The 55,904-nt window shown below is 71.1% G+C and carries 54 protein-coding genes, 1 pseudogene and 1 riboswitch (2 of these 56 cut by a window edge); of the genes and pseudogenes, 28 read left to right on the forward strand and 27 right to left on the reverse strand.

Features of this window, described 5'->3' with window-relative positions:
• From ACFWJW_RS19120 to ACFWJW_RS19135, 4 genes are all read left to right on the forward strand, one after another.
• Positions 1-471 carry the 3' portion of a carbon-nitrogen hydrolase family protein gene (locus ACFWJW_RS19120; protein ID WP_387242322.1) on the forward strand. The gene continues 324 nt to the left of window position 1, outside the view, so 471 of the gene's 795 nt are visible here — the last part of the coding sequence; its start codon lies beyond the left edge, outside the window; the stop codon is at positions 469-471.
• A 384-nt stretch (positions 472-855) separates the two neighbouring features.
• On the forward strand, positions 856-3,009 hold the full coding sequence (locus ACFWJW_RS19125) for a prolyl oligopeptidase family serine peptidase (RefSeq protein WP_387242324.1): 2,154 nt from the start codon (positions 856-858) through the stop codon (positions 3,007-3,009).
• 161 nt (positions 3,010-3,170) lie between these two features.
• Positions 3,171-3,758, forward strand: coding sequence for a Rieske (2Fe-2S) protein (locus ACFWJW_RS19130; RefSeq protein WP_387242327.1), 588 nt, complete (start codon positions 3,171-3,173; stop codon positions 3,756-3,758).
• 118 nt (positions 3,759-3,876) lie between these two features.
• Positions 3,877-4,419: a GNAT family N-acetyltransferase gene (locus ACFWJW_RS19135; RefSeq protein WP_387242330.1), complete on the forward strand. Its 543-nt coding sequence runs from the start codon at positions 3,877-3,879 to the stop codon at positions 4,417-4,419.
• Here ACFWJW_RS19135 and ACFWJW_RS19140 read toward each other — a convergent pair.
• A pseudogene (locus ACFWJW_RS19140) lies at positions 4,406-4,542 on the reverse strand (IS5/IS1182 family transposase); the annotation flags it as partial. The gene ACFWJW_RS19135 and the pseudogene ACFWJW_RS19140 sit on opposite strands and share 14 nt — an antisense overlap.
• Positions 4,543-4,633: 91 nt before the next feature.
• On the opposite strand from ACFWJW_RS19140, the gene ACFWJW_RS19145 reads away from it, so the two are divergent.
• From ACFWJW_RS19145 to ACFWJW_RS19155, 3 genes are all read left to right on the forward strand, one after another.
• Positions 4,634-5,029, forward strand: coding sequence for a hypothetical protein (locus tag ACFWJW_RS19145; RefSeq protein ID WP_387242333.1), 396 nt, complete (start codon positions 4,634-4,636; stop codon positions 5,027-5,029).
• 45 nt (positions 5,030-5,074) lie between these two features.
• Positions 5,075-5,239 carry a hypothetical protein gene (locus ACFWJW_RS19150; RefSeq protein WP_387242336.1) on the forward strand — a complete coding sequence of 55 codons (165 nt, stop codon included), beginning with the start codon at positions 5,075-5,077 and terminating at the stop codon, positions 5,237-5,239.
• Between the two features lie 427 nt (positions 5,240-5,666).
• Positions 5,667-6,872 (forward strand): hypothetical protein, encoded by a 1,206-nt coding sequence (locus ACFWJW_RS19155; RefSeq protein ID WP_387242339.1) that lies wholly within the window; start codon positions 5,667-5,669, stop codon positions 6,870-6,872.
• 169 nt (positions 6,873-7,041) lie between these two features.
• On the opposite strand, the gene ACFWJW_RS19160 is transcribed toward ACFWJW_RS19155, so the two are convergent.
• The 8 genes from ACFWJW_RS19160 to ACFWJW_RS19195 all read right to left on the reverse strand — a co-directional run bounded on the left by ACFWJW_RS19160 (position 7,042) and on the right by ACFWJW_RS19195 (position 15,328).
• A complete protein-coding gene (locus ACFWJW_RS19160) occupies positions 7,042-7,494 on the reverse strand; it encodes a VOC family protein (RefSeq protein WP_387242342.1) in 453 nt (150 codons plus the stop codon).
• A 223-nt stretch (positions 7,495-7,717) separates the two neighbouring features.
• Complete coding sequence (locus tag ACFWJW_RS19165) at positions 7,718-7,933, reverse strand: hypothetical protein (RefSeq protein ID WP_387242345.1); 216 nt, start codon at positions 7,931-7,933, stop codon at positions 7,718-7,720.
• A gap of 757 nt (positions 7,934-8,690) precedes the next feature.
• Positions 8,691-9,101 (reverse strand): VOC family protein, encoded by a 411-nt coding sequence (locus ACFWJW_RS19170; RefSeq protein WP_387242348.1) that lies wholly within the window; start codon positions 9,099-9,101, stop codon positions 8,691-8,693.
• Positions 9,102-9,280: 179 nt separating this feature from the next.
• Positions 9,281-9,928, reverse strand: a complete 648-nt coding sequence (locus ACFWJW_RS19175; protein WP_387242351.1) for a TMEM175 family protein — start codon at positions 9,926-9,928, stop codon at positions 9,281-9,283.
• 86 nt (positions 9,929-10,014) lie between these two features.
• A complete protein-coding gene (locus ACFWJW_RS19180; protein ID WP_387242353.1) occupies positions 10,015-11,067 on the reverse strand; it encodes a LacI family DNA-binding transcriptional regulator in 1,053 nt (350 codons plus the stop codon).
• A gap of 474 nt (positions 11,068-11,541) precedes the next feature.
• On the reverse strand, positions 11,542-12,252 hold the full coding sequence (locus ACFWJW_RS19185) for a sulfite exporter TauE/SafE family protein (RefSeq protein WP_387242355.1): 711 nt from the start codon (positions 12,250-12,252) through the stop codon (positions 11,542-11,544).
• On the reverse strand, positions 12,249-13,730 hold the full coding sequence (locus tag ACFWJW_RS19190) for an amidohydrolase family protein (protein ID WP_387242358.1): 1,482 nt from the start codon (positions 13,728-13,730) through the stop codon (positions 12,249-12,251). Before ACFWJW_RS19190 ends, ACFWJW_RS19185 begins: the two co-directional genes overlap by 4 nt.
• Before the next feature lie 158 nt (positions 13,731-13,888).
• Complete coding sequence (locus tag ACFWJW_RS19195) at positions 13,889-15,328, reverse strand: uracil-xanthine permease family protein (protein ID WP_387242361.1); 1,440 nt, start codon at positions 15,326-15,328, stop codon at positions 13,889-13,891.
• A 361-nt stretch (positions 15,329-15,689) separates the two neighbouring features.
• On the opposite strand from ACFWJW_RS19195, the gene ACFWJW_RS19200 reads away from it, so the two are divergent.
• The 4 genes from ACFWJW_RS19200 (at position 15,690) to ACFWJW_RS19215 (ending at position 19,382) form a co-directional block, all read left to right on the forward strand.
• Complete coding sequence (locus ACFWJW_RS19200; RefSeq protein ID WP_387242364.1) at positions 15,690-16,349, forward strand: LysE family translocator; 660 nt, start codon at positions 15,690-15,692, stop codon at positions 16,347-16,349.
• A gap of 68 nt (positions 16,350-16,417) precedes the next feature.
• Positions 16,418-17,077, forward strand: a complete 660-nt coding sequence (locus ACFWJW_RS19205; protein ID WP_387242367.1) for an HAD family hydrolase — start codon at positions 16,418-16,420, stop codon at positions 17,075-17,077.
• 247 nt (positions 17,078-17,324) lie between these two features.
• Positions 17,325-18,803 (forward strand): aminotransferase class I/II-fold pyridoxal phosphate-dependent enzyme, encoded by a 1,479-nt coding sequence (locus ACFWJW_RS19210; RefSeq protein ID WP_387242370.1) that lies wholly within the window; start codon positions 17,325-17,327, stop codon positions 18,801-18,803.
• A gap of 123 nt (positions 18,804-18,926) precedes the next feature.
• Positions 18,927-19,382, forward strand: a complete 456-nt coding sequence (locus ACFWJW_RS19215) for an SgcJ/EcaC family oxidoreductase (RefSeq protein ID WP_387242373.1) — start codon at positions 18,927-18,929, stop codon at positions 19,380-19,382.
• Between the two features lie 65 nt (positions 19,383-19,447).
• Here the strand turns inward: ACFWJW_RS19215 and ACFWJW_RS19220 are convergent, their stop codons facing one another.
• A complete protein-coding gene (locus ACFWJW_RS19220; RefSeq protein WP_387242376.1) occupies positions 19,448-20,176 on the reverse strand; it encodes a helix-turn-helix transcriptional regulator in 729 nt (242 codons plus the stop codon).
• A gap of 85 nt (positions 20,177-20,261) precedes the next feature.
• Between ACFWJW_RS19220 and ACFWJW_RS19225 the strand changes: the two genes are divergently transcribed.
• A complete protein-coding gene (locus ACFWJW_RS19225) occupies positions 20,262-21,143 on the forward strand; it encodes an NAD(P)H-binding protein (RefSeq protein WP_387242379.1) in 882 nt (293 codons plus the stop codon).
• A 143-nt stretch (positions 21,144-21,286) separates the two neighbouring features.
• On the opposite strand, the gene ACFWJW_RS19230 is transcribed toward ACFWJW_RS19225, so the two are convergent.
• Positions 21,287-22,576, reverse strand: coding sequence for an MFS transporter (locus tag ACFWJW_RS19230; RefSeq protein ID WP_387242381.1), 1,290 nt, complete (start codon positions 22,574-22,576; stop codon positions 21,287-21,289).
• A gap of 72 nt (positions 22,577-22,648) precedes the next feature.
• On the opposite strand from ACFWJW_RS19230, the gene ACFWJW_RS19235 reads away from it, so the two are divergent.
• The 4 genes from ACFWJW_RS19235 (at position 22,649) to ACFWJW_RS19250 (ending at position 25,658) form a co-directional block, all read left to right on the forward strand.
• Positions 22,649-23,407, forward strand: a complete 759-nt coding sequence (locus tag ACFWJW_RS19235) for a DeoR/GlpR family DNA-binding transcription regulator (RefSeq protein ID WP_387242384.1) — start codon at positions 22,649-22,651, stop codon at positions 23,405-23,407.
• A 4-nt stretch (positions 23,408-23,411) separates the two neighbouring features.
• Complete coding sequence (locus ACFWJW_RS19240; RefSeq protein WP_387242386.1) at positions 23,412-24,020, forward strand: HAD family hydrolase; 609 nt, start codon at positions 23,412-23,414, stop codon at positions 24,018-24,020.
• A 233-nt stretch (positions 24,021-24,253) separates the two neighbouring features.
• The gene (locus ACFWJW_RS19245) at positions 24,254-24,964 is read left to right on the forward strand and encodes a DUF998 domain-containing protein (RefSeq protein WP_387242388.1); all 711 of its coding nucleotides are present in this window, start codon (positions 24,254-24,256) and stop codon (positions 24,962-24,964) included.
• A 220-nt stretch (positions 24,965-25,184) separates the two neighbouring features.
• Positions 25,185-25,658: a carboxymuconolactone decarboxylase family protein gene (locus ACFWJW_RS19250; protein ID WP_387242390.1), complete on the forward strand. Its 474-nt coding sequence runs from the start codon at positions 25,185-25,187 to the stop codon at positions 25,656-25,658.
• 25 nt (positions 25,659-25,683) lie between these two features.
• On the opposite strand, the gene ACFWJW_RS19255 is transcribed toward ACFWJW_RS19250, so the two are convergent.
• Positions 25,684-26,331, reverse strand: a complete 648-nt coding sequence (locus tag ACFWJW_RS19255) for a cysteine hydrolase (RefSeq protein WP_387242392.1) — start codon at positions 26,329-26,331, stop codon at positions 25,684-25,686.
• A gap of 213 nt (positions 26,332-26,544) precedes the next feature.
• On the opposite strand from ACFWJW_RS19255, the gene ACFWJW_RS19260 reads away from it, so the two are divergent.
• The 3 genes from ACFWJW_RS19260 (at position 26,545) to ACFWJW_RS19270 (ending at position 30,191) form a co-directional block, all read left to right on the forward strand.
• Complete coding sequence (locus ACFWJW_RS19260) at positions 26,545-27,009, forward strand: pyridoxamine 5'-phosphate oxidase family protein (RefSeq protein ID WP_387242395.1); 465 nt, start codon at positions 26,545-26,547, stop codon at positions 27,007-27,009.
• Positions 27,010-27,235: 226 nt separating this feature from the next.
• Positions 27,236-28,696: an acyl-CoA synthetase gene (locus ACFWJW_RS19265; protein WP_387242398.1), complete on the forward strand. Its 1,461-nt coding sequence runs from the start codon at positions 27,236-27,238 to the stop codon at positions 28,694-28,696.
• Entirely contained in the window at positions 28,689-30,191 is a 1,503-nt protein-coding gene (locus tag ACFWJW_RS19270; protein WP_387242473.1) for a carboxyl transferase domain-containing protein, read from the forward strand. Before ACFWJW_RS19265 ends, ACFWJW_RS19270 begins: the two co-directional genes overlap by 8 nt.
• Positions 30,192-30,222: 31 nt before the next feature.
• Here the strand turns inward: ACFWJW_RS19270 and ACFWJW_RS19275 are convergent, their stop codons facing one another.
• Positions 30,223-31,131: a LysR family transcriptional regulator gene (locus ACFWJW_RS19275; protein ID WP_387242401.1), complete on the reverse strand. Its 909-nt coding sequence runs from the start codon at positions 31,129-31,131 to the stop codon at positions 30,223-30,225.
• Between the two features lie 74 nt (positions 31,132-31,205).
• Here ACFWJW_RS19275 and ACFWJW_RS19280 point away from each other — a divergent pair, with 74 nt between their 5' ends.
• Complete coding sequence (locus ACFWJW_RS19280) at positions 31,206-32,321, forward strand: DMT family transporter (RefSeq protein ID WP_387242404.1); 1,116 nt, start codon at positions 31,206-31,208, stop codon at positions 32,319-32,321.
• Between the two features lie 424 nt (positions 32,322-32,745).
• Here the strand turns inward: ACFWJW_RS19280 and ACFWJW_RS19285 are convergent, their stop codons facing one another.
• Entirely contained in the window at positions 32,746-34,077 is a 1,332-nt protein-coding gene (locus tag ACFWJW_RS19285; protein WP_387242408.1) for an aminotransferase class I/II-fold pyridoxal phosphate-dependent enzyme, read from the reverse strand.
• Positions 34,078-34,100: 23 nt separating this feature from the next.
• On the opposite strand from ACFWJW_RS19285, the gene ACFWJW_RS19290 reads away from it, so the two are divergent.
• A complete protein-coding gene (locus tag ACFWJW_RS19290) occupies positions 34,101-34,778 on the forward strand; it encodes a pyridoxamine 5'-phosphate oxidase family protein (RefSeq protein WP_387242411.1) in 678 nt (225 codons plus the stop codon).
• A 9-nt stretch (positions 34,779-34,787) separates the two neighbouring features.
• Positions 34,788-35,444 (forward strand): FMN-binding negative transcriptional regulator, encoded by a 657-nt coding sequence (locus tag ACFWJW_RS19295; protein WP_387242414.1) that lies wholly within the window; start codon positions 34,788-34,790, stop codon positions 35,442-35,444.
• 81 nt (positions 35,445-35,525) lie between these two features.
• Here the strand turns inward: ACFWJW_RS19295 and ACFWJW_RS19300 are convergent, their stop codons facing one another.
• The 3 genes from ACFWJW_RS19300 to ACFWJW_RS19310 all read right to left on the reverse strand — a co-directional run bounded on the left by ACFWJW_RS19300 (position 35,526) and on the right by ACFWJW_RS19310 (position 38,458).
• A complete protein-coding gene (locus tag ACFWJW_RS19300; protein WP_387242417.1) occupies positions 35,526-36,503 on the reverse strand; it encodes a DMT family transporter in 978 nt (325 codons plus the stop codon).
• A gap of 214 nt (positions 36,504-36,717) precedes the next feature.
• Positions 36,718-37,812 (reverse strand): DMT family transporter, encoded by a 1,095-nt coding sequence (locus ACFWJW_RS19305; protein ID WP_387242420.1) that lies wholly within the window; start codon positions 37,810-37,812, stop codon positions 36,718-36,720.
• Between the two features lie 115 nt (positions 37,813-37,927).
• Positions 37,928-38,458, reverse strand: a complete 531-nt coding sequence (locus ACFWJW_RS19310; RefSeq protein ID WP_387242423.1) for a Clp protease N-terminal domain-containing protein — start codon at positions 38,456-38,458, stop codon at positions 37,928-37,930.
• Positions 38,459-38,750: 292 nt separating this feature from the next.
• Between ACFWJW_RS19310 and ACFWJW_RS19315 the strand changes: the two genes are divergently transcribed.
• On the forward strand, positions 38,751-39,179 hold the full coding sequence (locus ACFWJW_RS19315; RefSeq protein WP_387242426.1) for an SRPBCC family protein: 429 nt from the start codon (positions 38,751-38,753) through the stop codon (positions 39,177-39,179).
• 59 nt (positions 39,180-39,238) lie between these two features.
• Here ACFWJW_RS19315 and ACFWJW_RS19320 read toward each other — a convergent pair whose 3' ends face one another.
• Positions 39,239-39,880, reverse strand: a complete 642-nt coding sequence (locus ACFWJW_RS19320) for a PadR family transcriptional regulator (RefSeq protein WP_387242429.1) — start codon at positions 39,878-39,880, stop codon at positions 39,239-39,241.
• Between the two features lie 197 nt (positions 39,881-40,077).
• On the opposite strand from ACFWJW_RS19320, the gene ACFWJW_RS19325 reads away from it, so the two are divergent.
• Complete coding sequence (locus ACFWJW_RS19325; RefSeq protein ID WP_387242432.1) at positions 40,078-40,899, forward strand: PhzF family phenazine biosynthesis protein; 822 nt, start codon at positions 40,078-40,080, stop codon at positions 40,897-40,899.
• Between the two features lie 101 nt (positions 40,900-41,000).
• Here the strand turns inward: ACFWJW_RS19325 and ACFWJW_RS19330 are convergent, their stop codons facing one another.
• Entirely contained in the window at positions 41,001-41,810 is an 810-nt protein-coding gene (locus tag ACFWJW_RS19330; protein WP_387242434.1) for a CPBP family intramembrane glutamic endopeptidase, read from the reverse strand.
• A gap of 193 nt (positions 41,811-42,003) precedes the next feature.
• On the opposite strand from ACFWJW_RS19330, the gene ACFWJW_RS19335 reads away from it, so the two are divergent.
• Positions 42,004-43,791, forward strand: a complete 1,788-nt coding sequence (locus ACFWJW_RS19335; RefSeq protein ID WP_387242437.1) for a substrate-binding domain-containing protein — start codon at positions 42,004-42,006, stop codon at positions 43,789-43,791.
• 43 nt (positions 43,792-43,834) lie between these two features.
• On the opposite strand, the gene ACFWJW_RS19340 is transcribed toward ACFWJW_RS19335, so the two are convergent.
• Positions 43,835-45,388, reverse strand: coding sequence for a glutamate-cysteine ligase family protein (locus ACFWJW_RS19340; protein ID WP_387242440.1), 1,554 nt, complete (start codon positions 45,386-45,388; stop codon positions 43,835-43,837).
• A gap of 566 nt (positions 45,389-45,954) precedes the next feature.
• Between ACFWJW_RS19340 and ACFWJW_RS19345 the strand changes: the two genes are divergently transcribed.
• Positions 45,955-46,542, forward strand: a complete 588-nt coding sequence (locus tag ACFWJW_RS19345) for a hypothetical protein (RefSeq protein ID WP_387242443.1) — start codon at positions 45,955-45,957, stop codon at positions 46,540-46,542.
• 343 nt (positions 46,543-46,885) lie between these two features.
• On the forward strand, positions 46,886-47,080 hold the full coding sequence (locus ACFWJW_RS19350; protein ID WP_042152060.1) for a DUF5999 family protein: 195 nt from the start codon (positions 46,886-46,888) through the stop codon (positions 47,078-47,080).
• A gap of 69 nt (positions 47,081-47,149) precedes the next feature.
• Here ACFWJW_RS19350 and gcvP read toward each other — a convergent pair whose 3' ends face one another.
• Complete coding sequence (gcvP, locus tag ACFWJW_RS19355) at positions 47,150-50,035, reverse strand: aminomethyl-transferring glycine dehydrogenase (protein WP_387242446.1); 2,886 nt, start codon at positions 50,033-50,035, stop codon at positions 47,150-47,152.
• 187 nt (positions 50,036-50,222) lie between these two features.
• A riboswitch (glycine riboswitch) is annotated at positions 50,223-50,319 on the reverse strand.
• A 114-nt stretch (positions 50,320-50,433) separates the two neighbouring features.
• Between gcvP and ACFWJW_RS19360 the strand changes: the two genes are divergently transcribed.
• The gene (locus tag ACFWJW_RS19360; RefSeq protein WP_026170300.1) at positions 50,434-50,817 is read left to right on the forward strand and encodes a PRC-barrel domain-containing protein; all 384 of its coding nucleotides are present in this window, start codon (positions 50,434-50,436) and stop codon (positions 50,815-50,817) included.
• Here the strand turns inward: ACFWJW_RS19360 and ACFWJW_RS19365 are convergent.
• The 6 genes from ACFWJW_RS19365 to ACFWJW_RS19390 form a co-directional block, all read right to left on the reverse strand.
• On the reverse strand, positions 50,727-52,181 hold the full coding sequence (locus tag ACFWJW_RS19365; RefSeq protein ID WP_387242450.1) for a DNA polymerase IV: 1,455 nt from the start codon (positions 52,179-52,181) through the stop codon (positions 50,727-50,729). The two genes, ACFWJW_RS19360 and ACFWJW_RS19365, sit on opposite strands and share 91 nt — an antisense overlap.
• A 66-nt stretch (positions 52,182-52,247) precedes the next feature.
• On the reverse strand, positions 52,248-52,853 hold the full coding sequence (locus ACFWJW_RS19370; RefSeq protein ID WP_018093277.1) for a MerR family transcriptional regulator: 606 nt from the start codon (positions 52,851-52,853) through the stop codon (positions 52,248-52,250).
• Positions 52,854-53,040: 187 nt separating this feature from the next.
• Complete coding sequence (locus ACFWJW_RS19375) at positions 53,041-53,514, reverse strand: bifunctional nuclease family protein (RefSeq protein ID WP_006606439.1); 474 nt, start codon at positions 53,512-53,514, stop codon at positions 53,041-53,043.
• A 56-nt stretch (positions 53,515-53,570) separates the two neighbouring features.
• On the reverse strand, positions 53,571-54,317 hold the full coding sequence (locus ACFWJW_RS19380) for a MerR family transcriptional regulator (protein ID WP_387242454.1): 747 nt from the start codon (positions 54,315-54,317) through the stop codon (positions 53,571-53,573).
• A gap of 17 nt (positions 54,318-54,334) precedes the next feature.
• Positions 54,335-55,183, reverse strand: a complete 849-nt coding sequence (locus ACFWJW_RS19385) for an FHA domain-containing protein (protein ID WP_387242457.1) — start codon at positions 55,181-55,183, stop codon at positions 54,335-54,337.
• A 118-nt stretch (positions 55,184-55,301) separates the two neighbouring features.
• Positions 55,302-55,904: the 3' portion of a DUF881 domain-containing protein gene (locus tag ACFWJW_RS19390; protein WP_387242460.1), read on the reverse strand. It continues 414 nt past the right edge of the window; the window shows 603 of its 1,017 coding nt (coding positions 415-1,017); the start codon falls outside the window, past its right edge — the gene reads right to left on this strand; the stop codon is at positions 55,302-55,304.

The following is a 55,904-nucleotide window of genomic DNA, read 5'->3' on the forward strand; positions in this document are numbered from 1 at the left end:
TACCGCAAGACACATCTCTACGGCCGTGCCGAGCACGAGCTGTTCACCCCCGGCGGCAATGGCGTGGTCCAGGCCCCGCTGGGAGGTCTGACGGTGGGCATGCTGATCTGCTACGACGTCGAGTTCCCCGAGGCCGTGCGAGCCCACGCGCTCGCGGGCACGGATCTGCTGCTGGTCCCCACGGGCCTGATGAGGCCCTGGGATTTCGTCGCCCGGACCCTCGTGCCCGCCCGCGCCTTCGAGAGTCAGCTCTACGTCGCCTACGCCAACTGGACCGGCGAGCACGGCGGCCTCCGTTTCTGCGGCCGCACCACGATCGCCGCCCCGGACGGCACCGTGGAGTCCCTCGGCCCCACCTCCTCCGACGGGGACCAGCTGCTGTTCGGCGAGGTGGATCCCAGCACACTGGCCTCGGCGCGCCGGAACACGACCTACCTCAGGGACCGTCGCCCGGAGCTGTACGGGCGCTGATCGCGGCGGTCCGCAATTTCGCGTGATCGTCGGCGGGCCCCTGTGATAGATGTACGGAGATCGTCGGCCCCGACGGTCTCCGGGCCTCGAGGGGAACGAACCCGAAAGCGGTCCCGGCGGCGGCCGCCCTCACACACGGCGGCACAGCCCAGCGCCAAGGCTTCTTCGGCCGGCTTCTCCACCACCACGGCGACGGGCCTCGTCCCGTCGCCGGCTTCTTCGCTCTGCGCCCGGTCGGATACCGGCGCTCAGTGCTGCACGGATCCACTCGTCACGACCGGGCCTTTTCCCGGAATCCGAAATATGCCTAGGTTGCCCCCAGGGCTTGCCGTGCCCCGGGACCGCCGCAGACCGGAACGCCCTCACCATCAGGAGGACAGCATCTTGCACAGCAGCACCCTGATATCCGAGCAGTCCACGAACTCCACCGACTTTCCCCGCCAGTTCGCCCGCAGCCGCCGTTTCTCCCTCGGCGTTCCGAGGCATTTCACCGTCTCCCCCGACGGCCGCCGGGTGCTCTTCGTCCGTACGGTCTCGGGCACCGATCCGGTGGGCCGGCTGTGGCAGTACGAGGACGGCGCGGAAAGGCTGCTCGCCGATCCGGCGCTCCTGGTAGGGGCCGGTTCCGGGCCGGTCCCCGAGGAGGAGAGGCTGCGCCGGGAGCGCGCCCGTGAACGGTCGGTGGGAGTGGTGTCGTACGCGACGGACGATGCCGCCCGTCTGGTGGCGTTCGCGCTGTCGGGGGCCCTGTGGGCGGTGCGTACCGACGGCGGCTCACCGTTCTCCGTCCCCGCGGCCGGTCCGGTGGTCGACCCCCGCCCCTCCCCCGACGGCCGGTACATCGCCTATGTGAGCCGCCGCTGCTTCCACGTCGTCGATCTGACCGGCGCCGACCGGCAGCTGGCCCGTGCGGAGGACCCGGAGATCTCCTACGGGCTCGCCGAGTACGCGGCCGCCGAATCGATGCGGCGGTCGCGCGGCTACTGGTGGGCGCCGGACAGCCGCCGCGTCCTGGTGGCGAGGGTCGACACCAGCCCCGTGGAACGGCGTTACATCAGCGATCCGGCCAACCCGGCGAAGCCGCCGCAGGCGATCCGCTACCCGGCGGCCGGCACCGCGAATGCGGAGGTCACCCTGGAGGTCCGCTCGCTGGAGGGCGAGCGGGTCGGGGTGGAGTGGGACCGTAAGGCGTACGAGTACCTCGTGGCGGCCGGCTGGGACGCGCACGGTCCGTTCGTCACCGTGCAGAGCCGCGACCAGCGCACGGTCCGCACGCTCGCGGTCGATCCGGAGACCGGTGCCACCGAGGTGCTCCATGAGCGGACCGACCCCGCCTGGGTGGAGATCATCGAGGGCACCCCGGCCCGTACGGCGTCGGGTGCCCTGGTGCTCCCCGAGGACGAGGGCGACACCCGCTATCTGACCATCGGCGGCCAACGGGTCACCCCGGAGGGGCTACAGCTGTCCGCGGTCCTGGGGGTCGAGGGTGAGCGGGTGCTGTTCACGGCGAGCGACGACCCGCTGGAGACCCATGTGTGGTGCCATGAACCCGGCCACGGCCTCCGCCGGCTGAGCCGGGAGCCCGGCAGGTACACGGGGACGGCGCGGGGCGGCACGGTCGTCCTTGCCGGCCTGACCCCGCGGGGCACCGAGGTGGGCGTCCTGCGGGGTGACGGGGCTGCCGAGGATGCTGCCGGGGCTGCCGGGGACCCGCCGTACCAGGCCCTCGCCTCGCTCGCCGAGGAGCCGTCGGTCACCCCGCGACCGGTCCATCTGACGCTCGGCGAACGGAAGTTGCGCGGCGCCCTCTACCTGCCGTCGTGGCACGAAGAGGGCTCCGGAAAGCTCCCGGTACTCCTCGACCCGTACGGGGGGCCGGCCATGCAGCTCGTGGGGCGGGCCCGGGGGTGGTTCACCTGTGTGTCGCAGTGGTTCGCCGAGCAGGGGTTCGCGGTGCTGGTGGTCGACGGGCGCGGAACCCCGAACCGGGGCCCGGCCTGGGAGAAGACCATTCACGGCGACCAGCTCGGCCCGGCACTGGAGGACCAGGTCGACGCGCTGCGGGCGGCCGCGGCGCACTGCGGTGACCTGGATCTGACACGGGTGGCGATCCGCGGCTGGTCCTTCGGCGGGTTCCTGGCCGCGGCCGCCGTGCTGTACCACCCCGAGATCTTCCACGCGGCGGTCGCCGGTGCCCCGCCCACTGACATGCGGATGTACGACACCCACTGGAAGGAGCGCTACCTGGGCCACCCGGAGGAGCAGCCGGAAAACTACGAGCGCACCTCCCTGATCGGCCACGGCCATCTGCTGAGCCGCCCGCTGCTGCTGGTCCACGGGCTCGCGGACGACAATGTGGCGGCCGCGCACACCCTCCGCTTCTCGGCGGAACTGCTCGCGGCGGGCAAACCCCACAGTGTGCTGCCGCTGCCCGGCGCCACCCATCTCCCGGCCGACGACGCGGTCAACGCGCAGCTGCTGCACTTCCAGCGGGACTTCCTGATGGACGCGTTGAAGGGGGCCGCCGGCAAGGCGTGACGCCTGCTGCCCGCCGCCATCCGTGGGAGCGTCCGATGGCCGCTCCCACGGATGGCACACCCCTGCATTGAACGCTCCGGGCCGCGGCTCCGTATGGCCTTGTGCAACGTCCATGGAGCACATCGCGCACCGAAGGCACCACCAAGAACCGGAGGCACACCATGGCTCGACAGGCAGCGTCGGAGCGGACGGAGACCGCAGCGGTGACCGCAGCGGAGGAGGCCGGCCAGGCGCCGGCCGGACGTGGGACGGGGCGGCGGGCCGTCGTCGCGGCGGTCGGCGCGGCCGGACTCACGGCAGCGCTGGCGGCCTGCGGCGGCAGCATGTCGGACACGGGGAGCGGGGACTCGAAGGCCACGGGTGACGATCAGGCCGCCCCCGAGACGAGCGGCGGAGGCGGCGACAGCGGTTCGGGCGGCACCGGCGGGAGCGGGGCCGACGGCTCCGCCGGTGGGGACAGCGGCCCCACCCTCGCCAAGACGTCGGAGATCCCCAAGGGCGGCGGCAAGATCTTCAAGGGCGAGAAGGTCGTCGTCACCCAGCCCCAGGACGGGGACATCAAGGCGTTCTCCGCGATCTGCACCCACGCGGGCTGCGTCGTCGGCGAGGTCTCCGGCGGCACCATCAACTGCATGTGCCACGGCAGCAAGTTCGACATCACCGACGGCAGCGTAAAGACCGGCCCCGCCACGAAGGGCCTGGCTCCCGCCAAGGTGACGGTCAAGGGCGGCTCGGTCACCCTCGGCTGACGCAGCGCGGCGAGGCAGGAGCACCGGGCACCACCCTCAACTGCCGCCGCCGCTCCACCAACTGAGCCGGCCTCCAATTCGCTTGCCGCAGGTCGGCCCGGTCGGATAAGAAACCTGCATGCTAAAGGGCAACAAGGTCGGGCTCAGGGCCCGGCACGAGGACGACATCCCGGTCCTGCGGGCCGAGCTCTACGACGACGTGGTCAACGCCTCGCGGGCCGAAGGCTCGCCGTGGCGGCCGATCACGCCCGGCTCGAAGGATCCGCGGCTCGTGGTGGACGACAAGGCGGAGGGGCTCGTCCAGTTCTCCGTGGTGGAGCTGGGCGGCGGCACACTGGTCGGCAGTGCGACGCTGTGGGGCATCGACACTCACCACCGGTCCGCCCACATCGGGTTGGGGCTGCTGCCGTCCTCGCGCGGCAAGGGCTACGGCACTGACGTGGTCGCGACGCTGTGCCACTACGGCTTCGTCGTGCGCGGCCTACAGCGGCTACAGATCGAGACGCTGGCCGACAACGCCGCGATGCTGCGCTCCGCCGAGCGCAACGGCTTCGTCCGCGAGGGCGTGCTGCGCTCCTCGGCCTGGGTGATGGGCGAGTTCCTGGACGAGGTGCTGCTCGGTCTCCTCGCCGAAGACTGGAAGCCGGACTCGAACGGCTAGGTCGTTTCCAGTCCGGGAGTGCGGCGCTGGCCGCGCTCCCAGCGGTGCGGGATGAGGAGTCCGGTGCCCGGACAGCCGCTGTCGGCGACCGTGGGTCTTGCCGACAGCGGCCTTGGCGCCGGACGGGAGCCTCATGGGTGAGGGTGTGGCCAGCGCCCGGCTCCTTCCCCCACACCTGCCGGTTCTTCCGGCGTATGAGAGAAACGAGCACCACGTGAGTGAGAGCGCGAAGCACCCGGACGGCCCGGACAACACCAGCGCCGAGGTCGTCGCTCTACAGGAGTCCTCCGGCGCGGAGGCGATCGCCGCGAAGATCCAGGGCGTGTGGGTGTACTCGATTCACCTCGACTACACCAAGTACGGCCCGTACAACGCCTGCTTCGACCAGGACAGCTACCAGCAGATCTACGCGGACGAGGCGAGCCGCAAGGCCCAGGCCCAGGACATAGCGGTGGACCGGCTCGGCGCCGGCGGTCGTCGCGGGCGACTTCAATGCGCCCTCCCACCTGGACTGGACCGAGGAGACCAAGGCCACGCACTGCGACTCGGCGGTGGAATGGCCCGCGACCAAGGCTTTCGCGGACAAGGGGTTCAAGGACTCCTTCCGTGAACTGCACCGAGCCCCGCGAAGGAGCCCGGCAACACCTGGTCTCCCGTGACCAAGCAGAACAGTGACTACGGCAACAAGCCGGAGCCGCAGGACCGCATCGACTTCATCCTGCACAAGGGCGGTTCGCTGAAGCCCGCTGGCTCTGCCACCTTCGGGGGCGGGGCGGACTGGCCCTCCGACCACCTGGCAGTCCTCACCTTCCAGTTCTGAGGACCACTCCCGGTCAGCTCGGATCACCGACGACTGACCCACGAGCCCGACCCGTACCGCCGGCGCCGCTGAGCGCGCGTCCCGGCAGGGGTCGGGCTCGTTGCGGTGCAGGCCAGTACGGCACCAGTACGGCAACGGGCGCCGGTAACGCGTGTTAGTGAGGCGTTATCGGTGCGCTAGCGATCTCCGTGAGAGTCATGTGCGTCAAAGGGCGCCGGCTGCGGGTCGTCATCGCTGCTGTCTCAAGCTTCCTGGCCCCGCCCACGCCCATCGCACAGGGAGAGCGCTCGATGCCGGAGTTACCGGAGACACCTGCTTTACGCGGGTGAAGCGGAACCTCGACATCCGCTGCGCCATCCCTCTAGGTGTCCCACTTCTCCGGGCGCCTCACTCACCAGAACTTCGAACGAATGCGACGGGGACCGTTATGCGTGAATTCAGCCGCCGGAACATATTGGGACTCGGGGTAGGAGCGGCGACCGCGCTGTCCGTCGCAGGCTGCTCCCCCTTCGGTTCGTCGGAATCCGGCAAGGTCGGCGCCAAGTCCGGCCAGACGCCGCAGGCCAAGCCGATCGGCGACGGCTCGACCGCGTACACCGGAAAGCAGCCCAACCAGCCGCCCGCACCGGAGAAGCTGGAGCCGGGCCAGAAGCCTCCGCAGTTCGTTGTCTTCTCCTGGGACGGCGCGGGCGACGTGGGGGACGGCCTCTTCCCGCGGTTCCGCAAGCTCGCCAAGGACCACAACGCGTCGATGACCTTCTTCTTCTCCGGGCTGTACGCGCTGCCCGAGTCGAAGCGGCGGCTGTACCGGCCGCCGAACAACCCCGTCGGCGCCTCCGACATCGAGTTCCTCACCGACGAGCACATCAAGGCGACGCTGAAGAACCTGCGCGCGGCGTGGCTGGAGGGCCACGAGATAGGCACCCACTTCAACGGGCACTTCGGCGGGACCGGGCCCGGCTCGGTCGCCCATTGGAAGCCCGCGCAGTGGGAATCCGAGATCCAGCAGGCCATGGACTTCGTCACCAAGTGGCGTACCAACACCGGTTTCACCGATCTCGATCCGCTGCCCTTCGACTACTCCAAGGAACTCGTCGGCGGCCGCACCCCTCAGCTGCTCGGCCAGCAGAATCTGCTGCCCACGGCCCGCAAGCTCGGCTGGCGCTACGACTCCAGCTCACCGGGCGGGCGACAGGTGTGGCCCAGCAAGAAGCAGGGTCTCTGGGACTTTCCGCTACAGGGGATACCGTTCCCCGGCCACAGCTTCCCGGTCCTCTCGATGGACTACAACATGGCGGCCAATCAGTCGCCGAGCAACGTCACCAAGGGGCCGCCGGCCAAGTACCCCCAGTGGCGGAAGGAGGCCACCGGCGCCTACATCGCCGGCTTCAAGCGGGCCTACGAGGGCAACCGCGCCCCCCTCTTCATCGGCAACCACTTCGAGACGTGGAACGGCGGCATCTATATGGACGCCGTCGAGGACGCGCTCAAGCACATGGCCGACGGCACACACAAGGACGTCCGGCTGGTCTCCTTCCGCCAGCTCTGCGACTGGCTGGACGCCCAGGACCCGAAGGTCCTCGCGAGCCTGCGCGGCCTCGAGGTGGGGCAGAAGTTCACCGGACGCGGCTGACGGCACCGGGAGGGCGGGGAGGGGGCAGCGGCCCCCTCCAGCCGGCACCCGCCTGATCGTCGCGCACCGCAAGGTACGCGCCCACGTCGAGCACGCCATCGCCCGGATGAAGAACGGCAAGATCTTCTGGATCGCCTTGCCGGGCGGTCGCGGTCCCGGACCGTCGGTGTCAGTTGTTGCCGGCGGGTCGGTCCGCGAAGATTCCCTGCTGCATGCCGGTGGCTTGTCCCACTTCGATGAGGTAGCCGTCCGGGTCTCGCAGATAGCAGCGCAGTTCGGCTTTGCGGTCGAGGGGAGGGGTGAGGAATTCCGCTCCCTTCGCGCTCCACTGCCGGTGGCATTCCTCGATGTCGGCGACGCGGATATTGAGGAAGCTGCTGACCGTATTCGGGTCAGTGGGCGGGCGCAGGGTGACGTCTGGTTTGTCGGGGGTCGGCCCGCCGCCGGGGTTCATGATGATCCATCCGTTGGCGAGCTTGACGATGCAGGGATTCTCGGCGAGGACCACTTCACCGCCCAGAACGTCGGAATAGAAGGCGCGGGACCGGGCTACGTCGGCCACCGTCAGGAAGTGGGTGAGCAGCAGCCCGGTCTCTGGATATGGAAGATCATCACGGCTCATGCGCGACCTCCAGACGAAGCGGATGTTTCCGCACATAGTGACGTATGGATGCCTGCGTGGTGGCGGATGGACACGGGGGAGGGGAGGTGGCCGCGACGGAAGAGGAAGGGCTGCTCCGTCAGGCGTGACTCCTGTTGCCGTAAGACGTGCACAACCGCCTGCGTAAGTGGGCGGCCGATGACACCTGGGAGAAGGTCTTCACTGCCCTGCCGGCGTGAAACGTCTACCGCCGCCGGGCGAACCAGGCGACCAAGGCCGCAGGCCCCATCGACAGCAGGACGGCCACCTTTGCCGACAGGAGCCCGAGACCGGGAGTCCACCAACCGACCTTCCACGCCACGATCCATAACAGCCCCAGAATCAAAAACGTGCAGCCCGCGGACAATGCGACCCGCAGGGTACGGCGGCTTTGAGGCTCTGCGCTTTTTCTCTTATCCATGGGTGCGACTATAGAGATCGGGCCGAAGTCCACATCGCCCCGATACACCCCGTGGCCGATTCGCTGTACGAGGTGTCCATCAGGAGCTCCAGCATCTGGCCATGCCCGTCCTGTGATGGGCCGATATCTGCCCCTTCCCTCTCGAGCTCACCGGCTTCTGGTGGACCGGATTCCGGCGGACGGCTTCGGAAGGCGGACCGAACTGGTCCACCATCAACACCCGGAAGGCGCCCGCGAACCAGGACACCTGCTACGAGGTCGGCGGAACCACCTTCTACGCCTGGGAGACCACGACCGCCTGCTGATCCCGCCGGTACCCCCGTGCCATACCGGTGAGCCGGAGCCGCAACCCTCCCTATAGGGGTTGCGGCTCCCGCACGTCAGCCCCGGCCCCGGCCGCCCCGACGGCCCTGGCCGCCCTGGCCAGTGAGAGCCAAGACCTGCGGATCAGTGCCGCAACGCAGCAGCCCTGAACCCTCGTTGTGCAGCGAATCACAACGGCGGGCTGTCACGGATCGCTGAGGTGCCGTGTCTCGATGGGCAGCCGAAGAAAGGGGCCGCGTGTGATGCCGGCCGGGGTACCGACACATGCTGGTGGTGGGGTCAGGCGTTCCTCACCCGCCACCTCGCGAGGCCGGTGATCACCCGCACCTTCCGCGACATCCTCGACGTCGCCAACACCGCACTGACGCCACGTCCCTAGCCCCCGCGTCGGCGCCCCGATTGGAGCACCGACGCGCCGACGTCCGGGCCAGCTCTACTGCTCGCTGATATTGACCATCCACGTGATACCGAACTTGTCCGTGCACATGCCGAACACATCCCCCCACATCTGCTTTTCCAGGGGTACGGCCACGGTGCCGTCCGCGGACAGCTTCTGCCAGTAGTCGCGCAGTTCGTCCGAGTCGTCGCCGGACAGGCTCACCGCGAAGTTGTTCCCGGGCTTGTGTTCGGTCCCGGGCGGATTGTCGGCAGCCATCAGGGTGAAGCCGCTCGCGGTCTCGAGCTGGCTGTGCATGATCTTGTCGGTGTATCCGGGTGGCGCCTCGGAGCCGAAGGCGCCGTAGGTGTTGACGGACAGGTCGCCGCCGAGGACCTCCTTGTAGAACTCCATGGCTTGCTTCGCTTCACCGGAGAAGCTGATGTACGGGTTGAGGCGAGAGGTCATGAGCTGCCCCTTTCATGAGGAATCGTCAGCGCGGGCAGCCTACGTGCGTCAGGGGCCAAGTCGGATGACCTGGGGCTCGTGGTCGCTCGGGCGGGCGGGGGCGCGGCCCAGGAGTGGGTGCGCACCGCCGCTGCCCCCTCATACGGAGGCGGGCGCAGGGATCATGCATCGCCGTCCCTCTAGGCGCTGAACCGCTGAGCCTCCGCACGCAGGCGCTTGCCCCGTTTGCCCGTCGCGATTCTGACCGGGATCAGCACCGCCCACCACAGCTTCGCGGCCGTCGGCGAGACGAAGGCGATCGGGATGGCGACGGCGAAGACCAGCACCGTCGCCGCAAGGTCGACCACATCGTTGCGCGCGACGGGGTCGGACAGCACCGCTCTCCCCAGCCATGGGCGCTTCCACAGCATGATCGTCAGCGCGAGCTGCGTGGCCCCCATGGCCGCGACGGCGCCGGAGTAGACGGCCACCGACTGCGGCTCGTCCCCGTACTCGGCCAGCAGGGTGGTGGGGAACGGCATCAGGGCGACCAGCCCCAGGCTCAGCAGCACCAGCTTGATGATCGTGCCGTCCACGTCCCGCACGTACCGGAAGAGCTCGTAGTGCCCCCGCCAGAACGCCGCGATGACCACCAAACTGAGGGCGTACGCCCAGACTTTGGGCATCACGTCCCTCAGCGCCTGCGCGAAACCGGCGGAGTCCAGCCCGTCGGGCACCGCGATGTCCAGCGCCAGCAGCGTCATCGCGATGGCGAACACCCCGTCGGCCAGCGCGAGGAGCCGGGCCGCGCTCCCCTCGTCATCCCGTACTGGCCGGCCACCGTTCACCACACCACTCTAGGATCATGCGCACCGGAATATTCCGATTTGCCCAGTGGGACCGCGCGCCCTCCGTGCGACGGGGCCCGGAAGCGCTACCCCCGGGGCGGGAGGCGCAAGGACGAGGCGCGCGCGATGACGCGAGGCTCGCGCCGCGGCCGCGGGCCGGTGGCGGCCTGGTCTCCCCCGGCGCTCAGCCTGCTGAGCAGCAGCTCGACGGCCTCCCCCGCCGCCCGTTCCAGCTGAAGGTCGACCGCCGTCAGCGGCGGCTCGCAGGTGCGGGCGCGCAGGCCGTCGTACCGGGTGACGAGCATGACGTCCTCGGGGACGCGGCGGCCCCGGTCGCGGACGGCACGGAGGGCGCCGACCGCGAAGGCGTCGACGAGGGCGCAGACCGCGTCGACGTCCGGATGGGCGTCGAGGAGCGCCGCGCAGGCGTCGTACCCGGCCTGTTCGCCACCCTCCTCCGGGGCGGTCGCGACGACCGGGGGCCAGCCGTGCTCCTCGGCGGCCCGGAGATACGCGGCACGGGCGTCGACCGCGGAGTGCCGGGCCCCCGCTCCGACCAGGAGCGCCGGGTGCCGGGCGCCCTGCTCGCGCAGGTGGTCCAGGAGCACCTCGGCGACGCGGCCGCCCTGTAGGTCGACGTACGGCGCGTCGTCGCCAGGCGCCGGCCGGCCGAGCGTCACATACGGCAGCCCGCGCCCCCGCAGCTGCGCCACCGCCACGTCGTCCTCGTCCGGTTCGACGACGATCGCGCCGTCGATGTCCACGGAGTAGAGGGCCGAGCCGGACTGCACGGGCGGTATGAGCACGAGCGCGTAGTCGTGTACGAGGGCCCGCTCGGCCGCCGCCGCGGCGACCTCCATGTAGAAGCCGAGCCGGGACGGGCCCCCGGCCACGGCGAACGGCATCGACGAGGCGAGCGCGATCGCCTTCGCCTGGCCCCGGCGCAGCCGCTGGGCCCGGAGGTTCGGCCGGTAGCCCAGTTCGGCGGCGATCTTCTTGATGCGTTCGCGGGTCCGCGGGTCGACCTTGCCGATGTCGTTGAGGGCGTGCGAGACGGTCGTCCGTGACACCGAGGCGGCCTCGGCGACATCGGCGATCGTCGGCGGCCGGGCGCCGGAACCGGGACGAATACTGGGCATGCCTGTATCTTCGCCGACCACTCGCCCGGCTTCCAGCACACTGGCTCTGGGCCTGGGCCTGGGCCGTGCGACCGAACGCGACCGGGGGGGACGGAGTCCCTCTTCGTGCGCCGACCACTCCGACCGCTCCGGCCCGCCCCTCCCCCGCGGCGCCGAAGCCGCACCGCCCGACGGCCCGAGGCGCCGCAGGGCACCGCCCGGCGGCCGGCGCCGTCGGCCGTCGGGCATGTCGTGAAGAGGGAGACCGGCCCCTAGCGGCTCGTGCGAGCGCCGGGTCACCCAAGGCCACCCCGGCCAGCCGCCGGGCCGAGGACGGGCATCGCAGCCCCACGTCCCACCCCACTACGAACGCGACCGCCACCCGGTACCCGGCACGCACCCGGCACCCGGCACCCGATGGCCAGGGCCAGACCGCCCTACCCCAGCCCCGCGCCACCTACGCCACCCGAGGCCCTCGCCCCGCCCCCGCCCCCCTCAAACCCCCACCATCAACACAACCCCCGAAATCAACGCGAACGCCAACACAAACACCCGCAGTTTCGACGCATCGACCCTGTGGTGGACCAGTGCGCTGAGCCAGGCACCGAGGGCGGTCGCCGGCAACAGCAGGACCGCCCAACCCAATTGGGCCGGACGTCCCTCCCCCGTCGCGAACAGCAGCGCCAGCGAGGCCGCTTCGCCGACCAGGAAGCACACGGCCACCGTGGACCGCAGTTCGCCCGGTGGACGGTGTTGGTAGACCAGGGCGAGGGGTGGACCGCCGACACCGGTCGCCGTTTCGGTGAGGCCGGTGACGACACCGGCGCCGACATACGCGCCGCGCCCCGGCGTGAACGCGGGCGCGGCGAGGCTCGCGAGCGCTGCCAGGACCGTCGCCGCGCCCACGACCAGGCCGAGGCTGCGGTCAGGGGTCAGCCAGAGCAGGAGCAGACCGCCGGGGGTGGCCGCCAGGCGGGCCGCGGTGATCCAGCCCGCGCCACGCAGGTCGAGGCTGCGCCGTTCGCGCCAGGCCACGTACAGGTTCAGCGGGATCATGGAGGCGAGGACGAACACCGGGAGCAGCCCGGGGTCCAGCAGCCCCGCGACGGGGGCCACGATCAAGGCGAACCCGAGCCCGCTGGCGCCCTGCACGAACGCCGCCGTGGCCACCACCACCGCCAGGACGGCGAGCGTCTCGCCACTCATCGCGCGGCGCTCCGGATCCGCGAGGCATCGGCCGCCCGCGCCACACCTCGCGCCGGCGCGTCCCCCGGCGACCCTGCTGCCGCGGCCCGCGTCCGCGCGGCCTCCGAGGTCGGGTGGGCCCGGACCACCGACGCGCGCCGCACCACCTCGGGGCCCAGCTCGGCCGCGCGCCGGACCAGCGCGGGGCCGTCCCAGTCGGGCGGCCAGCCGCGCCACAGTCGCAGCCGGCCGGCCACGAACACCGCGGTGATCTGGTCGCGGTTGCCGCGTCGGACCAGTTCCCACGGCAGGTCCCAGGAGGGGTGCATCTCGGGGCCGGTCACATCGACCAGCAGGAAGTCGGCGGCGGCACCTTCGGCGATCCGGCCCGTACGGGTTCCCAGCCCGAGCGCGTCCGCGCCACCCGCCGCACCGTGCTCCAGCCAGGTCCACCCGGCACCGCACGAGGAGTCCCCGGTGGCCAGCCCGTACGTGAGGCGCTGTGCGAACTCCGCCGCCTCGACCAGGCGGAACGCGTCGCCGCGGGTGCCGTCCGTGCCCAGGCCGAACCGTATGCCGCGCGCGGCCAGTGTGGTGGCCGGGGCGACCGCGTTGCCCTTCCAGGCGCTCGCCACGGGGTTGTAGCTCACCGCCGCCCCGGTGTCGGCGAGCAGACCGACTTCGGCAGGCGTGAGGAGGGTCGCATGGGCCGCGACCAGCTGCGGCCCGAGGGCGCCCACATGGTGCAGATATTCCAGCGGCCGCAGGCCGAACCGGACCAGCGACCGCTCCACTCCCGCGAGGTGTTCGTTCACATGGATCTGGACGACGGCCTGCGCGGCGGCGGCCAGCCGGGCGGTGTCCCGCAGGGTGCGGGGCGTTGCGGCCTCCGGGACGGAGACGGCGAGCGACGGATGGATCAGAGCGTCGCCGTCGTAACGGGCGAGGTGCTCCGCCGCCTTGGCGAGCACGGCGCGTGCTGCGTCGCCCCCGTCCTCTGCGTCATTGTCGGCGTCGTTGCAGACCAGCCCGAGAACACAGCGGATACCGGCCTCCCGGGCCGCCGAAGCCACCACGTCCACGTCCACCGACGCGCGGGTGCCGGCGTCGGCGACCGTGGTGAAGCCGCCGCGCAGCGACTCCAGCGCGGCCAGCTTCGTCGCCACGAAGACGGACTCCTCGTCCAGCGCGCCCTCCAGGGGAACCCACACCCGGCGGAAGATCTCCGACGGTTCGCCGAAGGCGAGCGCCGCGCCGAAGCTCTGTGTGAGGTGATGATGGGCGTCGACGAAACCGGGCATCAGCACATGTCCCGGCAGTCGTACGGGCGTCAGCTGCGGGTGGATCCGCGCCAGGCGTTCCGCGGGGCCGACGCCGACGAACGTCCCGTCGGCCACCACCACCCCGTACCCGTCCTGGGGGCCGTCAGGGGTCAGCGTCACATCAGGGACCAGGAGCAGCGTGTCGGCGCTGACGTGATCCGGGGTCAGGTCGGTCATCAACTCTCATTTCGGGAAACGGTCGGCGGGGGGGCCGGTGAGCGACGGGTGCGTTCCCGCAGCTCGGGGGCCACGCCGACCCGGTGCCGGGCAGCCGGCGGACAAGGTCATTTACGAGCAAGGCCGTTTACGGACAACGGCGCTTATGGACAACGGACTTACGATGACGGCGCGCTCCGACGGCGGATTCCGGGTGCGTCGGTGTCTGGCGCTTCGGCGTCCGGTGCGTCGACGCCTGGCGCGTGGACGTCTGGCGCGACGTCCGGTGCACTGGCGTCCCGTGCATCAACGTCCGGCGCATCACCACCGGACACGTCACTGCGGCGCGCACCAAGGTGGTGGAAAAGGACGTTGAGGACGGCCGCGACCAGGGCGCCCACCCCGACGCCGCTCTCCAACAGGATCCGTACGGTCGGCGGGAAGCCGCCGTAGACGCCGGGTACGAGGATGGGCAGCAGGCCAAGGGCCAGCGCGACGGCGCAGATGAACGTGTGGGTGTGCCGGTCGAGTTCGGCGCGCCCGAGCATCTGGACGCCCAGCACCGTGATGACGGCGAACACCACCAGAGCGGTACCCCCGATGACAGCGGAGGGAATCACGCTGATCGCGCGGGTGACGGGCGCCAGGAAGCCGAGGGCGATGAGGACGAGGCCGGCGGCGGTCGTCACGAAGCGGCTGCGGACGCCCGTGACACGGACGATGCCGATGTTCTCGCCGCTGGTCACCATCAACGGCAGCCCGAACAGACCGCCGAGGAGCGAGGTCGCCGCGTCGCCCCGCACCGTCCGGGGGACGGCTGTCCGCGGGTCGATGTCCTTGCCCACCGCCTCCGCGTTGATCACGGTCTGCCCGGTGGCCTCGGCCATGGAGGCCAGGCTGTACAGCATGAGGGGGAGGGCGGCCAGCAGGTTGAACTGCGGAGTGCCGAAGGGAAGGAAATGCGGGACGCCGATGAGACCACCCTCGGCGATCCGGCCGCCGTCCAGGCCGAACAGCAGCAGGGCAAGCACCGTGCCGGCGAACAGGCCCAGCAACACCGCCAGTTGGCGCAGCACTCCGGTGAAGAGCCAGTAGAACGCCACCGTGAAGCCGATCGTCGCGAAGGCGAGGGCGAGGTGTGAAGGGGCGGCGAAACCGGGTTCGCCGGGGCGTCCGGTGACCAGCAGCGCACCGACCTTCACCAGGTTGACGCCGACGATCACGATCATCGTGCCGATGACCAGGGGCGGGAAGAACCGCAGCAGGCGGGAGAAGAGGGGAAGGACGACGAAGGTGAACACGGCGGTGAGCAGCACCGCGCCGGTCGCCGTCCGCAGTCCGTGCTGCGCCGCGATCGCCAGGAAGAGCACGAGCGGGGCACCGCCGGGCAGCATCACGAACGGCAGCTTCGGGCCGAACTTCCACGGGCCCAGGGACTGGATCAGCGATCCGATCCCGGAGGCCAGGAAGGCCGCGGACAGCAGATCAACGGTGACGCCGGGACTCAGCCCCAGCGTCGCGCTCATCAGGAAGACCGCGGAGATGGGGGTCGCGGCCATGACCAGCACATGCTGGAGGCCGAAGAGGACGATCTTGCCCAGGGGGCGGGATTCGTCCACCGGGTGAGGAGCCCTGTCCGGGACAGGCGCTCCCCCGGGGGTCGGGTTGGTGGGGGCGGGCGTGGGGCGGGATCTGGACACCTTCGAGCTCCGTTCCAGCTCGTTCCGGTTCCGGCCACGATCCGGCCCTGGACGGGGAGCCAAATCGATTTGGCCAAATCGATTTGGCCCCGAGTATGAGAGGCCCCCGAGGTCGCGTCAAGGGGTCGCGCAGCAGTCGAATCGCACCTTTCCGCCACTTAGGTTCATGCTGGAGGCTCCTCTGGCGCCGCGGGCGACCCAAGCGCGAACAGCACAGTTCCTGCCCGATATCGGGCAGAAAAGTAGCTGTCCCCCGCCTCCGGACGTATCGTGAGCGCCCATGATCGCCATCGACGCGTTGTGGACGTTCTCTTTGATGGTGGGACTCCTCACCCTCACTCCCGGGCTGGACACCGCCCTCGTCCTGCGCACTGCCGCTCTCGGGCACCGCCGGCGCGCCTGGGGCGTGGTCCTCGGCATCCAGAGCGGCACCCTGATCTGGGGCACGCTCACCTCGCTCGGTGTGACCGCGCTGCTCACCGCGTCCCACCTCGCCTACGAGATCCTCCGCTGGGCCGGGGCCGCGTACCTGGTGTGGATGGGCGGCAGGATGCTGTGGGCCACCTGGCGCCGCTCGGTGGACGAGGCCCCGGAGACGCCCGGGAGCGGGGCCGAGGTCACGTCGGGACCGGGCTCCGGCGACTCCCTGCTCGGCGGCTGGCGCCAGGGCATCACGACCAACCTTCTCAACCCGAAGATGGGCGCCTTCTATGTCGCGGTGCTCCCGCAGTTCCTGCCTGCCGACACCTCGCACCTCGCTGCGGGCGTGCTCCTGACGGGCATCCACATCCTGCTGGCCGTCCTATGGGCCGGCGTACTGATCACCCTCGGGCACGTGCTCCGGGACCGTCTGCAACGGCCCGCCGCGCGCCGCGTTCTCGACCGCGTCACCGGTACGGTCATCGCCGCATTCGGGGTCCGGCTCGCGCTCGGGGAGTAAGGCACCGGCCGGCGCGACCGCGGGCCGTGATCAGGCAACCAACTCACCCGACATGAAGGGACACCCGTATGCGCTCGCTCCCCACCAGCGCGGAGGCCGTGGTCTTCGACTGCGACGGCCTGCTGGTCAACACCGAGGACTGCTGGACCGTCGCGGAAACGGCCGTTTTCGCCGCGCACGGCCACTCCTTCGGCCCCGAACAGAAAGCGCTGGTCATCGGCCGTACCGTGGAGGACGCGGCGGCGGCCATGGCGGACTACTTCGGACGGCCCGGAGCCGGTGCCGAACTCGCCGCCGAGCTCCTCGAAAGAGTCCGCAAGGAACTGGCCGGGGGCGCCGCCGCCCTCCCCGGAGCAGCGGATCTGGTGCGCGCCTGCCGGGCGGCGGTGCCCATTGCCGTCGCCAGCAACAGCCCCCGCGAACTGCTCGACACGGCACTGGAATCGGCCGGCCTCGCCGCTCACTTCACCCACTCGTTCGCCGCCGACGAGGTGGCCTCCCCCAAGCCCGCACCGGACCTCTACCTCATGGCATGCGAGGCCCTCGGTGCGGCACCACAGCGCTCAGTCGCCTTCGAGGACTCGGCCACCGGCATCTCCGCGGCCCGCGCCGCCGGACTCTACGTCGCGGTCGTACCGTCCCTTCCGGGAGCCCACCTCGACCACGACTGGCTGGGCAACGGCTTGGACGACCGCCAACTGCTCGGCTGGGCAAGGGAATTGGGATAGGGGACCTCGCTTCCCCAAGTAAGACGCCCTCGGACAGGGCGAGTTGGCCAACCCCTTACGGCGCTATATACGACTCCCCGGGCGTCCCGTTCATGCTGTCACCGGCGCGAGCCACCGGCCGCCCCGACGGCCACCGGCCCCGGCCCCGGCCCCGGCCCGGCTCCGGCCCCGATACGAAACCTGAAGCACCACCTGGCCGGGCAACTGCCTCGTGATTAGCCGTGTGCGAGTCGGGAAATCGTCCGTTATGCCCTTTGACCACAGTCACGCACCCGTGCTGGAAGCCCTCGCCCGGTATCACTCCTCGAAGCAGTTGTCGTTCAGCCCTCCTGGTCACAAGCAGGCGCGGGGTGCCGATCCGCGGGTCCGTGACGTGCTGGGCGACGCTGTCTTCTACGGGGATGTCCTGGCCTCCGGCGGCCTGGACGACCGGCGTACGGGCGGGAGGATCCTCGAACGCGCGGAGAGGCTGATGGCCGATGCCGTGCACGCGTCCCACACCTTCTTCTCGACCTGCGGGAGCTCCCTGTCGGTGAAGGCCGCCATGCTCTCCGTCGCGCGGCCCCACGAGAAGCTGCTGATCGGCCGGGACGCACACAAGTCCGTCGTCGCCGGCCTGATCCTCTCGGGCATCCACCCCGTGTGGGTGGACCCCAGGTGGGACGCCGACCGGCATCTGGCGCACCCGCCGTCCGCGGAGGACTTCGAGGCGGCCTTCGCCGCCCACCCGGACGCGAAGGGGGCGCTGATCACCAGTCCCACCCCGTACGGCACCTGCGCGGACCTCCGTGCCATCGCGGACACCTGCCACCGTCGGCAGAGCCCCCTCATCGTTGATGAAGCCTGGGGCGCGCACTTGCCGTTCCACACCGATCTGCCGACGTGGGCCATGGACGCGGGTGCGGATGTCTGTGTCACCAGCATCCACAAAATGGGGAGCGGCCTGGAGCAGGGTTCCGTCTTCCATCTACAGGGCGATCTGATCGATCCGGCCCTGCTCAAGACCCGGGCGGATCTGCTCGGTACCACCAGCCCGTCCGTGCTCATCTACGCCGGTCTCGACGGCTGGCGCCGGCAGATGGCCCAGCACGGCCATGACCTGCTGGAGGGGGCCCTCCGGCTGACGGCACAGGTGCGCGAGGCCATCGAGGAGATCGAGGGCTTCCACGTGCACGACCGTGCGGACTTCTGCGGTCCCGGCCTGGCAGACGACTTCGATCCGCTTCCTGTCGTCGTGGACGTCACCGGGCTCCACACCACGGGGTACCGGGTGGCCGACTGGCTTCGCGAGCACCGCCACGTCGATGTGCATCTGGCCGACCATCGCCGCATCAACACCCAGCTCACCCATGCTGACGACCAAGAGACGGCAACCGTGCTCCTGGAGGCGCTGAAGGCGGTGTCCACCGCCGGGCCGGACCTGCTGCCCGGTCCCCGGGTCGACGTCCCTCCCCCCGCGACGCTGCGGCTCCAGCAGACCTGTCTGCCGCGCGATGCCTTCTTCGGGCCCGTGGAAGACGTGCCCGTGCAGGAGGCCGCGGGGCGCGTGGCCGCCGAGATGATCACGCCCTATCCGCCCGGTATCCCGGCCGTACTGCCGGGCGAACTCCTCAACGAACCGGTGCTGCACTACCTGCGCTCAGGGATCGAAGCGGGCATGAACCTTCCCGACGCCGTCGATACCCGGCTCCAGACGGTGCGGGTCGTGGCGGAAGGCAAGGAGTGAATCCGCGACGGCGTACGACCACCTCCTGAGCGTCCTGGACCTGCGATATCGCCGACGGTGTGATCGAGGTGCGCTCCCACGACGTGGCGGCCGATCCGCCGCCGCCCGGTGGAGTGATACGCCATGCAGGGTCAGCAAGAGCAGGACGTCGCGGCGGTCAGGGCAGTAGTCGACGACCTGATCGCCGCCTGGGGCCGCCACGACGCCGAGGCGTACGGCGCGCTGTTCACCCAGGACGCCACCTACACCACCTACGTCGGCACCTTCTACCAAGGCCGCCGGGACATCGTGGAGAGCCATCGCGCACTCTTCGCGAAGTTCCTCAAGGACACCCAACTCGCCGACGAGATCCTCGACATCTGCTTCTACGGACCGGAGGTGGCCGTCGTCAACGGCCGGGGCGACACCTACAAGGGCCGGCGCCCCCGCAAGCTCGGCAAGGTCCAGACGTACACCCTGATCCGCGAGAACGACGGCCGGTGGCGCATCGCGGCCTTCCACAACACCCAGCGCAAGCCGCTGATGGAGGCCATGTCCTACAAGTTCGCCCCCGGCATCGTCCCGGCGGCGGACCGGTAGCCGGCAGCCGGAGCGGGCGGGCGGTGGCTACCCGAACGCGCCCGCTCCGCGCGTGGATCCGGCCCTCACCCGGTGGCGCGGGAGGAGCGTGCAGTGGCACGGCCGAAGTCGGTGGTCAGCCAGTGTTCGATGGACGCATCGGGGAATGCGTGGGGCTGGTAGCTCCCCGGCACCGGGGAGATGTCGGTGATGCGGTCCAGACGGAAGGTGCGCCAGTCGTCCCGGTCGGCATCGAATGCCACGAGGTACCACTGGCCCGCGCGGAGGAAGTGGCGGTACGGCTCGACCAGGCGGGTGGACGGCCGGCCGTGCTGGTCGACGTAGCGGAACCGCAGCCTGCCGCCCTCGGCCACCGCGTCGGCGATCACGCCGACGGTGGCTGCCCCGACCACGGCGCCGGGCTGCTGGAGCACCTCGGTCGCGAGGTCGGTGGCGGCCGCGCGGCGGCGCAGCGGGCGGGGCAGGACCTGGTCGAGCTTGAGCAAGGCGCTCGATGCGACCGGGTCTTCGGGGAGCCAGGCACGGATCAGATGCAGTCCGGCCACCAGCGCGGTGACCTCGTCGGCGGTGAACAGCATGGGCGGGACCTTGACCCCGGGGCTCAGCCGGTAGGCGCTGCCTGGCCCCGGGCGGGCCTCGACGGTGTACCCGAGCCGGCGCAGCCGCTGGGCGTCGCGCCGTACGGTGCGGACGCTCGTGCCGAGCCGTTCGGCCAGGTCGGCGGCCGTCCACTCACCCCCCGACTTCAGCAGCGTCAGCAAGGTCAGGGTCCTGCTCGTTGGGTCGAGGTCCATAACCTCAGCCTTCCAGGAGAGGCGGACAGGTTCCGGCCGCTTCTGCTTCTAGCCTGCATGCGCAGTCGCCGAATGAGAGGAAGCCATGCGCATCGCTGTCACCACCCCGACCGGCAACGTCGGCCGCCACGTCGTTGCCACGCTGATCCGCGCCGGGGTCCGCCCGCGCGTCTTGCTGCGCGAGCCCGCCCGACTGGCTCCCGAGGTAGCGGACGAGGTGGATGCAGTGCAGGTCGACCTGTACGACGCCGACGCGGTAGCGGCCGCCACCCGAGACATTGACGCACTGTTCTGGGTGGACCCGCCCACCGCCGGCGCGGACCCCCTTGCCGCCTACGCCCGGGCCACCAGCAGCGTGGCCCGCGCCGTCACCGACAACCGGATCGGCCGCGTCGTCTTCCAGAGCAGCGTCGGCGCCGAGAAGCGTCACGGTGCCGGTGAGATCGACGGCCTGGCACACACCGAAACCGCTTTGGACGCCACGGGCGTCGACGTCACCCACCTCCGCTGCGGCTACTTCTTCACCAACCTCGAACTGCAACTCGACGCCCTGCGCGCCGGCACCCTTCAGGTGATCCTTCCGCTCGACCAGACCATGCCTTGGGTGGCACCCCGCGACATCGCCGAGGTCGCCACCACCCGTCTGCTCTCCCCCACCTGGTCCGGCCGCTGCGTACAAGCAGTGCACGGCCCCGCCGACCTCACCTGGCGACAGGTCGCCGAAATCCTCACCGCCGCCACCGGCCGGCGGATCAGCGTCGAACGGATCACTGACGACGCCATGCGCACCCAGCTCCACCAGGCCGGGATGACCGACGCAGCGGTCGAGGCCCTGCTCGGAATGTCGGCCGGCCTGCGCGAGGACTTCCGGCCGGAACAGCCCCGCACCGTCCGGACCACCACCCCGACCACCCTCGCCGCCTGGGCCTACGACCACCTCCGGCACCAGATCGTGGACACGTCGTAAGCAACCGGGGTCGGGGAGTTGGCCGTTACCGCAGTGCCGATGAGCCAATGCGCTGCCGGCGTGTAGAGCTCCTACCGGCTGTCACCGACCGAGAAGCGGTAGAGCGTGGACTCCCTGACCTCAATGCTCATGGCTTCGATCCCTTAAAAGTGGGTGCCGGGTGGGGTCTCACGAGGGGCCGGCTGGGCCGGGCTGTTGCCGGAGTCGGTGGTGCCGTCTCGGGTCTCCAGGCGTGCGGTGATGCCGGCTCGGGTCTCCGGGCGTGTGGGGGCGGCGTTACGGGGCCGCAGGATGCCGGCCGTGGCGGCGGCGACCACGCAGAAGGCCACGGGCAGGAAGAACGTGAGCTGGAGCGGCATGACCTGGGTCAGGGGTCCGATGATCGCGGGGCCGGCGAGCATGCCGATGTAGCCGAGGCCCGCGACGCGGGAGACGTTGGTACCGGCGGCGTCCGGGTCGGTGTGGCCCGCGGCGCTGAAGAGCTGAGGCACGCAACCGGACAGTCCGGCTCCGAACAGGGCCCAGCCGATCAGGGTCAAGGGGATGGAGGCGGAGAGCGACGCCGCGGTCAGGCCGAGTGCGGCGGCGGATGCCCCGTAGCGGAGCACGGCCACCGGGCCGAAACGCGCGGCCACCCGGTCGGTGAGCAGGCGGCCGAGGGTCATGGCGGTGGCGAACGCCCCGTAGGCGAGGGCGGCGGTGGCGGGCGGCGCCCCCAGGACGTTGCGCAGGTGGAGCACGCTCCAGTCATTGGCCACGCCCTCGCACAGCATGATCATCAGTGCGAGCGTGGCGAGTGCCCAAATGCGCCCGGGGGTCCTGGTACCGCGCGGTTCCTTCGCGGCAGCAGCCGGGGCAGCTGGGAGCTGGGTGCCGCGGGACCCGAGCAGTGCGGGGGCTGCCAGCGCCGCGGTCACCAGGCCCAGGAGGGCCACCGTGCCGAGGGTCGCCACCGGGCTCCAGCCCCAGCTGAGCATGCGCGCGCCGGTCAGCGCGGCAAGGACGCCGCCTATGGAGAAGGCGGCGTGGAAGGCGGACATGACGGGCCGTCGGTAGCCGTGCTCGACCTGGACGGCATGCGCGTTCATGCTGACATCCAGGCAGCCGTTGCCGAGACCGAGCACCAGCAGCGCCGCCCCCAGCGTCCAGGCGTTCGCGGCCCATCCCGGCAGGACCACACCGGCGCTGCACAGGGCCGCGCTGAGCGGCACGACGGTACGGGCGCCGAAGCGGTCGGTGAGTGGGCCGACGAGCTGCATGCCGGCGAAGGCTCCGGCGCCGAGCAGCAGCAGGAACCAGCCGAGTACGGCATGGCTGATCCCTACGCGGTGCTCGATATCGGGAATGTGGACGATCCACATCCCCATCAGGAAGCCGTTCAGGACGAAGTAGGCAAAGGTGGCCAGGCGGCCGAGCCGCAGTGATCTCTCCACGCTTCGAACATAGCGAACAAGTTCAGCTTTCGAAAGGTTGCCATTCGAACGCGATCAATGTTCAATCTGGCTATGGCTGGCACAGATCGACTGAGGCAGATCACTGAAGCGGTGCGGACGGCGGGCAGTATCGGCGTCGCGGAGCTGGCCGGGCTCACCGGCGCTTCCGAGATGACCATCCGCCGTGACCTGGAAGTCCTGGCTTCCCAGGGGGTACTTGAGCGCTATCGCGGAGGCGCGAGGAGCCTGCTGCTGCGCGGCGAGGAACCGCCGTTCGCCCTGCGGGCGCAGGAAGGGACGGAGGTCAAGCGGCGCATCGCCGTCGAGGCCGCCCGCCTGGTGGCCGACGGAGAGTCCGTGGTCCTCGACAGCGGCACCACCTGCCTGGAGGTGGCCCGGACGCTGGCGCACCGCCGGCTGACCGTCATGCCGCTCTCCCTGCACGCGGTGAACGCGCTGGCAGAGGCCCCGCAGCTGACCCTGCTGATCCCCGGCGGCCGGCCCCGGCCGGGCGAACTGGCACTGACCGGCCCCCTGACCCAGGCATCCCTGTCCGCCCTGCGCTTCGACACCGCGATCATCGGCTGCTGCGGACTGACCGCCGAAAACGGCCTGACCGCCTACGACTTGGACGATGCCGCCGTCAAACGTGCCGCGATCGCCGCTTCCCGTCGCGTGATCGCCGTCGCGGAGGCCGCCAAACTCTCCCGCACCGCCCTCGCGTTCGTCGCCCCCGCCCCCGCCCTGCACGCGGTCGTCACCGATGACTTGGCACCGGACGACCAGACCGAGCACCTCACCGCGGCGGGCGTCACCGTACGGAAGGTGTAACCACATGACAGCCGTGCTCTTCGACCTTTTCGGCGTCATCGCACGCCCCCAGTCCCCCGAAGGCAAGGACCGGCTGGTGCGGACGGCGGGCGTGTCCGCACCGGCCTTCTGGGACGCCTACTGGGCGCTGCGCCCGCCGTACGACCGCGGAGAGATCCGTGGGCCCGGCTACTGGCGCCAGGTGGCCGACTCCCTGGGCACTCACTTCGACGACCACCGGATCGCAGAGCTGATCGAGGCCGATATCGCCGGCTGGAGCGCCGTCGACGACACCATGGTGGCCCTCGTCGAAGAGCTCGCGGCACAGGGGCGGCGCCTCGCGCTGCTCTCCAACATCCCCGAGGAGCTGGCGAGTTACTACCAGGCACGGCATGCCTGGCTCAACCACTTCCAGGTATGTGCCTTCTCCTGCCGCATCGGTCACGCCAAGCCCGAGCCGGACGCGTACCGGTGGTGCGCGCAGGCCCTGCGCGAGGAACCGGACCGCATCCTCTTCGTCGACGACCGCCGGGAAAACGTGCGGGCCGCCGAGGCGCTCGGCATGCGCGGCCACCTCTTCACCACCTCAACCCGGCTGAGGGAACACCTCGCTCAGGCGGAAGCCGCGCGCTGAGATACCCCCCTCCCCGAAAAGGCGGCTCACCGCTCCACCCCAGCTCGGCGCCGCAAGGGAACGGCCGTCGGCTGTTCGGGTGAAGGGTGGCGATGTCAGAGATGCGTACGTGCAGGTTCGGGCAGCAACCACAGGGAGCTTGTTTTTGCGCGCTGTGGTGGCCGACCGACGGACAGCGTTTCGGCGATACGTGAGGAGGGTGCGGTGTCCGCTTCCACTTCCGTTCGGTACCGGTGAGGCCGCGGCCGACGCGCAGGACGGCTGCGGCAGGGCTGCTGCTGGCGGCGTCGGTGGTTTACAACGACTGGGTGCTCCAGTTCTTCCTGCCCACGGGGCTGCACCAGCGGGACTCCTACGTCAGCGAGCTGTTCGCCGCCGACCAGCCCTACCGGGTCCTGTTCAGCCTCGTAGAGATCGCTTGCGCAGGGCTGGTGGTGACCGGTGGAGCCCTCGTATGGAGCATGCTGCCCGGGCGCTGGGCCTCCGCCGGGGGCGCCGCCACCGTAGCTTTCGGGGTGTTCTCCATCACCGACGTGCTGCTGCCCCTGCGCTGCGCACCCTCCGTGGAACGCGGCTGTCCGGAGGGCACCCTCTGGCACACCACCACAAGCGGCATGGTGCACTTCACCCTTTTCGCCTCCATGGCTCTCTTCATCACCGCCTCCCGACGCGGCCACCCGCCCTTGGACCTCGTGCGCCGTTGGGGACCGTGGCTCTTGGCGGTCTCCATGACTGCCGCCATCCTTACGGTCGGCCCCTTCTTCGGACACCCGGGAGGCCATGGCCTGGCCCAGCGCATCCATCTGACCTCCGTCGGAGCGTGGTTCGCGCTATTGGCCGTGGCGATTTTCCGCTACGGGGAGGGGGACGAACCTCCTTCTTGCCGGCAGGGTGACGTCGGGGAACCGAGCCGTGCCAAGCGATGTCGCTCGCTCAGGCGCTGAGGACGCTGGATGGGCGGTTCGGGTCGCCCGGTTGCAAGCGGTCTGAGCCTTGGGCAAGCCAACTGGCCGGTGGTTTACGGCGGTGCCGGGCTCGGGCAAAGCAGGACGCAGCATCCCGGGCATGGAGGGCGACGACACCCCGTCCTCCCCCGCCCGTGTCACATCTCGTCAGGCTGTCCCGTCCAAGAGGTCAACAGCAACCACGACACAGGAGCACAGCATGAATGCTCGGTTGAACCTCATGGCCAGCCCGATCGCCGCCAAGACCATGAAGCACGTCATTGCTGCGGGCAAGGCGCTCGCGGACTCGACGCTGCCGTTCGCGACGCAGGAACTGGTGAAGCTCCGCGCCAGCCAGATCAATGGCTGCGCCGGCTGCATCGACATGCACACCAAGGAAGCCGCCGCCGGCGGGGAGACCTCGGTGCGCCTCAACCTGGTCGCCGTCTGGCGGGAGGCCACGGTGTTCACCAAAGCCGAGCGCGCCGCTCTGGAGCTGACGGAGCAGGGCACCCGTATCGCCGACGCGGCCGGTGGCGTCACGGATGAAGCCTGGGCGAATGCCGCCAGGTACTACGACGAGGAGCAGCTCGCCGCCCTGGTGTGCGCCATCGCCCTCATCAACGCCTTCAACCGGGGGAACGTCATCACCCAGCAGCCCGCCGGCGACTACCAGGTCGGCCAGTTCGGATAGCGAGGAGTGGAGGGGCGGCCGGGGCTCAGTGGCCGCGGCGGCGCCGGCTCCAGTGGGCCAGGACCTCATCGGTGGTCGTGACGATGGCGACCAGGGCGAGGGTGTGGCGGATCATCGCGGGGGTGTAGTCGGCAGGTACGCCCGCGATGGCGTCCGCGGGCACTACGGCCGTGTACCCGAGGTTGACGGCGTCGAAGACGGCGTTGGGGATGGCCACGTTCGCCGACACTCCGGTGACGACCAGGGTCCGGCACCCGAAATTGCGCAGCAGTGCGTCCACGTCGGTGCCGGCGATCGGCGAGAGGCCGTGCAGCCTGCGTACCACCAGGTCGTCGTCGGAGACGGGTATCGGCTCGGCGATATGGACCGCGGCGGATCCGGTGAGCTGTTGGACGGGCAGTCGTGCGGCCGCCTTGAACAGGCGGGCGTTGTGGCTGGCGCCGCGGCCGTCGGGGCGGCGCTCGGCGACCGCGTGCAGTACCTGGACGCCGGCGCCATGCGCCGCCGCCACCAGTCGGGCGACGTTCGCCAGCGCCCCCGACTCGCGGACCGCGTCGGCGAGTTCGGGCAGTGCGCTGTCCGGGCCGACCACCCCGCGCTGGCATTCGACGGTGAGCAGTACCGTCGCGGCCGGGTCCAGTTGACCAATGAGCCGTGCAGTGTCCGAAGGCATCGCAATCCCCTCTGGCGGGTCCGGTCCCCGTGGGTCGGATCCGGTCCCGACGGGCCCAGGGCCGGCGCCCCGGAAAGGCCGCCCGAGGTTAGCGGCCATTGCGTACATCAGGAAGAGCCCGCATCCTTTCTGACGCATAGTCAGAACTCTGGGGCGATGCCAGTTGACCGGGTCAGGGCCGCATGAGCGGCGCACGGCGGAGGGTGATGACGCATGGCCGACACACAGCGGCGCGGGCGCCGGATCATGATGACGCAGGGCGAGCTCGACGCCTTCCTGGCGGAGCAGCGCACCTGCCGGGTCGCCACGGTCGGTGCCGGCGGTGCGCCGCACATCGGGGCGCTGTGGTTCGTCTGGGACGGTACGGCGCTGTGGCTCTATTCGATCACCCGGAGCAAGCGGTGGGCCCAGCTGCGCAAGGACCCGCGGATCGCGGTGGTCGTCGATGACGGGCACGCGTACGGCGAGCTGCGCGGGGCCGAGCTGGCGGGCCGTGCGGAGTTCATCGGCGAGGCGCCGCGCACCGGCGAGCCGTGCTCCGAACTGGACGCCCCGGAGCGGCTCTTCGCGGAGAAGTACTTCGGGATGTCCGCGATGCCGCACGACGGCCGGCATGCCTGGCTGCGGCTGACGCCGGAGTCCGTCGCGTCGTGGGACTTCCGCAAGATCCCGGGGTGAGGGTGAGGGTGAGGGCACGGGCGCCGGGGGAGCCGTGGCCACGGCCGGCGGGGGGCCAGCCCAGGCGTGCCACCGCCAAAGCCGACGCCGACGCCGACGCCGACGCCGTGATGTCAGTGGTCTCTGCGAGAGTGGTGTCGGTCAGCCCGTTCCGTACCGGCAGGTGCGCGAGCGGGGCGGCCCGGCCGCGAGGTGGCCGGGTGCCGACGAGGACGAAGGAGATCCGGTGAACGTGCTCTTCCCCGCGCTGCGCGACGCTTCGCCCGCACCCGCGCTGCGCTTCGGCGATCGCAGCCTCAGCCATCGCGAGTTGGCTGCGGTGGCAGGCGTGCTCGCCGAGCGGATCGCCGGTGAAACCCGTATCGCCCTCTGGGCGACGCCGACGCTGGAGACCGCGGTCGGTGCGGTGGCGGCGCTGCTCGCCGGGGTGGCCGTGGTGCCGGTCAATCCGAAGATCGGTGAGAGCGAGCTGGCGCACATCGTGGCGGACAGCGTGCCCTCGCTCGTGCTGGCCGAGCCGGGCGCCGAGCTGCCGGGCCCGCTCGCCGCGCTGTCCCGTATCGACATCGAGGCCGCGGCGCCCTCCGAGGAGGCCGGGCCGGCCCCGCTGCCGAGTGAACCGGGCGATGAGGCGCCGGCCCTGATCGTCTACACGTCCGGCACGACCGGGCCGCCCAAGGGCGTGGTCCTCCCCCGGCGCGCCCTGACGCACACCCTCGACGCGCTGGCGGACGCCTGGCAGTGGACCGCCGACGACGTCCTGGTACACGCCCTGCCGCTCTTTCACGTCCATGGGCTGATCCTCGGCATCCTCGGGCCGTTGCGCCGCGGTGGCAGCGTTCACCACCTGGGCCGCTTCAGCACCGAGGCGGTGGCCCGGGAGCTCGCCGCGGAAGGCACGATGCTGTTCGGCGTACCGACGATGTACCACCGTCTGGCCGCCGAGGCGGGGCAGAATCCCTCGCTCGCCAAGGCACTCTCCCGGGCCCGGCTGCTGGTCTCCGGCTCGGCCGCGCTGCCGCTGACCGATCATGAGCGGATCACGGCGGCCACCGGCCGACGGGTGATCGAGCGCTACGGCATGACGGAGACGCTGATGAACACCAGCGTCCGGGCGGACGGGCCCGATGCGGCGGGCACGGTCGGGGTGCCCCTCCCGGGGGTGTATGTCCGGCTCGTCGACGACGCGGGCCGGGCCATCGAGGCGAACGACGCCGACACGGTCGGCGAGATTCAGGTCCGCGGCCCGAACCTCTTCGTCGAGTACCTCAACCGCCCCGATGCCACCGCCGCGGCCTTCGACGGGGGCTGGTTCCGCACCGGCGACATGGCGGTCCGCGACGCCGCCGGCAATTACCGCATCGTGGGCCGTAAGGCCACCGATCTGATCAAGAGCGGTGGCTACAAGATCGGCGCGGGCGAGATCGAGAATGCGCTCCTGGCTCACCCGGGTGTCGCCGAGGCCGCCGTCACCGGCGCTCCGGACGAGGACCTCGGCGAGCGGATCGTCGCCTGGATCGTGACGGCGACCGGTCCGGACGCCGGCCCGGCGCCCTCCGCGGAGGAACTCGCCGACCATGTCGCACGCCAGCTCGCACCGCACAAACGCCCCCGCACCGTGCACTTCCTGGACGCCCTGCCGCGCAACGACATGGGCAAGATCCTCAAGCGTGAACTCCATGCGTAGCGGCGGAAGCGGGGGCGCCGGGGACCGGGAGGCGGTCTCCGGAGAGGCCGACGGCCGTCGTGGTGGCGACGGTGCCGCGCCCGGCGAACGGACTCCGGGCAGCAGCGCCGGCGCCGCGACGTTGCCGTGCGCCCGGCTGACCGCCCGTCAAGCCATCGCGGCGGTGGCGGACACCTACAGCGAGGCGGCCGTGCCGGACGGTCGTGGCGCCGCGCCCGGGGCGTCATCCGCGCCGGACGGGCCCCTCGGCTGGCACGGTTACGACGACGCGCGGGCCCGCGCCCGGGAGCGGACCGGCGAGGACGAGTCGGTGGTCACCGCCCTGGCCACGATAGGCGGCCGGGAAACGGTCGTGCTCTCCTTCGAGTTCCGCTATCTGGGCGGCTCCCTGGGCGAGCGCACCGGCGACCGGCTGGAGGCCGCCTACGCCCATGCGCGTGCGCACGGTCTGCCGGTCGTCTCGCTGATCGCCACGGGCGGCAGCCGGATGCAGGAAGGGATGCGCGCGCTGACCCAACTCCAGCGGGTGGCACGGCAGTCGGCGCTGAACCGCGCCGCGGGGCTCCCGCAGCTCGCCGTGCTGCGCGATCCGACGACCGGCGGCGGCTGGGCCACCCTGGGCGCGGCCGCCGATGTGATCCTCGCGCTCCCCGGGGCGCAGGTCGGCTTCGCGGGCTCGCGGGTGCGTCCCCCGGATGCCGACCCCTCCGCCTACACCGCCGAGGGGCAGCTGGCCGCCGGCCACATCGACGCCGTCGTCCCACCCGACCGGCTACGGGGCACGCTCCAGCGGTGGCTGCAACTACTCGCAGCGCCAGGGGAGTTGGGCACATCCACGACGGAGCCGGCGCCCCCGCCGGAGGCACTCGGCCCACCCGAGCTGCCGGAGACGGGCTGGGGTGCGGTGGTCCGTGCCCGCGCCTCCGGGCGGCCGCGCGCCGAGGCGTACCTGTCTGCCTATTTCGACGACCGGGAGGAGATCAGCGGCGACCGCTGCGGCGGCGTCGACCCCGGGATACGGTGCGGATTCGGTCGCCGTCAGGAGCGCACCATCGCCTTCGCCGCCCAGTGCGGCACGGCCACCCGCCCGGCCGGGTTCCGTACCGCCGCGCGGCTCGTCCGGCTCGCCGACCGGCTCGGCATCCCGGTCCTCACCCTGGTGGACACACCGGGCGCCGCCAACGACGCGGCGGCCGAGCGTGCCGGTGCCGGGGCCGCCATCGCCGACACCTTCGCGGCGCTCGCCACCGCCCGGGTGCCCGTCACCTCCCTGCTCATCGGCGAAGGCGGTTCGGGCGGCGCACTGGCCCTGGCCGCACCGGACCGGCTCTGGGCCACCCCGGACAGCTACTTCTCCGTGATCGCCCCGGAACTGGCCGCGGCCATCCTCAAACGCGACGCGACGCAGATCCACCAGACCGCGGACCAACTCCGCATCCGCCCACAGGACTTGCTGGACCTGGGCGTCATCCGCGGCATCGTCCCACCGGCCTGAGAAGAACCGGGGGCCGCCGACGGTGGCCGCCTCAGGAGCCCTCCAGGTTCTTCCCGGCCATGCGGAGCGCCCCCACGGCGGCCCGGATCGAGGGCCTGCGGTCGGCATCGGCGCGCCAGATGGCATAGACATGGCGGCGCATCGTATGGCGTACGGGCACCACGCTCACGCCCTCCGGCACCGGCCCCCGGCCGAGGCGCGGAGCCACCGCGACGCCCAGTCCCGCCGCGATCAGGGCGAGCTGGGTGCCGTGCTCCTCCGCCATGTGCGCGACCCGCGGCTCAATGCCCTTGCTGCGCAGCGTGAACATCAGCCACTCATTGCAGAACTCCCCCTGGGGCCAGGAGATCCACTCATCGTCGGCGAACTCCTCCAGCTCAACGGACCGCCGCTGGGCCAGCGGATGGGCCGACGGCATCGCCACATCGGCGGGATCGTCCAGCAGCGGGGCCTTCGCCAGCCCGTCGGGCAGGGACAGTGGCCGGTTGTACCAGTCCAGGACGACCGCCAGATCGATGTCGCCGCGCACCACTCCACGGACCGACTCGTCCGGCTCCATCTCCGTCAGCCGCGCCCGCAGCTGGGGGTGCTCGGCGCGGAGGGTGACGAGCGCGGCCGGGAAGAGCCCGCGGGCGGCGGTGGGAAAAGCGCCCAGCCGCAGCTCGCCCACCGCCTGGCCGCGATGCGCTTCCAGCTCGGCCTGGGCCAGCTCGACCTGCGAAAGGATGCGCGTCGCATGATCGGCGAGCAGCCGTCCGGCGTCGGTCAGCCGCACCCCGCGCCCGTTCTTCGCCAGCAGCTGCTGCCCGGTCTCCCGCTCCAGCTTGGCGATCTGCTGCGAGACGGCCGAGGTCGTCACATGCAGCCCGTCGGCGGCCGCGCTCACCGAGCCATGGCGGGCGACCGCGCTCAGCGTCCGTAGGCGATCAAGGTTCAACATATAAGCAATGCTAAGCGATACCCGCCACGAATTCTCGCTTGTGCTACGAAGTTGTGCGCCGCATCGTGGACCTCATGAGCACCGCCACCGGCGCACCCACCGCCTCCGCCAACACCACCAACAACCCTCCGGCCGCAACTGCGTGCGCCGCGGCCGACAAGCACGCCGCGACCACCGCGACCACCGAAGCCGCCTCACTCCGCGCCACCACGGCGGCCACCGCAGCCGCCTCGCGCCGCGCCACCACCGCGACCGCGGCCCCGAAGGCCGGCGGCCGGGCCCGCGGCTGGCAGCTCCGCTTCGCCGTCCTCTCCCTCGTCTGGGGCTTCAGCTTCCTCTTCATCAAGGTGGGCACCCAGGGCTTCGCCCCACTACAGGTGACCCTGGGCCGGGTCGGGTTCGGTGCGCTGGTGCTGCTGGCCGTCCTCGCCGTCAAGCGCGAGCGGCTCCCCCGGTCCGCCCGTACCTGGGCCCATCTGGCCGTGGCCGCGTTCTTCCTCAATGCGCTGCCGTTCTCCCTCTTCGCCTACGCCGAGCTGACCATCCCCTCCACGCTGGCCGGCATCTGCAACGCCACCTCACCGCTGTGGGGCATGGCGCTGTCGGTCGTCGCGCTCTCCGAGGACCGCCCCACCCGGCGCCGGGTGGCGGGCCTGGGCCTCGGGTTCCTCGGCGTACTCACCGTGCTCGGCGCCTGGCAGGGCTTTGCCGGCACGGATCTGACCGGCACCGTGATGGCGCTGAGCGCCTCGCTCAGCTACGCCGTCGGCTGGATCTATGTCCGCCGCACCCTGGCGGGCGTCCCGCACTCCCACCTGTCCATGTCCAGCGCCCAGCTCCTGCTGGCCACCGCCCAACTGGCCGTGGTCACACCGCTGTTCACCACCGCACCGACCAGCTACCCGATCATCCCGCTGCTCGCCGTCTTCGCCCTGGGCGCCCTGGGCACCGGCCTCGCCTTCCTCATCCAGTACGGTCTGGTCGCCGAGATCGGCCCCACCACGGCGCAGATGGTCACCTACTTCATCCCCGTGATCGCCACCGCGGCCGGCGTGGCACTCCTGCACGAACAGCTCAGCTGGAACACCCCGGTCGGCGCCCTCATCGTCCTGGCCGGCGCCGCCCTCACCCAGAGCAGGCCCCGCCCGAACCGGCCGGCACCCCCGCGGACCGACACGACCTCTGCCTGACGACACACCTACGCCTGGCCCTCGGACCTTGAGCTTCGAGCCTCTGAGCCCCGCGAGGGCGCTGAGCCCCGCGAGCGCCCTGAGCCTCCGAGCCCGAGTTCCGAGTCCTAGGCTTCAGCCCCCCGAGTCCCGCCTCGGGGGCTCCCCCTCCCCACCCCGCCCCTCGCCCCTCGCCCCTCGCCCCTCGCCCCGCGACGCCATACCGGGGGACTCCGCCCCACGCCCCACGCCCCACGCCCCAGCATCAACGGCTCGCCCCCCTACGGCAGTTGCACGCCCATGAGCTGCCCCGCAGTCCGGCCGCGGCCCTGCTCACGGAGGCCCGAAGGGGCATCACAGAGGCACCCCACGCCCCCGCGCAGCGCCCAACCACTCAGCCCTCCCCACCGCCCGCACCCCTCCCCCTCACTCATACGGCCACCCCTCACTCATACCGCCGCGCCTCCCCCACCCCCGTCGCCGAGGCAATGGCGTCCGCCACCGGGACGATGTCGTCATCGGAGAGACTGGAGACAGTGAGGCGGATGCCGGGTGGTGAGTGCAGGCGGAAGCGTGCGCCAGGTGCCACCGCCCAGCCGGCGTGCAGGAGGCGGGCCACCGCGCCGGTCTCATCGGGGACCGGTACCCAGACGTTCATACCGCTGCGGCCGCGGGCCCGGACTCCGCGCTCCGCCAGCTCCCGTATCAGCCCGTCCCGCCGTCGGCCGTACGCCGCGGCCACCGCTTTCGGGTCGATCGCGGAGGTCCGCCACAGGTGGGTGACCGTGTCCTGGAGCAGATGGCTGATCCAGCCCGGCCCGAGACGCTGACGGCCGCGCACCCGGTCGATGGTCAGCGCATCGCCGGTGAGCACGGCAAGCCGCAGATCCGGGCCGTACGCCTTGGCCGTCGAACGGACCAGGACCCAGTGGTCGGTCACCCCGGAGAGCGGATGGAGCGGGAGGTCGACGATGCCGTGCCCGTGGTCGTCCTCGATGAGGAGGAGGTGGGGGTATTCGGCCAGGAGGGTGCGGAGTTCGGTGGCGCGGGCGCGGTCGATGGCGGCGCCGGTGGGGTTCTGCGCCCGGTCGGTGACGACGACGGCACGGGCACCGTCCTGGATCGCGCGCGCCAACTGCTCCGGCAGCGGGCCCTCGTCATCCACTCCCACCGGAACGGGACGCAGCCCGAGTGCCGGGATGAGGTCCAACAGGCTGCCCCACCCCGGGTCTTCCACCGCCACGGCGTCGCCGGGCCGCAGATGGGCGGCCAGCACCCGCTCTATGGCGTCGAGCGAGCCGCTGGTGACGGCGACGGGCGCTTCCGGCACCCCGTCGGCGGCGAACGCCGCGCGGGCGAGAGCGGCCAGGTCGTCGTCCACGGCCGGTGTGCCGTAGAGCACGGGGCGCCGCGCACTGCGCGCGGCGGCCTCGGCCAGGGCCCGTTCGAGCGGGGGCAGCAGGGAGGGATCGGGGTTTCCGTCGGAGGCATCCCGGACGCCCGGCGGCACCTCCACCCGCAGCGCCTCACGTGAGGTGCTCGCCGGGCGCGGGCGCACCCGGCTGCCGCGCCGGCCCGCGGTCTCGATCACCCCTCGGTCACGGAGGGAGCGGTATGCCGCCGCGACCGTATTCGGATTGACCTCGAGATAGACGGCCAACTCCCGCAACGGGGGCAGGACTTCGCCCGGTTGGAGCCGGCCCGCACCGACAGCCCGCTCGACGCTGGCGGCAATCTCCGATGCGCGCCGCCCTTCGATCAGATACTCTCCTAGCACAAACTTGATTATGCACTAGTGCAATGGAGATCGCAATGGCCCGAGCCGAGTCGTACGAACCGACCGAGCGCACGACCCCCACCCGCGCCCGCGGCCGCGCCGCCTACGACCACGACACGGTGCACGCCATCCTCGACACGGGTTACGTCTGCCATCTGGGCTTCGTCCGCGACGGTTCCCCGGTCGTCCTCCCGACGCTCTACGGCCGGGTCGGCGACCGCCTCTATCTCCACGGCTCCACGGGATCCCGCCCACTGCGGATGACGGGCGCGGCACCGGACCCCGGTCTCGAGGTGTGTGTGACGGTCACCCATGTCGACGGTCTGGTACTGGCCAGGTCGGCGTTCCACCACTCCATCAACTACCGCTGTGTCGTGGTGCACGGCACCGCACACCAGGTGACCGACGAGGGGGAGAAGACCACCGCGCTCGACGCGCTCGTCGATCATGTGCTGCCCGGGCGCGCCGCGGACTCCCGGCCGGGCAACGCCAAGGAACTGGCCGCCACTTCCGTGATCCGTCTCGACCTGCGCGAGGTCTCCGCCAAGATCCGCACCGGCGGCCCCAACGACGAGCCGGAGGATCTCGCGCTGCCGTATTGGAGCGGCGTCCTGCCCGTGGCACCCGTGTACGGCGCCCCCATACCCTCCGACGACCTCGCGCCCGGCACCCCCGAGCCGGCGTATCTCTCCGCCCGCTGAGGAGCCACCGTGCTGATCCACCCCTGGGACGCCCCCACCGAGGACGCCGAGTGGCAACAGTGGCTCACGGCCCACGACTTCGGTCAGCTGGCCGCCAATGGACGGCCCGGCGAACCACCGATGCTCCAGCCGCTGCACTTCGCCTACGACCCGGCCCGCCGCGAGGCCGTCACCCATCTCGCCCGGCCCCATCCCCTCTGGAGCGCGCTGGAGGACCGGCCGACGGTGCTGCTGAGCGTGGTGGACGACTACACCTTCATCCCCGGCCCCTGGCAGGCGGCCGAGGACCAGCCGCCCGAACACGGCGTCCCCACCAGCTTCTACGCCGCGGTCCAGCTGACCTGCACCGCCCATGTCGTGGACGACCCGGAGGAGAAGGCGGCGCTGCTGCGACGTCAGATGGGGCACTTCCAGCCGGACGGCGGCTCGGCACCGGTCGCGGCGGGGGCGGCTCCGTACGGACGGCTGCTGTCCGGCATCCGTGGTCTGCGCCTCGAAGTGCGGGAGGTCCGCGCCAAGTTCAAGTACGGGGGCAAGCGGAGCGAGGCCGTCCAGCACCGCGTCTCGGAGCGCCTCGCCGAGCGGGACGGCCCCGGGGACGCGGCGGCCCGCACCCACCAGCAGCGCAGACTGACCGCGGCCGCCAAGGGGAAGCCCGCTTCCTGATGGGCTCCCCTTGCCCCGCCGTTCCAAGGGGCCCGGACGTATGGGTGCCCGGCCGACCACCGCCGGCCGGGCACCCGCGCCTCAGCCCGCCACCGGCGCCGCCGACCGCGCGGCCGACACCGCCCCGCGCGCCTCCGTCACCGCCAGCGCGGCAACGGCCGTCAGCAGCACGCCCGTTCCGATCGCCGTCGCCATGGTGAGCCGCTCCCCGAGGAACAGCACCGCGATGGCCGCGGCCGACACCGGCTCGATCAGCGAGATCACGGACGCGGTCGCGGCGCATACGGCGGCCAGGCCCGCGAAGTACAGCCCATAGGCCAGCGCCGTCGGCACCGCCGCGATATAGGCCAGCAGGCACAGACTGCGGCCCAGATCGTGCGCCTGGGGCCACAGCCCCTCCACCGCCGCGAGCGGCAGCAGACACAGCGCGCCGACCGCGAAGGCGCTGACCGTCGAGGCGTACGGATCACTGCCGCCGCCCTTGCCCAGCCGCCGGGTGGTCAACGTCATCGCGGCGCAGCCGGCCGCCGACAGCAGGGCACAGCCCACCCCGGCAGGCCGGACGGTGGCACCGCCGTCGCCGCCGAGGACCAGGACCGCCAGCCCGGTCAGCGCCCCGGCGACGGCCAGGACTCCGCCCGCGCCGAGCCGTTCGCCCATCGTGACCCGCGCCCCGATGGCGATGAGGACGGGGCCCGCCCCCATGGTGACGACGGTGCCCACGGCCAGCCCGGTGGCTTCGACGGCGGCGAAGTAGGCGGCCTGGAAGACGGCGAGGGCGACGCCGGTCAGCACGATCCGGGCCAGACGCCGGCCGAGCGGCTCGTCCGGAGCGGGGACGGCGGCGGTGCGCGACCGGCGGCGCAGCAGCGCCCGTACGGCGAGCAGCAGGACCAGCCCGCCGAAGGTGCGCCAGAACGTGAGGGCGAGCGGGCCCAGTCCGCTGCCGCGGTAGAGGAGGGCGGCGGCCGCGCCCGCGGTGCCCCAGGCGGTCGCGGCGAACGTGACGTACAACAGCCCCCGGCCCACGGGAAGGGCGGAGGGAACAGTGGCATGCATGGGAGAGGTGCTCCGGGAAATCCAGGACGGCGTGCTACGCCGTGGAGTGGTCGCGTGGTCCCGTGTGCAGGCAGCGACAAGGGTCTGTCCGGCGCGTCAGGCCCGGACAGGCCCAGGCGGCTCAGGAATCAGCCCGAGCCGGGGGTTCCTCGGAGGCCGCCGCCCGCGTTACGCGGCGGGAGGGGGCAGCACGGTCGAATGCATGATCGATACCCTATGTCGCGGGGAAACCGGCCGACAAGTCGTCCCCGGTCCGGGCCGAGGACGCCGGGGCGGCCGGGGTCTCCGGGGCCCCGCTGCCCCCAACGGCGCTCGCGCCATCGCCCGCCCCCGCTCCGGCCACCCGTACGCTCTCCGTCGTCTTCGGCTTGGCCGACTGCGCGATGAAGGCACCGGTCAGCACCACCACCCCACCGACGATCTGCGGCGCGGAGAGGTGCTCGCCGAGCAGGACCCAGGCCAGCACCGTCGCGATGACGGCCTCCAGACAGGCGACCACCCCGGCCACCTGGGGCGAGAGCCGGCGGATCGACACCACACCGGTGAGGTAGGCCGCCACGGTCGCGATCAGCACGATCCAGGCGAGCAGCAGAACGGCGGGCACCTCGGTTCCGTTCATGTCCGCGCCGCCGCCGAGCACGGCCCAGTCCATGCCCCAGGGGCGGGCGATCGCGGTGAGGAGGACGGCGCCGATCAGCAGGCCGTAGGCGATCACCCCGAGCGGGTCCACCGCATCGTCGCCGTCGGAGCCGTGATCCGAGAGCACGAAGTAGCCGACCTGGCAGCAGGCCGCGCCGAGCGCGAGCGCGAGGCCGAGGACATCGAAACTCAGCCCGGACCAGACCTCGACGACACAGGCCAGCCCGCCGACGGCCAGCACCACGCCGACCGCCGCGGCCCGGGTGACCGGCCGTTTCTGAACGAAGCGGACCCAGCCCAGTACCAGGGCGGGCGACAGATATTCGATGAGCAGCGCGACCCCGACGGGAATACGGGAGAGCGCGGCGAAGTAGCACGCCTGGACGCCGGCGACGGCGAGCAGCCCGTAGCCGACGAGCAGCGCGGGCCGGCGGAGCAGCAGATTCCGGTGGCGCCAGGCGATCGGCAGCATGACGAGCGCCGCCCCGGCCACCCGCAGCCAGGTGACCTGAAGCGGTGCGAGACCGGCGGATATCAGGGGCTTGGCGGCGACGCCCGAACCGCCGAAGGCGAGCGCGGACAGCAGAGCGATACCGAGGCCGGCGCCGCGTCCGCCGGGCGCCCGACGGCGGCGCGCTCCAAGGGCGGGCGATGACTGCTGGGCCCCCATGGGCCCGGAGACTCCCTGGCCCGAGCCGGACGGTGCTGCTGCCGGGCTCCCCGAAGACGCGTGCATCCGGCCATCATGGCAGCCGTCGTCAGCAGTGCAACCCCCGAGACCCCTGTCAGTCCTGGCCGGGGCGCTCCGCGTCGAGACGGTGGGCGAGCCGGGCGGTGTCGACGGAGGCCCGGCGCAGCACCTCGACGGCCCGGGATTCCGGGTCGTCCACCAGAGCGGCGAGCAGGTCGAGGCAGCCCGCGCGGGTGGCGTAGCGGGCATGGGCGCGGTCCAGCGCGCCGTCCAGGGCGGCGGCCGCGGCCGGGGACCATCCGGGGACGGCACCTTCGGCGACCACGGGGACCGCGCCGGAGTCCTCGACGGTGCCGTGCCATTGGAGTCCGTAGCCGATGCTGCGCTGGACGAGATAGCCGAGCAGCCGTGCGACCTGCGGTCCGCCGTCGAAGGCGGCGCGTACGGCGGGATCCGATTCCAGGAGGCCGTGCAGCAGATGCGCGGTGTCGACCTGTCGGTCGCCATCCCGGGTGGCCCGCCTGCGGGCCGCGGATATGACCGACGCGAGCTCTACGGTGAGCCGGGTCTCAAGGTCCTCCGGGGCGGGGCTGTCGCCACCACTGTACGCAGTACGGTTTTGCACAGCACCCACCCCACCAGCCGCTGCGGACCGGAACATCACCGGCGGGAAGCATTTGCGTCTCCCACGCTGGTTGCGCACACCGCCACGCGATCTCATCCTCACGGAGGAGATGTGCGGGAATCATGAAGGTCTGACATATGGCGGCGACGTGACCGCTCACCGGCATCGGTGGGCCACCCACCCGAAAACTGACGGCCCATCAGCAAAGTGCGATCCGCGCTCTTGAACCTTCACCCCGGCGGGGCTACGTTCCGCGGCACCAGCCAGGGATCGTCACCGAAGGGGTGATCGCATGGCCGAAGTCACCGCGCAGGCCCGCATCGAGGCACCGGCCGCGAAGGTCTGGGAGCGACTCACCGACTTCGACTCCTACGGCGAGTGGAACGCCACCCACACCGCCTTCCCCAAGGGCGGCCCGGAATCGCTCCAGGTAGGCGCGGGCTACGAGGAGAACATGAAGCTGATGGGCTTCCCGGCGGAGGTCGCCTGGACCGTGCGGGAACTGGAGCCCGGCCGGCTGCTCGACATCGAGGGCGAGGGCCCGATGGGCGTCAGCCTGGGGATGCGCTACACCCTCACCCCGGACGGCGGGGCGACGGCCGTGCGGATCGACGGGACGTTCACCGGCGCCGCGGTCTCACTGATGGCGGGCAAGCTCAAGGACTCGGCGAGCGCCGCGCTGAACGAGTCTCTGCGCAGGCTCGCCGGCCTGGTCGCCTGACGCTTCGGGGGCCGCCCCTCGCCCCGGCCCCGAAGCCCTCACCTCCGTACACTCCGCGCTCAGTCCTCTTCGGCGAGGATCAGATACAGCTCCTTGCGGGCCTTGTTGACCACCGCCATGGCCTTCTCCCGCTGCTCGGGGGTGCCGGTGGCCCACACCTGCCGGAACGCCTCGACCAGGCCGCCGCCCGCCTTGCGGATCTCGTTCATCGCCTCCCAGTCGACGCCGCGGCCGGCGTCCTCCCAGGGGGCGTCCGAACCGCTGTCGGCCTCGGTGCGCCCGTCGTCGGTCAGCGAGAACAGCTTCTTGCCACCCTCACTGGCGCTGGCGATCAGCCCCTCGTCCTCCAGCAGCTGAAGCGTGGGATAGACGGAGCCGGGGCTGGGCTTCCACGCCCCGCCGCTGCGGTCGGCGATCTCCTGGATCATTTCGTAGCCGTGCATCGGACGGTCCTTGAGGAGCGCCAGGATCGAGGCGCGCACATCGCCGCGGCGCGCCCGGCCGCGCGGTCCGCCGCGCCCCCGGCCACCGCCGAAGGGCGGACCCCCGAAGGGCGGGCCGAACGGGCCGAAGGCCGAGCGCCGCCGCTCCCAGCCGCCCGCGAAGTCGCCGTGGCCGCCATGGCGGCCGGGTCCGCAGTGCCCATGCCGGTGCTCATGTCCGTGTTCTTGTCCTTGGGAACGCATGATGACGTCCTCCATCTCTCTATCGTTGATCGGTCGCGATGCTTCAACGATATATCGGGACTGTTCGTCGAAGCAAGAGCCTGCCGCATCCCGGCAGCGCCTCCAGAGCACACGGCAGGCCACCCGCACCGGCCACTGCGGCTCCGCTTCCGGTCCAGTTCCCCCGAATTGGCCTTGGCCTGCGGCTCTGTGGCATGCCTACGCTCGCGGCCATGAGGATTCGCATCGTCGACGCCTTCAGTGAGCGTCCCTTCGCCGGCAACCCCGCGGGAGTCGTACTCCTCGACTCCGGCGCCTTTCCCGATACGGCCTGGCTCCAGCGGGTCGCCACCGAGGTCAATCTCTCCGAGACCGCCTTCGCACACCCGCTGCCCGCGGGCGGTGACGCCGACTGGGCGTTGCGCTGGCTCACCCCCGCCGCCGAGGTGAACATGTGCGGGCATGCCACTTTGGCCACCGCTCACGTCCTGCACACCACGGGGACGGCCACCGGCACGGTCCGCTTCCGCACCCGCAGCGGGGTGCTGACCACGACGGCCGACGACCGCGGCGCGATCACCATGGACTTCCCGACCGCCCCGCTCACCCCCGTCGAGGTACCGCCGGTGGTCGCGGGCGCGCTGGGCACCGAGATCCGCTCCGCGCACGACACCGGCCCCGATGTCGGCGATCTCCTGGTCGAGCTGGCCGATGAGAAGTCCGTACGGGCGCTGGCCCCGGACCTCAAGGCGCTCGCCGGGCACGGCGGCCGCGGGGTGATCGCCACCGCGCGCGCCGAAGACCCGGACGGCGGCTACGACTTCATCTCACGCTGCTTCTTCCCCGGGATCGGCATCGACGAGGACCCGGTAACGGGCAGCGCGCACACCGCGCTCGCACCGTACTGGTCGGCGCGCCTGGGCCGTGTCTCCCTGGTCGGTCTACAGGGCGCCGCCCGCACCGGCTTCGTACGGACCGAGCTGCGCGGCGACCGTACGCTGCTGACCGGTTCGGCGGTCACGGTGATCGACGGGGAACTACTGGCCACCGACTGAACCGGCCCGCCCGGCGGCGCCCTTGGGGAGGCGCGGCAGGCACCGGCGGTGCCCCTGGGGAGGCGCGGACGGCACCGGCGGTGCCCCGCGCCTCCGCCTCCTCACGGCGTCGGCAGCCACCCCACCCGTCCGGCGAGCAGCGCATAGCCGACGAACGCCACGATGTCGATCAGCGCATGGGCGGCGACCAGCGGGCCGACCCGCCCCCACCGCCGGTAGAGCAGGACGAAGAGCATGCCCATCACCATGTTGCCGACGAAGCCACCGATGCCCTGGTAGAGGTGGTAGGAACCGCGCAGCACCGAGCTGGCCGCGAGTGCCGCGAGTGGCGACCAGCCCAATTGCCCCAGCCTGCGCAGCAGATACCCGACGACGATGACCTCCTCCAGGACGGCGTTCTGCACCGCGGAGGCGATCAGCACCGGGATCTTCCACCACACCGCGGGCAGCGCCTCGGGGACCACCGTCAGATTGAATCCGGCCGCCCGCGCGCCCAGGTACAGCAGCAGACCGCTGCCGCCGATGACGGCCGCCAGCGCGACCCCGCGGCTCAGGTCGAACCCGGGCCGCCGCCGGTCGAAACCGATCGCCCGCAGGCCGCCGGCCCGCTCCCGCAACAACAGATGCGCCACCAGCACCACGGGCACCAGTGCGCTCGCGATACCGAACAGCTGCCAGGCGAGATCCAGCCAGGGCCGGCCGGGCGCATGGGAGCCGTTGAGCGTCGCCGCCTGGTCCTTGAGACCACCGGGCTTGGTCACCGACCCGATGAAGCTGATCAGCGCCGATACCCCGCTGGCTCCCAGGGAAAGGGCCAGCACGATCCATGTCTCGCTCCGCAGAATGCTTCGGGACGGCTCCGCGAGGAGCCCGTCACCAGGCCCTTGACCTGGAACGTCCGCATCGGCCACGGGACTTGTATCCGACTGCACACTTCCTCCGCTTCCGCATTTACCACCTCGTCGCCGGCACCGCCCCGCTAGGGTCTCGGCAGCAGCTACGAAGATCGCGCACGACAGGCCGGGGACGGGCGCCATCCCGATGGCGCGTTTTCCCCTACCGGCGCATCCCGGTCGAGCTCCGAGAAGGAGAGGCGCTACCGCAATGGGACGACACAGCTTGCCCGACGGCTCCGCATCAGCGCGCACGGGGGCCCGCCGAGGTGCACGTCCCCGCGCACTCGTCCTCGCCACCGGCCTCGTGCTGACCGTCGCCGCCGGCACCGTCGTGGCGCTGGACAGCGGTCTGCTCCCGTTCGGCGGGCCGTGCGGCGGCGACGTGACCCGGCTCGATGTGGCCGCCTCGCCCGATATCGCCCCGGCGGTCAAAGCGGTGGCCAAGTCGGCGCGGGAGGAGGCGGCGCGTACCGACGGCAGATGTCTGGACGTCAGGGTCACCTCGCGGTCCGCCCACGAGATCGCCGACGCCTTCGGACAGCGGCCGGTCGACCCCGAATTCCAGGTCTGGATACCGGATTCGAGCCTCTGGGTGGACCGGGTCGGCGCGGAACGCGGCACTCCGCTGACCACCGCCGGCCTCCTCGCCTCGTCCCCGATCGCACTGGGCGCCGTCCCCCGGGCCGCCAAGTCGCTGGGCTGGCCGGAGAAGACCTACACCTGGACGGAACTGACCCGGGCCACGGCATCCGGCGACGCGCTGCACCTGGGCGTCGCCGACCCGTCCCGCAGCGCCACCGGACTGCTCTCCCTGGCCCGCATCAGCGCCGCCCACACCAAGCAGGCACCGGATCGCGTCACGGCGGACACCCGCACCGCCGCCACCGCGCGGCTGCTCAACCAGCGCGCCGCGGACGGCGACGGGCAGGCCCTGGCCACCCTGCCCCGCGACGGCTCCAGTGCCGAGCAGAGCAATCCGCGCCGCAACCAGGCGCTGCTGCTGTCCGAGCAGGCCGCCTTCACCCACAACACGCGCGCGGACGGCGGGCCGGATCTGGATCTGCTCTACCCCGAGGGCGGCACGGCCCGGCTCGACTACCCCTACACGCTGGTCGACAACAGCGAGACGGACCCGGAACGCTCCCGCGCCGCCAACCGCTTCCTGACCCTGCTGAGCGAGCCCGCCGGACAGCGTGCGCTACGCCGGCTCGGCTTCCGGGCCCCCACCGGGGAGGCGGAACCGAAGGTGGTCGAAGCGGCCGGCGGGCGCGCCCCCCAGCCGTACTCCGCCGCCCCCGCCGAGCCGCCGACGGCGAAGGAACTCCAGGCCCTGATGGGCATGTGGACGATCACGGTGCAAAGCGCCCGGCTCTCCACCGTCGTGGACGCCTCGGCGTCCATGGCCGCCCCGGTACCGGGCCACAGCGGCCGGTCCCGTATGGACCTCGCCAAGAATTCCCTCCTCCAGGCGCTGACGACATTCACGTCGGAGGACGAGATCGGACTGTGGAAGTTCGCCACCTCACTGGACGGCGACAAGGACTATGTCGAGCTCTCCCCCACCGAACGGCTCGGGGGCCGGGACAAGAACGGCAGCACCCACCGCGAAGCGCTCACCGCAGCCTTCGGCGCGCTGGCCCCGGAGCCGCAGGGCGCCACCGGCCTGTACGACACCACGCTCGCCGCGTACGAGAAGGCCCGCTCGGCCTATGCGAGCGGGAAGTTCAACGCGCTGGTCATCCTCACCGACGGCGCCAACGAAGACGCCCACGGCATCGGTCTCGACGCGCTGGTAAACAGGCTGGAGAAGCTCTCCGACCCGAAGCGGCCGGTGCCGCTGATCGCCCTCGCGATCGGCCCGGGGGCCGACACCTCCGCTCTCCAGCGCATCGTGGCTCCGACCGGCGGCTCGACGCACCGGGTCAGCGACCCGTCGCAGATCCACCAGGTGATGCTCAAGGCCATCATGGCGGCGGGCAGCAACGTACCCCGCTGAACGGCTCGCGGCCCCGGCCGGGGCCAGACTTTGACGACACGCCCTACGCCCCTTCCGTCGCCGCCTGCCGTGCTCCCGGTACGGCCGTACGCGCGGCGACCGGCCAGGCGACCGGCCAGGTGTGCACCGGCGTCCCGGTGTGCATCAGCTCGCTGTAGCGCCGGGTCATCGCGGCGAGCGCGGCGTCCCGGTCCAGGCCCTGGCGCCGGGCGTGGTGGAAGGCCGCGGCCTGCCAGGACGCCCCGTTCACCCGGCGCCGGCAGCGCTCGTCGATGATGCCGAGATAGTGGTCCCGGTCGGCCGGCTCCACCCCCCAGGCATCCAGCCCGCGGGCCGCCAGCGGCAGCAGCTCCTCGCGGACGAGCCGTACGGCCGGGATTTCGGCGGTACCGCCCGCCCGCCCGGGACGCGGCCACTCCAGGGCGGCCTCGATGCCGTACCGGCAGGCGGTGTCGAAGTTGCGGGCCGCGGCGGCGAACGGGAGCCGCGACCACACGGGGCGCGGCTCCTCGGCCAGGGCCCGCACCAGGCCGTAGTAGAAGGCGGTGTTGGCGATGACGTCCGTGACGGTGGGGCCGGCCGGCAGCACCCGGTTCTCGACCCTGAGGTGGGCGACGCCGTCCGCGACCGCGTAGACGGGGCGGTTCCAGCGGTAGACCGTGCCGTTGTGCAGGACCAGTTCGGCCAGGTCGGGTACCCCGCCCTCATCGAGGATCCGCAGCGGCTCCTGGGCCCCGCACACCGGCAGCAGCGGCGGGAAGTACCGCACGTTCTCCTCGAACAGGTCGTACGCGGAGTCGATCCAGCGCTCCCCGAACCAGGTGCGGGGGCGCACCCCTTGGGCTTGCAGCTCGGGCGAGCGGGTATCGGTGGCCTGCTGGAAGACCGGCGGCCGGGACTCCCGCCACAGCTCACGGCCGAACAGGAACGGCGAGTTGGCGCCGACCGCGACCTGTACCGCGGCGATGGCCTGTGCCGCGTTCCAGACAGCGGCGAAGCGGCCCGGTGTCACCTGGAGATGCAGCTGGACCGACGTACAGGCGGCTTCCGGGGCGATCGAGGGCGAGCGGGAGACCAGGTGCTCGACGCCGCGGATGTCCAGGGCGAAGTCCTCGCCGCGGGCGGCGCGCATCTGGTCGTTGAGCAGCACGTAGCGGTCGTTCTCGGAGAGGCTGGCGGCCGTGAGGTCGGTGGCGTGCAGCGTCGGCAGAATACCGATCATCACGATCCTGGCGGCGACCTCCCGGGCCTTCCTTTCCGCATAGCCGAGTCCCGTACGGAGTTCCTCGGCAAGCTGGTCCAGCACCCGGCCGCTCAGGCGGTGCGGCAGGATGTTGACCTCAAGGTTGCACTGGGCGAGTTCGGTCTGGAAATCACCGCTGGCGATGCGCTCCAGTACTTGAGAGTTCATCATGCGGGGCAGCCCGTCGGCGCCGGCAAGATTGAGTTCGATCTCCAGACCCATGAGATTCTTGGGCCGGTCGAACCTCTTCTCCACCAGGATCCTGTGCAATCCGTCAAGACAGTCGTGCAGCTTTCTTCGATAACGCTCCCGGTCCGCCAGGTCGATCCCGTCCGCGGCGACCTTCTCCCCCATCGAAGGGTCCCTCCTCGAGTGAACAGCCCGCGGCCACGGGCCGCTTGGGGCCGTCCCCGACACCGCCGGGGCTCGCGCTACGGTCGATGATGCCCCGGCAATCTGATCAATAACGCGGCGGGGGCACGCCGGTGCCGATAGGCTCGAAGTGATGCAGCGTCCGGCACTGCCCATAGGCATATCCGCGAGGCACTCGCCCATGGCATTTCGCTCGTGAGAAACCACAACGAGTTCCGGCCTACCACGCCGGCAAGGAAATACAAGGCGGCATCCATAAAACGCCGCACAAAGTGGTGGAAAGCGCCACGCGCAGCGGTCCGGATTTCACCTTGCCGGAAATCCACAAGGCCGGTAGCCGAAACACTTTCAGAACATACGTCGTATAAACTCCGCTTACGAGGCAGAGACTTGGCGCCCAGCGTCTCGGTGCTCTCACCGACACCGGGCTCAGCGGCTGCCCCCGCCCGGGCCGCCGCCCCGGCCGGCCACGCTCTGACCCTGCCGCAAACAACGCCGTTTGCACCCGCCACGCCGCACCGTGTCTCCCAAGTGAGAGGCGACCCACCATGCCGCTGCACCTCCCCCCTGCCCCCGCACCCGCCCTGCGCAGCGTTCTCGCCGCTCTCGGCTCGCCCACCGCGGTCGGCGAGGCCCCGGTCCCCGCGTTGCGCGCCCATCAGGGTCCGCTCAGCCCCGACCACCCGCTGCCCGTCCATGTCTGGGACGACGTCAGCCGGGCCGGCGGCGCCCCGCACACCCGACTGGCCGGATGGCGCTTCCTGGTCCGCGGCGGGGAGCGGGCCGTGGCGACCGCCGAGGCGGTGCACACCGCGGACGGCTGGACCTTCGGGCGCTTCTGCGGCGGCCCCTACGTCACCGCGACCGAGCAGGCACTGGCACAGGCCGAGTCACTCGCCACGCCCTACCAGCCGCGACTGCTCTCCGTCCCGGAGCTGTACATGCTCACCCTGTGGCTGCATCACGACGTCACCTCCGACGGCGCCCAGGGGCTGCCCGCGCCCGGTGACCTGCTGGTACCGCTGGCGCCCGCCCCGCCGGGTATCGCCGCACACCGTCCGCAGCGCATCGCCGATCTCCTCCCCCGGCTCACCCTGCGGCTCACGCCCGCCCCGCTCCTCGCCGAACCCGCCTGATCCACCGGCGCCGACGCGGATTCCCGTGCCGCTTCCGGCGCCCGCCGCCCCGCCCGAGCAGGCCCCGCGACCCCGTCCGGTCACGGGGCGCTCTGTCGTGCTCACCCAGGCGGCCTAGTCCGCGGATACCACTCCCAACCCTCTTGGGGAGGAGTGCAATTGGGAGCAACCGCCCGCATGGGTGACGCGTCCCTACCGAGTGAGTACCGCTGCTGCGAAATCCCTGCGGAATCCCGTCCGTGGGGCAACACTGGGACCGACCGACAGAAACGGGGGAGCGGCCATGAACACCTCATCGAGCCGCACGACGACGTTCACTTCACCGCAGCGAAAGACAACTTCCATGTGTCAGCACCAACCGCCCTGCCCGTCCGCAGACTCCACCGACCGGGAGGCCGCACACCTTGTGGCGCACCATCCGGAGCAGGGCTGGAGCCTGCTCTGCAACGGCGTCCTGCTCTTCGAGGACACCGGTGAGCTGCTCCCCGACGGGCAGGTCATCGCCCCGCACCGCGCCCGGGTCATCGCCGCTGCCTGACCCGCGGCGCACGCCACGTACCACAGGGCCCCCGGCAGATCTGCCGAGGGCCCTTGATGCTGCCGTGACTCAGTTGTCGTACTCCTCCAGCGGCGGGCAGGAGCAGACCAGGTTACGGTCGCCGAAGGCACCGTCGATGCGGCGCACCGGCGGCCAGTACTTCTCCGCGACGGCGACACCGGCCGGGAAGACGGCCTCCTCACGGGAGTACGGGTGCGCCCAGTCGCCGCCCAGCGCGCCCGCGGTGTGCGGGGCGTTGCGCAGCGGGTTGTCGTCCTTGTCCCACTCCCCCGAGCCGACCTTCTCGATCTCCGCGCGGATGGCGATCATCGCGTCGCAGAACCGGTCCAACTCGGCGAGGTCCTCGCTCTCGGTCGGCTCGATCATCAGCGTGCCGGCCACGGGGAACGACATCGTCGGCGCGTGGAAGCCGTAGTCGATCAGCCGCTTGGCCACATCGTCGATGCTCACCCCGGTCGCCTTGGTCAGCGGCCGGACGTCGATGATGCACTCGTGCGCCACCAGGCCACCGGGGCCGGTGTAGAGCACCGGGTAGTGCGGCTCCAGCCGCTTGGCGATGTAGTTGGCGCTGAGGACCGCCACCTGGGTGGCGCGCTTGAGGCCGTCGCCGCCCATCAGCCGGACGTACGCCCAGGAGATCGGCAGGATGCCCGCCGAGCCCCAGGGAGCCGCGGAGATCGGCCCGACGCCCGTCTCCGGGCCCGCGGTGGGCTGAAGCGGGTGGTTGGGCAGATACGGCGCCAGGTGGGCGCGCACGCCGACCGGGCCGACACCGGGGCCACCGCCGCCGTGCGGGATGCAGAAGGTCTTGTGCAGGTTCAGATGCGAGACATCGCCGCCGAACTTGCCGGGCTCGGCGAGCCCGACCAGCGCATTGAGGTTGGCGCCGTCCACGTAGACCTGACCGCCGGCCTCGTGCACCGCGGCGCAGATCTGGGTGATGTGCTCCTCGAACACGCCGTGCGTGGAGGGGTAGGTCACCATCAGGACCGCGAGCTCGTCCCGGTGCTTCTCGATCTTGGCGTGCAGATCGTCGGTGTCGACCTCGCCGTCCTCACCGGTCTTGACGACGACGACCTTCATTCCGGCCATCACGGCGCTGGCGGCGTTGGTGCCGTGCGCCGAGGACGGGATCAGGCAGACCGTGCGCTGCTCGTCGCCGTTGGCGCGGTGGTAGGCGCGGACGGCCAGCAGACCGGCCAGCTCGCCCTGTGAGCCGGCGTTCGGCTGGATGGAGACCTTGTCGTAGCCGGTGACCGTGGCCAGCCGCTCCTCCAGCTCCTGGATCAGCGTGAGGTAGCCCTGGGCCTGGTCGGCCGGCGCGAACGGGTGCAGCTGACCGAACGCGGGCCAGGTGACCGGCTCCATCTCGGTGGTGGCGTTCAGCTTCATCGTGCAGGAGCCGAGCGGGATCATGCCGCGGTCCAGCGCGTAGTCCTTGTCGGCGAGGGTGCGCAGGTAGCGCAGCATCGCGGTCTCGGAGCGGTACTCGTGGAAGACCGGGTGGGCGAGGTAGTCGTCGGTGCGCAGCAGCCCCTGCGGCAGCACGTCGGCAACGGCCGCGTCCAGCTGCTCGACGTCGCCGGACACCCCGAAGGCGGCCCAGACGCCGGCCAGCTGCGCCCGCCCGGTGGTCTCGTCACAGGCGATGCCGACCAGGTCCGCGTCGATCTGCCGGAGGTTGACACCGGCCTCGCGGGCGGCGGCGACGACCTCGGCGGCCCGGCCGGGCACCCGCGCGGTCAGCGTGTCGAAGTACGTGCCGTGCGCGATCTCCACCCCGCCGGCCCGCAGGCCCTCGGCGAGGACCGCGGCGTAGCGGTGGGTGCGCCGGGCGATGGTCCGCAGGCCCTCGGGGCCGTGGTAGACCGCGTACATCCCGGCCATGACGGCGAGCAGCACCTGCGCGGTGCAGATGTTGCTGGTGGCCTTCTCCCGGCGGATGTGCTGCTCACGGGTCTGAAGCGCCAGCCGGTATGCCTTGTTGCCGTCGGCGTCGACGGAGACGCCCACCAGACGGCCGGGCAGGCTGCGGGCGAACTGGTCACGGACGGCCATGAAGCCGGCGTGCGGCCCGCCGAAGCCCATCGGGACACCGAAGCGCTGGGTGGTGCCGACCGCGATGTCCGCACCGAGCTCACCGGGCGAGGTGAGCAGAGTCAGGGCGAGCAGATCGGCGGCGACGGTGACGATCGCGCCCAGCTCGTGCGCCTGCTCGATGACGGCGCGGGGGTCCCGCACGGCGCCGGAGGCACCCGGGTACTGAAGCAGCACGCCGAAGACCCCGCGCTCGGCGATCTCGGCCGGAATGCCGTCGGACAGATCCGCGACGACGACCTCGACGCCGGTGGGCTCCGCCCGGGTCTCGATCACGGCGATGGTCTGCGGCAGACAGTCGGCGTCGACCAGGAAGACGCCCTGCTTGACCTTGCCGACCCGGCGGGAGAGCGCCATCGCCTCGGCGGCGGCGGTGCCCTCGTCCAGCAGCGAAGCACCGGAGGTGGGCAGTCCGGTCAGGTCGGCGACCATCGTCTGGAAGTTCAGCAGCGCCTCCAGGCGGCCCTGCGAGATCTCCGGCTGGTAGGGCGTGTACGCCGTGTACCAGGCCGGGTTCTCCATGACGTTGCGCAGGATCACCGGCGGGGTGAACGTGCCGTAGTAGCCGAGACCGATCATGGACGCCAGGACCTCGTTGCGGTCCGCCAGGCCCTTCAGCTCCTGGAGCACCTCGGCCTCGGTACGGGCCTGCGGCAGGCCGAGGGCCTCGGCGCTCTTGATCACATCGGGTACGGCGGCGGCGGTGAGCTCGTCCAGCGACCCGAATCCGATGTGCGCGAGCATCTTCGCCTGCGCCGCGTGGTCGGGACCGATGTGCCGGCGCTCGAAGGGGGTGCCGCGTTCCAGCTCGGTCAAGGAGATGCGATTGGTGGTCATCTGCGGGGGCCTCCTGGTCGGTACGACCTACGAGGGGCACCACGGCACGGGTGCCCGGACGGCCTCCCCCTCTGTCATTCAACCTGAGAGCTTCACCGGCCCGCGGGTGGCGGCCCGGCTTTCACCGTCGGTGAGGAGGGGTCCCGGCGCTGTGCCTTCCGTGGCCCGCCCTGCTTTCCAGAGTGACCTCGTCCATGCGGTACGTGTGCCTGAGAGATTCCGGGGAGGATTTGCTCCTTCGGCGCCCTGGTCGCGAACGACAAGGACTCTCCCGCACGGGGTCTGCGGCCAATCGCCAGCCTACCAGCGTGGCTCTCGAAGGATCCTTCGAGTGGCCAGGGCATGAAATGTGCCGTTTGGTAGTTGTCACAGGGCAGTTGCGACCAATTGGAGGGGCCGTGCAAACCGATATCGATCCCCGAAGCCTGATCGGCCGCAAAGCGTTCGACCGTAACGGCGCGAAAATAGGGACCATCGACGAGGTCTACCTCGACGATGCGACGGGGGAACCGGAGTGGGCGGCCGTACGCACCGGACTCTTCAGCCGGGATGCGTTCGTCCCTCTGGAGCCCAGCAAAATGGTCGGTGAGGGCCTGCACATTCCTTACGACCGCAAGCTGATCAAGGACGCGCCGGACTTCGGCGTGGGCCGCCATCTCTCCCCTGAGCAGGAACTTCAGCTCTATCACCACTACCGCCTGGATATTTCTTCCCCGACCGATCCGGTGTCTCCCGGCTCCGGCGACAAGAACTTCGGCAAGATCGCCGGCTCGGACGACTGACCGCCGGCCGGCGCCCCGCCCACCAGCGGCAGGGGCTCCCCCGGCCGCAGCGCCGGATCGTCGACAGCAAAGGTCCGCACCCTCCCCGGTGCGGACCATGGCGTTTCGAAGCGTACGGTCACTCTCCCCACCCCGCTCCCCTGCACCCAGCCCGCGCCGTACTCGTCGTGGACCACGTCCAGCCCCGGATGCCAGCGCCGCGGCCGCTCCTCCTCGGCCTCCTGCGGCTCCCGCTCCCCGGCGGCCTGCTCCAGCGCCGCCGCGGTCGCGGCCTCCGCCGCCTCCCGCTCCGTCGCCAGCTGGGCGAACAGATCCTCCTGTGTGAAGTCCGCCAGCCCGCTGACACCCACACCCAGCAGCCGCACCCCGCCGGTGGTGTCCACCGTCTCCAGCAGGCGCACAGCGGCCTCCCGTATCACCGCCGGGTCGTCGGTGGGCCCCCTGAGCGTCTCGGAACGGGTCAGCGTCGAGAAGTCGTAGTTCCGCACCTTGATGACCACCGTGCGCCCGGAGCGCCCGGCCGCTCGCAGCCGCTGTACGCAGCGGTCCGCCAGCCGCAGCACCTCGTTCCGCACCCGCGTCCGGTCGGTCAGATCCACCTCGAAGGTGTCCTCGACGGAGATGGATTTCGCGTCCCGCTCGGCCACCACGGGCCGGTCGTCCTGCCCCAGCGCCATCGCGTACAGCCCCGCGCCGTGTGCCTTGCCCAGCAGCCGCACCAGCTCGGCCTCACCGGCCTCCGCGGTCTCCGCGACGGTGTGGATCCCGGCCCGGCGCAGCGTCTCGGCCGTCGCGGGACCCACCCCGGGCAGCGTCCGCACCGTCATCGGCCCCAGCAGCTCCCGTTCGGTGCCCGGCTCGATCACCACCAGCCCGTTCGGCTTGGCCGCCTCCGACGCGATCTTCGCCAGCATCTTGGCCCCGGCCAGCCCCACCGAGCCGGTCAGACCCGTCGCCGACCGGATGTCCCGCCGCAGCTGCTCCCCCACGGCGCGGACGGCCGCCGTCTCGGCCGGCACCCCACCCGCCTCCAGGTCGACGAACGCCTCGTCCAGGCTCAGCGGCTCCACCAGCGGCGACAGCGCATGCAGCAGCTCCATCACCACCTCACTCACTTGGCGGTAGAGCGTGAAGCGAGGACTGAGATAGGCGGCGTTGGGGCACAGCCGACGCGCCTGGGCCGTCGGCATCGCGGAGCGGACCCCGAAGACCCGGGCTTCGTACGAGGCCGTGGAGACCACGCCACGCACGCCGACCCCGCCGACCACCACGGGCTTGCCGCGCAGACTCGGCTTGGCCGCCTGCTCGGCGGCCGCGAAGAACGCATCCATGTCCAGATGCAGGATCGTCGGGGCAGGTCTCACATCTCCGATGCTGCCCCATGCCACTGACAATCGGCCCGATGCCGGGCCGCACGCTCCGCCGGGGCCTCAGCCCGCCCGGTTGCGCCGCCGTGCCAGCTCGTCGTGCGGGTTCTTCCCGACCAGCGTCTCGCCGGTGTCCACCCGCTCCCCGTGGAGCTGCGACAGCGCACCCTCCACGTCCCGCCACACGACGCCCACGGCGATCCCGAAGACGCCCTGGCCGCCCTGGAGCAGGTCCACGACCTGGTCGGGCGAGGTGCACTCGTAGACCGTCGCGCCATCGCTCATCAGCGTCATCCGCGTCAGATCCGCCAGCCCGCGCGAGCGCAGGTGCTGGACGGCGGTGCGGATGTTCTGGAGCGACACCCCGGTGTCCAGCAGCCGCTTGACGATCTTCAGGACCACGACGTCCCGGAAGCTGTAGAGCCGCTGGGTGCCGGAGCCATAGGCCGGCCGGATGCTCGGCTCCACCAGGCCCGTACGCGCCCAGTAGTCGAGCTGCCGGTAAGTGATGCCCGCTGCCGCACAGGCGGTCGGGCCGCGATAGCCGATGTTCTGCGCCTCGCAGTCCCCCGACACCGCCGCGGCCGGTGCCGGGGCAGGGTTCGCTGCTGCGCCCGAGTGGAGCGGCAACGCCCCTTCCGCCGCCATACCGTCGCCGGTGATTGCCACGCCGCCCTCCGTCCTCCACGTCCCGGACGGGACCTGCCACATCGACGGTATGCAGTCACTCGGGGTGCGTCAACGATCGCCGCGCTCGCCACGCCGAGTGATAATCACCCTACGAGTGGTTTCTCGTGACCTCGCGCGGGGAAGGGCTGACTGTTTGGCCGGAAACAGGCGGTTCGCCTGGCCGATATCACTGGCTGTTGGTCCCGAAGTCCTCGGGCGAGATCTGGTCGAGGAACTCGCGGAACTTCTCCACCTCGTCCTCCTGCTCGTCCGGGATGGCGATCCCCGCGTCGTCCAGCACACCGTCGGTACCGAAGATCGGCGTTCCGGTGCGCAAGGCCAGCGCTATCGCGTCCGACGGGCGCGCACTGACCTCGACCCCGCTCGCGAAGACGAGTTCGGCATAGAAAACCCCCTCGCGCAGATCCGTGATGCGGACCTGCGTCAGTTCCTGGCCCACCGCTTCGAGCACGTCCTTGAAGAGGTCATGCGTCAGCGGCCTGGCAGGGACCATGCCCTGCTGGGCGAAGGCGATGGCGGTGGCCTCCCCTGGCCCGATCCAAATGGGCAAGTATCGGTCGCCTCCCACCTCCCGCAGGAGCACGATCGGTTGGCTGGAAGGCATTTCCACCCGGACACCCACGACGTCGAGCTCGTTCACACAGCAACCCTAGGACGTGCCCGGCAGGTTTGGGTAGTCGGGCACTCGTTTGCTAGCTATAGCCGGACCCGCAGAGCGCTCTGCACCAAGGCCGCATGCAGCCGTACGGACAGCGTTGCCAGCTCCCTGGCGGTGGCTTCGGCATGCGCCCTGGTCTGCGGGTTACGGTGCCGCCGAAGGGGTGCAACGACCTGCTCGACCAGGCCCGCCTCGCGCTCGGCCGCCGCCTTCACCGCGCGCAGATGCCGCGGCTCCAGACCGAAACGGCCCAGGTCCGCGACAAGTTTGGCCACCGTGACGGCCTCGATGTCGTATCCGCCGTCGTCATGGGGGACGATGAGTCCGTACGACTCCCAGTCGGCGAGCGCCGCCTCGTCCACCTCCGCGGCGGCCAGCAGCTCGGCCCGGCCGATCCGGGCAGCCGTGGGACGCTCCGTACCCGGGTGGTGCACGCCCTCGACCAGATCCCGGGAGGGTGCGGCCGGGGCCGGCAGCGGCATCTGCTCACCGCGCTCCAGGGCGTCCAGATGCTCCCGGATGACCTTGAGCGGCAGATAGTGGTCCCGCTGCATCCGCAGGACGGCGGCCAGCCGCTGGACGTCCGCCTGCGTGAATTTGCGGTATCCGGAAGGCGTGCGCTTCGGCTCGACCAGCCCCTCGGCCTCCAGGAAGCGAATCTTGGAGATGGTGACCTCGGGAAACTCCTCGTGCAGCAGGGTGAGCACCGTACCGATGCTCACCGGCTTGCCGTCCGAGGAGGCGGCACCGGCAGAGCCGGCGCCGCCTTTCGGTGTATCGCGCATATGCCTTCCCCGGCCGGTCAGATACCGGCGCCTCGCTGGCTCGCGTAGAAGACCAGTCGGAACTTGCCGATCTGGACCTCGTCGCCGGTGGCGAGGGCAACGGAGTCGATCCGCTCACGGTTGACGTAGGTGCCGTTCAGGCTGCCCACGTCGGCGACCGTGAAGAGACCGTCCGGACCGCGACGGAATTCCACATGACGGCGCGAGACCGTCACATCGTCGAGGAAGATGTCGCCCTGCGGATGCCGGCCTGCGGTGGTCAGCTCACTGTCCAGCAGGAAGCGGCTGCCCGCATTCGGACCCCGGCGGACGACCAGCAGCGCCGACCCCAACGGGAGAGCATCCACGGCCGCCTGGGCCTCGGGGGACAGCGACGGTGCCAGATTCTGGCCCGTGGTCTCCGAGTCGTAGGCTTCCAGCCCCGAAATGGAGATGGTCGACGTCGTCTCCGACGGCCGCTCGGGCTGGGCGCCCGCACGCAGTGGCGCACCACAGTTGGAGCAGAACCGGCTCGCCTCGGCGTTCTGGTTCCCACACCTCGTACAAACCGGCAAGGCCGACCCTCCACCCGTGTGTGCGGCTGATGGTTCCTGGGAACCTATGCGGCCGGCACCGGAGGGGTCAACAGAACCCGCGCCGTACCCCCCGGACGGACCGCTGACCTCATCACGGAAGAGCGGACGGTCCTCGGCCGTACCGCTCTCGTCGGGCTGGCGCGGAGCGCGGTGCCGCGCGGAGCCGCTGCCACCCTCCTGGCGTGCGCTCTTGCCGAACAGCTTTCCAAACAACTTCACGGGCGATTCCCCTTGAACGAAATAGACCCGCCCGTGGGGCAGGACGAACCCTCGATGCACACACCGACCCATCCGGACATCCTGTGAACGTCCGTGGCCTTCAGACAGTTTCCACCACACACCACACGCACGGTGCGTCGACCCCCCGCTACCTCATGCCCTTCCCGGGCACTCGACATACGTGCACGCCTCACTGAGATGACAACCGAGCGTAGTCAGGCCGCTTCGCCTCTCGCAAGGCGTCCACAATGATCTTCCTCTCACGGGTCACAGACACCTTGGCCTGCTCCTTTTCCAGCGTCTGGACCACCCCGCCGGGAATGTTCAGCGCCGGTTCCAAATCCTCCGGCTTGCCGATGACCTTGAAGCGGAACGGCTGCATGACGCGCTTGCCGTCGATCTCCACGCCACCCCGGACGTCCGAGAGATAGCTGTCCGCGACGACCCGGACATCGTTGACCTGGATGGCCTCCGCGCCGGCCGCCCGCAGCTCCTGGATGGTGTCCAGCAGCTTGTCCGCCTCGACGGAGTGCGTCGGGTCGTCGATGGTCAGGTTGATGCCGGGCCCTTGCGCCGCGACGGTCCCGGCCAGCACGCCCAGCTGCTGTTCCTTCTCCACGGTCTGCTTACGGGCCTCCTCGGCCTGGTCCGAGCTGTTCGCCAGCTCGGTCTTCTGCCCTTCCAGACGCCGCTGTTCGTCGGTCAACCGCTGGGAGCGATTGTCCAGCTCGTCCAGAATGCGCACCAAGTCCTCCTGGCGCGCACCTCGCAGCGCACTGCTGTCACTTGTGGA

The sequence above is a fragment of the Streptomyces sp. NPDC127097 genome (genome assembly GCF_042724075.1).
Lineage (GTDB): Bacteria > Actinomycetota > Actinomycetes > Streptomycetales > Streptomycetaceae > Streptomyces.

Coding starts and splice junctions, on each gene's coding strand:
- ACFWJW_RS19130 (WP_387242327.1), top strand. CDS start 3,171: ATGGCTCGACAGGCAGCGTCGGAGCGGACGGAGACCGCAGCGGTGACC.
- ACFWJW_RS19135 (WP_387242330.1), top strand. CDS start 3,877: ATGCTAAAGGGCAACAAGGTCGGGCTCAGGGCCCGGCACGAGGACGAC.
- ACFWJW_RS19155 (WP_387242339.1), top strand. CDS start 5,667: ATGCGTGAATTCAGCCGCCGGAACATATTGGGACTCGGGGTAGGAGCG.
- ACFWJW_RS19160 (WP_387242342.1), bottom strand. CDS start 7,494: ATGAGCCGTGATGATCTTCCATATCCAGAGACCGGGCTGCTGCTCACC.
- ACFWJW_RS19165 (WP_387242345.1), bottom strand. CDS start 7,933: ATGGATAAGAGAAAAAGCGCAGAGCCTCAAAGCCGCCGTACCCTGCGG.
- ACFWJW_RS19170 (WP_387242348.1), bottom strand. CDS start 9,101: ATGACCTCTCGCCTCAACCCGTACATCAGCTTCTCCGGTGAAGCGAAG.
- ACFWJW_RS19180 (WP_387242353.1), bottom strand. CDS start 11,067: ATGCCCAGTATTCGTCCCGGTTCCGGCGCCCGGCCGCCGACGATCGCC.
- ACFWJW_RS19185 (WP_387242355.1), bottom strand. CDS start 12,252: ATGAGTGGCGAGACGCTCGCCGTCCTGGCGGTGGTGGTGGCCACGGCG.
- ACFWJW_RS19190 (WP_387242358.1), bottom strand. CDS start 13,730: ATGACCGACCTGACCCCGGATCACGTCAGCGCCGACACGCTGCTCCTG.
- ACFWJW_RS19200 (WP_387242364.1), top strand. CDS start 15,690: ATGATCGCCATCGACGCGTTGTGGACGTTCTCTTTGATGGTGGGACTC.
- ACFWJW_RS19205 (WP_387242367.1), top strand. CDS start 16,418: ATGCGCTCGCTCCCCACCAGCGCGGAGGCCGTGGTCTTCGACTGCGAC.
- ACFWJW_RS19210 (WP_387242370.1), top strand. CDS start 17,325: ATGCCCTTTGACCACAGTCACGCACCCGTGCTGGAAGCCCTCGCCCGG.
- ACFWJW_RS19215 (WP_387242373.1), top strand. CDS start 18,927: ATGCAGGGTCAGCAAGAGCAGGACGTCGCGGCGGTCAGGGCAGTAGTC.
- ACFWJW_RS19220 (WP_387242376.1), bottom strand. CDS start 20,176: ATGGACCTCGACCCAACGAGCAGGACCCTGACCTTGCTGACGCTGCTG.
- ACFWJW_RS19225 (WP_387242379.1), top strand. CDS start 20,262: ATGCGCATCGCTGTCACCACCCCGACCGGCAACGTCGGCCGCCACGTC.
- ACFWJW_RS19235 (WP_387242384.1), top strand. CDS start 22,649: ATGGCTGGCACAGATCGACTGAGGCAGATCACTGAAGCGGTGCGGACG.
- ACFWJW_RS19240 (WP_387242386.1), top strand. CDS start 23,412: ATGACAGCCGTGCTCTTCGACCTTTTCGGCGTCATCGCACGCCCCCAG.
- ACFWJW_RS19250 (WP_387242390.1), top strand. CDS start 25,185: ATGAATGCTCGGTTGAACCTCATGGCCAGCCCGATCGCCGCCAAGACC.
- ACFWJW_RS19255 (WP_387242392.1), bottom strand. CDS start 26,331: ATGCCTTCGGACACTGCACGGCTCATTGGTCAACTGGACCCGGCCGCG.
- ACFWJW_RS19260 (WP_387242395.1), top strand. CDS start 26,545: ATGGCCGACACACAGCGGCGCGGGCGCCGGATCATGATGACGCAGGGC.
- ACFWJW_RS19270 (WP_387242473.1), top strand. CDS start 28,689: ATGCGTAGCGGCGGAAGCGGGGGCGCCGGGGACCGGGAGGCGGTCTCC.
- ACFWJW_RS19275 (WP_387242401.1), bottom strand. CDS start 31,131: ATGTTGAACCTTGATCGCCTACGGACGCTGAGCGCGGTCGCCCGCCAT.
- ACFWJW_RS19280 (WP_387242404.1), top strand. CDS start 31,206: ATGAGCACCGCCACCGGCGCACCCACCGCCTCCGCCAACACCACCAAC.
- ACFWJW_RS19290 (WP_387242411.1), top strand. CDS start 34,101: ATGGAGATCGCAATGGCCCGAGCCGAGTCGTACGAACCGACCGAGCGC.
- ACFWJW_RS19300 (WP_387242417.1), bottom strand. CDS start 36,503: ATGCATGCCACTGTTCCCTCCGCCCTTCCCGTGGGCCGGGGGCTGTTG.
- ACFWJW_RS19305 (WP_387242420.1), bottom strand. CDS start 37,812: ATGGGGGCCCAGCAGTCATCGCCCGCCCTTGGAGCGCGCCGCCGTCGG.
- ACFWJW_RS19315 (WP_387242426.1), top strand. CDS start 38,751: ATGGCCGAAGTCACCGCGCAGGCCCGCATCGAGGCACCGGCCGCGAAG.
- ACFWJW_RS19320 (WP_387242429.1), bottom strand. CDS start 39,880: ATGGAGGACGTCATCATGCGTTCCCAAGGACAAGAACACGGACATGAG.
- ACFWJW_RS19325 (WP_387242432.1), top strand. CDS start 40,078: ATGAGGATTCGCATCGTCGACGCCTTCAGTGAGCGTCCCTTCGCCGGC.
- ACFWJW_RS19335 (WP_387242437.1), top strand. CDS start 42,004: ATGGGACGACACAGCTTGCCCGACGGCTCCGCATCAGCGCGCACGGGG.
- ACFWJW_RS19340 (WP_387242440.1), bottom strand. CDS start 45,388: ATGGGGGAGAAGGTCGCCGCGGACGGGATCGACCTGGCGGACCGGGAG.
- ACFWJW_RS19345 (WP_387242443.1), top strand. CDS start 45,955: ATGCCGCTGCACCTCCCCCCTGCCCCCGCACCCGCCCTGCGCAGCGTT.
- ACFWJW_RS19350 (WP_042152060.1), top strand. CDS start 46,886: ATGTGTCAGCACCAACCGCCCTGCCCGTCCGCAGACTCCACCGACCGG.
- gcvP (WP_387242446.1), bottom strand. CDS start 50,035: ATGACCACCAATCGCATCTCCTTGACCGAGCTGGAACGCGGCACCCCC.
- ACFWJW_RS19380 (WP_387242454.1), bottom strand. CDS start 54,317: ATGCGCGATACACCGAAAGGCGGCGCCGGCTCTGCCGGTGCCGCCTCC.
- ACFWJW_RS19385 (WP_387242457.1), bottom strand. CDS start 55,183: ATGGGTCGGTGTGTGCATCGAGGGTTCGTCCTGCCCCACGGGCGGGTC.